At 71.3% G+C, this 56231-nt stretch carries 48 protein-coding genes, 1 tRNA gene and 1 pseudogene (1 of these 50 running past the window's edge); 28 read left to right on the forward strand and 22 right to left on the reverse strand.

The features are described 5' to 3' along the window. Window positions 1–161 precede the first annotated feature (161 nt). The 4 genes from NFR93_RS15590 to NFR93_RS15605 all read right to left on the reverse strand — a co-directional run bounded on the left by NFR93_RS15590 (window position 162) and on the right by NFR93_RS15605 (window position 3542). Window positions 162–617 (reverse strand): SRPBCC family protein, encoded by a 456-nt coding sequence (locus tag NFR93_RS15590; RefSeq protein WP_251455407.1) that lies wholly within the window; start codon window positions 615–617, stop codon window positions 162–164. Window positions 618–761: 144 nt separating this feature from the next. After that, window positions 762–1391 carry a DnaJ family domain-containing protein gene (locus tag NFR93_RS15595; protein WP_251455409.1) on the reverse strand — a complete coding sequence of 210 codons (630 nt, stop codon included), beginning with the start codon at window positions 1389–1391 and terminating at the stop codon, window positions 762–764. 10 nt (window positions 1392–1401) lie between these two features. Further along, window positions 1402–2247 carry an NAD-dependent epimerase/dehydratase family protein gene (locus NFR93_RS15600; protein ID WP_251455411.1) on the reverse strand — a complete coding sequence of 282 codons (846 nt, stop codon included), beginning with the start codon at window positions 2245–2247 and terminating at the stop codon, window positions 1402–1404. A gap of 74 nt (window positions 2248–2321) precedes the next feature. After that, window positions 2322–3542 (reverse strand): MFS transporter, encoded by a 1221-nt coding sequence (locus NFR93_RS15605; RefSeq protein ID WP_251455413.1) that lies wholly within the window; start codon window positions 3540–3542, stop codon window positions 2322–2324. Between the two features lie 162 nt (window positions 3543–3704). Between NFR93_RS15605 and NFR93_RS15610 the strand changes: the two genes are divergently transcribed. The 5 genes from NFR93_RS15610 (at window position 3705) to NFR93_RS15630 (ending at window position 9636) form a co-directional block, all read left to right on the forward strand. After that, window positions 3705–4712, forward strand: a complete 1008-nt coding sequence (locus tag NFR93_RS15610; RefSeq protein WP_251455414.1) for a LacI family DNA-binding transcriptional regulator — start codon at window positions 3705–3707, stop codon at window positions 4710–4712. Between the two features lie 110 nt (window positions 4713–4822). After that, complete coding sequence (locus tag NFR93_RS15615; protein WP_251455415.1) at window positions 4823–5548, forward strand: L-ribulose-5-phosphate 4-epimerase; 726 nt, start codon at window positions 4823–4825, stop codon at window positions 5546–5548. After that, window positions 5545–7131 carry a xylulokinase gene (locus tag NFR93_RS15620; protein ID WP_251455416.1) on the forward strand — a complete coding sequence of 529 codons (1587 nt, stop codon included), beginning with the start codon at window positions 5545–5547 and terminating at the stop codon, window positions 7129–7131. Before NFR93_RS15615 ends, NFR93_RS15620 begins: the two co-directional genes overlap by 4 nt. 49 nt (window positions 7132–7180) lie before the next feature. Then, the gene (gene araA, locus NFR93_RS15625) at window positions 7181–8692 is read left to right on the forward strand and encodes an L-arabinose isomerase (RefSeq protein ID WP_251455417.1); all 1512 of its coding nucleotides are present in this window, start codon (window positions 7181–7183) and stop codon (window positions 8690–8692) included. A 2-nt stretch (window positions 8693–8694) separates the two neighbouring features. Then, complete coding sequence (locus tag NFR93_RS15630) at window positions 8695–9636, forward strand: aldose 1-epimerase family protein (protein WP_251455418.1); 942 nt, start codon at window positions 8695–8697, stop codon at window positions 9634–9636. Window positions 9637–9688: 52 nt separating this feature from the next. On the opposite strand, the gene NFR93_RS15635 is transcribed toward NFR93_RS15630, so the two are convergent. From NFR93_RS15635 to NFR93_RS15645, 3 genes are all read right to left on the reverse strand, one after another. Further along, the gene (locus tag NFR93_RS15635) at window positions 9689–10273 is read right to left on the reverse strand and encodes a hypothetical protein (RefSeq protein ID WP_251455419.1); all 585 of its coding nucleotides are present in this window, start codon (window positions 10271–10273) and stop codon (window positions 9689–9691) included. A gap of 11 nt (window positions 10274–10284) precedes the next feature. Next, on the reverse strand, window positions 10285–10698 hold the full coding sequence (locus NFR93_RS15640) for a DUF4383 domain-containing protein (protein WP_251455420.1): 414 nt from the start codon (window positions 10696–10698) through the stop codon (window positions 10285–10287). Between the two features lie 175 nt (window positions 10699–10873). Further along, window positions 10874–11089, reverse strand: coding sequence for a hypothetical protein (locus tag NFR93_RS15645; RefSeq protein ID WP_251455422.1), 216 nt, complete (start codon window positions 11087–11089; stop codon window positions 10874–10876). A gap of 197 nt (window positions 11090–11286) precedes the next feature. Between NFR93_RS15645 and NFR93_RS15650 the strand changes: the two genes are divergently transcribed. Together NFR93_RS15650 and NFR93_RS15655 are read left to right on the forward strand one after the other, a co-directional pair. After that, entirely contained in the window at window positions 11287–11931 is a 645-nt protein-coding gene (locus tag NFR93_RS15650; protein WP_251455425.1) for an asparagine synthase, read from the forward strand. Window positions 11932–12019: 88 nt separating this feature from the next. Then, window positions 12020–12092 (forward strand) — tRNA-Arg (locus tag NFR93_RS15655). An 83-nt stretch (window positions 12093–12175) separates the two neighbouring features. On the opposite strand, the gene NFR93_RS15660 is transcribed toward NFR93_RS15655, so the two are convergent. Beyond that, window positions 12176–14080 carry an alpha-amylase family protein gene (locus tag NFR93_RS15660; protein WP_251455427.1) on the reverse strand — a complete coding sequence of 635 codons (1905 nt, stop codon included), beginning with the start codon at window positions 14078–14080 and terminating at the stop codon, window positions 12176–12178. 160 nt (window positions 14081–14240) lie between these two features. Between NFR93_RS15660 and NFR93_RS15665 the strand changes: the two genes are divergently transcribed. Next, window positions 14241–16130 carry an L-serine ammonia-lyase, iron-sulfur-dependent, subunit alpha gene (locus NFR93_RS15665; protein WP_251455428.1) on the forward strand — a complete coding sequence of 630 codons (1890 nt, stop codon included), beginning with the start codon at window positions 14241–14243 and terminating at the stop codon, window positions 16128–16130. Window positions 16131–16392: 262 nt separating this feature from the next. Here the strand turns inward: NFR93_RS15665 and NFR93_RS15670 are convergent, their stop codons facing one another. Beyond that, window positions 16393–17433: a putative endonuclease domain-containing protein gene (locus tag NFR93_RS15670; protein ID WP_251455430.1), complete on the reverse strand. Its 1041-nt coding sequence runs from the start codon at window positions 17431–17433 to the stop codon at window positions 16393–16395. Window positions 17434–18142: 709 nt separating this feature from the next. On the opposite strand from NFR93_RS15670, the gene NFR93_RS15675 reads away from it, so the two are divergent. Further along, window positions 18143–18601 carry an Hsp20/alpha crystallin family protein gene (locus tag NFR93_RS15675; RefSeq protein ID WP_251455432.1) on the forward strand — a complete coding sequence of 153 codons (459 nt, stop codon included), beginning with the start codon at window positions 18143–18145 and terminating at the stop codon, window positions 18599–18601. Window positions 18602–18788: 187 nt separating this feature from the next. On the opposite strand, the gene NFR93_RS15680 is transcribed toward NFR93_RS15675, so the two are convergent. Next, complete coding sequence (locus tag NFR93_RS15680; RefSeq protein ID WP_251455434.1) at window positions 18789–19229, reverse strand: MarR family winged helix-turn-helix transcriptional regulator; 441 nt, start codon at window positions 19227–19229, stop codon at window positions 18789–18791. Window positions 19230–19270: 41 nt separating this feature from the next. On the opposite strand from NFR93_RS15680, the gene NFR93_RS15685 reads away from it, so the two are divergent. From NFR93_RS15685 to NFR93_RS15720, 8 genes are all read left to right on the forward strand, one after another. Continuing rightward, window positions 19271–21103 carry a DUF2207 domain-containing protein gene (locus NFR93_RS15685; protein WP_251455436.1) on the forward strand — a complete coding sequence of 611 codons (1833 nt, stop codon included), beginning with the start codon at window positions 19271–19273 and terminating at the stop codon, window positions 21101–21103. A gap of 109 nt (window positions 21104–21212) precedes the next feature. Continuing rightward, complete coding sequence (locus tag NFR93_RS15690; protein WP_251455437.1) at window positions 21213–23471, forward strand: hypothetical protein; 2259 nt, start codon at window positions 21213–21215, stop codon at window positions 23469–23471. Then, complete coding sequence (locus NFR93_RS15695) at window positions 23468–24193, forward strand: hypothetical protein (RefSeq protein ID WP_251455438.1); 726 nt, start codon at window positions 23468–23470, stop codon at window positions 24191–24193. Before NFR93_RS15690 ends, NFR93_RS15695 begins: the two co-directional genes overlap by 4 nt. Before the next feature lie 134 nt (window positions 24194–24327). After that, window positions 24328–25410 carry an ATP-binding protein gene (locus NFR93_RS15700; protein WP_251455439.1) on the forward strand — a complete coding sequence of 361 codons (1083 nt, stop codon included), beginning with the start codon at window positions 24328–24330 and terminating at the stop codon, window positions 25408–25410. A gap of 309 nt (window positions 25411–25719) precedes the next feature. Then, window positions 25720–27438 carry a long-chain-fatty-acid--CoA ligase gene (locus tag NFR93_RS15705; protein ID WP_251455440.1) on the forward strand — a complete coding sequence of 573 codons (1719 nt, stop codon included), beginning with the start codon at window positions 25720–25722 and terminating at the stop codon, window positions 27436–27438. Between the two features lie 123 nt (window positions 27439–27561). Then, window positions 27562–28266 carry a DUF899 domain-containing protein gene (locus tag NFR93_RS15710; protein WP_251455441.1) on the forward strand — a complete coding sequence of 235 codons (705 nt, stop codon included), beginning with the start codon at window positions 27562–27564 and terminating at the stop codon, window positions 28264–28266. 4 nt (window positions 28267–28270) lie between these two features. After that, entirely contained in the window at window positions 28271–28819 is a 549-nt protein-coding gene (locus NFR93_RS15715) for a dihydrofolate reductase family protein (protein WP_251455442.1), read from the forward strand. Between the two features lie 57 nt (window positions 28820–28876). Next, window positions 28877–29686, forward strand: coding sequence for a Cof-type HAD-IIB family hydrolase (locus tag NFR93_RS15720; protein ID WP_251455443.1), 810 nt, complete (start codon window positions 28877–28879; stop codon window positions 29684–29686). 25 nt (window positions 29687–29711) lie between these two features. Here the strand turns inward: NFR93_RS15720 and NFR93_RS15725 are convergent, their stop codons facing one another. From NFR93_RS15725 to NFR93_RS15735, 3 genes are read right to left on the reverse strand one after another with little or no spacing between them, the layout of a single operon-like run. Beyond that, the gene (locus tag NFR93_RS15725; RefSeq protein ID WP_251455444.1) at window positions 29712–31832 is read right to left on the reverse strand and encodes a heavy metal translocating P-type ATPase; all 2121 of its coding nucleotides are present in this window, start codon (window positions 31830–31832) and stop codon (window positions 29712–29714) included. A 44-nt stretch (window positions 31833–31876) separates the two neighbouring features. Further along, the gene (locus NFR93_RS15730) at window positions 31877–33583 is read right to left on the reverse strand and encodes an amidase (RefSeq protein ID WP_251455446.1); all 1707 of its coding nucleotides are present in this window, start codon (window positions 33581–33583) and stop codon (window positions 31877–31879) included. After that, entirely contained in the window at window positions 33580–34713 is a 1134-nt protein-coding gene (locus NFR93_RS15735) for an agmatine deiminase family protein (RefSeq protein ID WP_251455448.1), read from the reverse strand. Before NFR93_RS15735 ends, NFR93_RS15730 begins: the two co-directional genes overlap by 4 nt. A 159-nt stretch (window positions 34714–34872) precedes the next feature. Here NFR93_RS15735 and NFR93_RS15740 point away from each other — a divergent pair, with 159 nt between their 5' ends. Both NFR93_RS15740 and NFR93_RS15745 read left to right on the forward strand, forming a co-directional pair. Next, window positions 34873–35034 carry a hypothetical protein gene (locus tag NFR93_RS15740; RefSeq protein ID WP_251455450.1) on the forward strand — a complete coding sequence of 54 codons (162 nt, stop codon included), beginning with the start codon at window positions 34873–34875 and terminating at the stop codon, window positions 35032–35034. A 58-nt stretch (window positions 35035–35092) separates the two neighbouring features. Continuing rightward, on the forward strand, window positions 35093–35923 hold the full coding sequence (locus NFR93_RS15745; RefSeq protein WP_251455452.1) for an aldo/keto reductase: 831 nt from the start codon (window positions 35093–35095) through the stop codon (window positions 35921–35923). 42 nt (window positions 35924–35965) lie between these two features. On the opposite strand, the gene NFR93_RS15750 is transcribed toward NFR93_RS15745, so the two are convergent. Next, window positions 35966–36745, reverse strand: a complete 780-nt coding sequence (locus tag NFR93_RS15750) for a siderophore-interacting protein (RefSeq protein WP_251455454.1) — start codon at window positions 36743–36745, stop codon at window positions 35966–35968. Next, window positions 36745–36969, reverse strand: coding sequence for a hypothetical protein (locus NFR93_RS15755; protein ID WP_251455455.1), 225 nt, complete (start codon window positions 36967–36969; stop codon window positions 36745–36747). The genes NFR93_RS15750 and NFR93_RS15755 overlap by 1 nt, the downstream gene beginning before the upstream one ends. A 71-nt stretch (window positions 36970–37040) precedes the next feature. On the opposite strand from NFR93_RS15755, the gene NFR93_RS15760 reads away from it, so the two are divergent. Beyond that, window positions 37041–37958 carry an aldo/keto reductase gene (locus tag NFR93_RS15760; RefSeq protein ID WP_251455457.1) on the forward strand — a complete coding sequence of 306 codons (918 nt, stop codon included), beginning with the start codon at window positions 37041–37043 and terminating at the stop codon, window positions 37956–37958. 44 nt (window positions 37959–38002) lie between these two features. On the opposite strand, the gene NFR93_RS15765 is transcribed toward NFR93_RS15760, so the two are convergent. Then, entirely contained in the window at window positions 38003–38956 is a 954-nt protein-coding gene (locus NFR93_RS15765) for a DNA-3-methyladenine glycosylase family protein (RefSeq protein ID WP_251455494.1), read from the reverse strand. A 101-nt stretch (window positions 38957–39057) separates the two neighbouring features. After that, window positions 39058–39826, reverse strand: a pseudogene (locus tag NFR93_RS15770) (winged helix-turn-helix domain-containing protein). A gap of 587 nt (window positions 39827–40413) precedes the next feature. Here NFR93_RS15770 and NFR93_RS15775 point away from each other — a divergent pair. Next, window positions 40414–41256, forward strand: a complete 843-nt coding sequence (locus tag NFR93_RS15775) for a GDSL-type esterase/lipase family protein (RefSeq protein ID WP_251455458.1) — start codon at window positions 40414–40416, stop codon at window positions 41254–41256. A gap of 48 nt (window positions 41257–41304) precedes the next feature. Here NFR93_RS15775 and NFR93_RS15780 read toward each other — a convergent pair whose 3' ends face one another. The 4 genes from NFR93_RS15780 to NFR93_RS15795 all read right to left on the reverse strand — a co-directional run bounded on the left by NFR93_RS15780 (window position 41305) and on the right by NFR93_RS15795 (window position 46525). Further along, entirely contained in the window at window positions 41305–43323 is a 2019-nt protein-coding gene (locus NFR93_RS15780; protein ID WP_251455459.1) for a beta-galactosidase, read from the reverse strand. A 4-nt stretch (window positions 43324–43327) separates the two neighbouring features. Beyond that, complete coding sequence (locus NFR93_RS15785) at window positions 43328–44227, reverse strand: carbohydrate ABC transporter permease (RefSeq protein ID WP_251455460.1); 900 nt, start codon at window positions 44225–44227, stop codon at window positions 43328–43330. After that, a complete protein-coding gene (locus tag NFR93_RS15790; protein WP_251455461.1) occupies window positions 44227–45162 on the reverse strand; it encodes a carbohydrate ABC transporter permease in 936 nt (311 codons plus the stop codon). The genes NFR93_RS15785 and NFR93_RS15790 overlap by 1 nt, the downstream gene beginning before the upstream one ends. A gap of 76 nt (window positions 45163–45238) precedes the next feature. Continuing rightward, window positions 45239–46525: an ABC transporter substrate-binding protein gene (locus NFR93_RS15795; RefSeq protein ID WP_251455462.1), complete on the reverse strand. Its 1287-nt coding sequence runs from the start codon at window positions 46523–46525 to the stop codon at window positions 45239–45241. Window positions 46526–46748: 223 nt separating this feature from the next. Between NFR93_RS15795 and NFR93_RS15800 the strand changes: the two genes are divergently transcribed. The 5 genes from NFR93_RS15800 (at window position 46749) to NFR93_RS15820 (ending at window position 51179) form a co-directional block, all read left to right on the forward strand. Beyond that, window positions 46749–47771, forward strand: a complete 1023-nt coding sequence (locus tag NFR93_RS15800; RefSeq protein WP_251455463.1) for a LacI family DNA-binding transcriptional regulator — start codon at window positions 46749–46751, stop codon at window positions 47769–47771. A gap of 31 nt (window positions 47772–47802) precedes the next feature. Further along, window positions 47803–50037, forward strand: a complete 2235-nt coding sequence (yicI, locus tag NFR93_RS15805; RefSeq protein ID WP_251455464.1) for an alpha-xylosidase — start codon at window positions 47803–47805, stop codon at window positions 50035–50037. Window positions 50038–50100: 63 nt separating this feature from the next. Then, window positions 50101–50394, forward strand: coding sequence for a GNAT family N-acetyltransferase (locus tag NFR93_RS15810; protein ID WP_251455466.1), 294 nt, complete (start codon window positions 50101–50103; stop codon window positions 50392–50394). 84 nt (window positions 50395–50478) lie between these two features. After that, window positions 50479–50700 (forward strand): hypothetical protein, encoded by a 222-nt coding sequence (locus NFR93_RS15815; RefSeq protein ID WP_251455468.1) that lies wholly within the window; start codon window positions 50479–50481, stop codon window positions 50698–50700. Beyond that, the gene (locus tag NFR93_RS15820) at window positions 50697–51179 is read left to right on the forward strand and encodes a hypothetical protein (RefSeq protein WP_251455470.1); all 483 of its coding nucleotides are present in this window, start codon (window positions 50697–50699) and stop codon (window positions 51177–51179) included. Before NFR93_RS15815 ends, NFR93_RS15820 begins: the two co-directional genes overlap by 4 nt. Window positions 51180–51261: 82 nt before the next feature. Here NFR93_RS15820 and NFR93_RS15825 read toward each other — a convergent pair whose 3' ends face one another. Beyond that, complete coding sequence (locus NFR93_RS15825; protein ID WP_251455472.1) at window positions 51262–52035, reverse strand: alpha/beta fold hydrolase; 774 nt, start codon at window positions 52033–52035, stop codon at window positions 51262–51264. 72 nt (window positions 52036–52107) lie between these two features. Between NFR93_RS15825 and NFR93_RS15830 the strand changes: the two genes are divergently transcribed. Then, complete coding sequence (locus tag NFR93_RS15830; protein WP_251455474.1) at window positions 52108–53262, forward strand: exonuclease SbcCD subunit D; 1155 nt, start codon at window positions 52108–52110, stop codon at window positions 53260–53262. Further along, a protein-coding gene (locus tag NFR93_RS15835; RefSeq protein ID WP_251455476.1) for an AAA family ATPase crosses the window boundary here: on the forward strand, window positions 53259–56231 show its 5' portion. The gene runs 75 nt beyond the window's last position; only the first 2973 of its 3048 coding nucleotides appear in the window; it begins with the start codon at window positions 53259–53261; its stop codon lies beyond the right edge, outside the window. Before NFR93_RS15830 ends, NFR93_RS15835 begins: the two co-directional genes overlap by 4 nt.

Raw genomic sequence — 56231 nt, forward strand, 5'->3', positions numbered from 1 at the left:
GCGACGACGCCCTGCTCGAAGGGGTGCGGCGCCTGCAGGAGCTCTTCTCCTGACAGACGCCGCTCGTCCGGCGGACCGGGCTGCCACGTGCGGCCCGGTCGTGCGGATCAGTCGGTGCGGGGCGGCGCTTGGGGGTGCGACCGCCTCGCATCGGGGGTACGTCAGCGGGGTACGTCTCCGCGCCACGCGCCGGACTCGCCGCCGCGCGATTCGATGTACTCCTTGAAGTTCTTCAGGTCCTTCTTCACCGCGTGCGATCCGGCACCGACGAGAGCGCCGACCTTCTCGACCAGGCCCTCGGGCTCCCAGTCCAGCTGGACGGTGACGCGCGACGACGTGTCGCTCAGCTTGTGGAACGTGACCACGCCGGCGTGCTGCGTCTCGCCGCCCGTGCTCTTCCAGGCCACGCGCTCGTCGGGGTGCTGCTCGGTGATCTCGGCGTCGAACTCGCGGTCCGCACCGCCCACGTTGACCTTCCAGTGCGTGTGGGTGTCGTCCAGCTGCGTGATCGACTCGACCTCGTCGAGGAAGTGCGGGAAGCTCTCGAACTGGGTCCACTGGTTGTAGGCGACGGTGACGGGAACGTCGACGTCGATGCTCTCGGTGATCGAGGTCATATCGGTCCTTCCGTTGGGCCGGGATGTATCGCCCGGCGATCGGTGGGTGCTGACGACGCTAGATCAGGACATCGCTTCAGGCGCGGGGTTGATCGGGTGACGCCGCGGTGGTACAAGTGCGCGGCGACCCCGCGCGGCGGTGCATCAGCGGCGCCTCCACCACCGTCGACGCGGCTCGTCATGCGCCGCTGCCGAGGCGGCGGACCGGGCGCGTGCCGCCCGGCGCTCCGCCCATCCCTGCACCTCGGCCTCGACGTCGCGCAGCGGTGTGACCACCGGCGGACCGCCGAGCAGCTGCATCCGGGCGAGCTTCACACGGCGGTTGAAGTCGTCCACCGCCTCGCGCACGTCGTCCTCGCCCGGAAGCTCGTCGAGGCGGGCGTCCAGCTCGGCATCCTCGACCCGCAGCGTCAGGGCGGGAGGCCCCAGCCCGGTGAGCTTCTCGCTCTCGATCTTGCGTCGGATCCACCAGTCCGGGTCGTGTCCCCGGCCGAGGCCCGGGATCGGCTTGCCCGCGCCCGGCAGATCATCGAAGTCGCCGCGGCGGATCGCCTGCTGGATGACCGTCTCGACGTAGGCCGCACGCTCAGCCGAGGTCGGACGGCGAGCGGGATCGTCCGAGGCGTCGGACGCGGGTCCACCGCGAGATGCGGCATCCGCTCGCGTCTCGGCCGTCTCGGCCGGCTCGGCGGGACCCTCCCCGGCCGCGCCCTCCTCCTCCGCAAGGCGCTCCATGCGGTATCTCGCGGCGGACAGGCGCGGGTCCTCGGTCATGCGGGGCGGATCACTCCACGTGGTCTCGCCAGCTGTGGCGGGGGTCGAAGCCGAGCACGCGACGCGCCTTGTCGATGCCGAGCAGCGTCTCGTGCTCGCCGACCTCGCGGGTCACGGGGGTGTCGGGGAACACCTCGGCGATGAGCTCGGCGTTCGGTCGCGACATGACGGTGTCGGCGGCGGCGATGATGTACGGCTCGAACCCGATGGGGGCGACCTCGAGGGCCCGCTCGATCGCCTGGGCGCCGTCGCGGGCGTCGATGTAGCCCCACAGGTTCCACTTGCGGGCGCGCGCGTCGGCGTCGTACGACGGGAACGCCGCGTAGTCCTCGGGGTTCATGACGTTCGAGAAGCGCAGGCCCGTGATCGACAGGTCGGGGTGCCAGCGCACCAGTTCGCGGGCGAGCTGCTCTTCGAGCGTCTTCACGATCGAGTACACCGATTCGGGGCGCGCGGCGTACTCCTCGTCGACGGGGATGTAGGGCGGGGGGACGTCGAAGGGCAACCCCAGCACCGTCTCGCTGGAGGCGTACACGATACGGCGGATGCCGAGCCGGACCGCCGCCCAGAAGACGTTGAAGGTCGCGGCCATGTTGTTGTGGAAGGTCGCCACGTCGGTGCGGAGGCCGGACGCGGGGATCGCGGCCAGATGGACGACCGCGTCGAACCCGGCGGCGCGGTCCACGCCTGCCAGGGCGTCGGCGACCTGTCCGTAGTCCGTCAGGTCGATCTGCACGAAGCCGGGCTCGCGCGGCCCGACGACGTCGAAGGCCACGACGTCGTGGCCGTGGTCGCGGAGCTCGCGAAGCACCACGGTGCCGAGCTTTCCGGTGGAACCGGTGAGGGCGATACGCATGGATCTACCCTGCCACGGGGTGGCCCCGCGTGGGCGGCGGATCCAGCCCGGTGTGGGCGGGCGGGGAGGGCTCCTCAGCCGCGACGGGAGACCACGGCGTGCGCGACGGCCGCGCCGAGGACGACGGATGCGGCCACCATGGGCGCGAACATCGCCACGGTCGTGCCGGCCTCCTCGGCCACGAGACCCACGAGAGCGGATGCCGCGGACTGACCCACCACGACGCCCGAGCCGAGCATCGTCATGACGGTCGACGAGCGGCCGACCGGGCTCGCCTCGGCGGCCAGGCTGTACTGCGTCACCAGGGTCGGGCCGATGCCCATCCCGACGATGAGCAGGCACGCCGCCATACCGGCCACGTCCTGGGCGAGCGGAACTGCGGCTGCTCCCGCGACCAGGACGCCGCCGAAGACCAGCCAGCGCGCCGTCAGCGAGAACCGGGCGGGGAACGCGGCGACGCTCAGGGCGAGGGCCGCCGACCCGATGCCCATGGCGCCGTACACGAGACCCGCCTGCTCGGGCACCCCGCGATCTGCCATGAAGGCGGTCAGCGAGGTCAGCATGGCGCCGAAGAAGAGCCCCATGCCCAGGGCTCCGACGACCGGGATGAGCACCCGCGCGCGCAGAAGCTCGATTGCCGGCGCCTGCTCGATCGTCTCGCCGTCACCCGCCTCGACGCGCGCGGTGGGATGCAGGGCGAACGCGGTGACGAACACCAGTGCGAGCACCGCCGCGCCGATCACCGGCGCGACCGGCCCCTGGGTGGTGGCGAGCAGTCCCACCACGACGGGCCCGAACACGAAGACGACCTCGTCGGCGGCGGACTCGTAGGCCATCGTGCCGTTGAGCACGCGGCTGCGACGCTCGCCGCGGAACGAGCGCCCGATGATGCCGACCAGGCGGCTGCGGGAGAGGGGAGCCACCTGCGGCATCGTCGCGCCGATGCCGAACGCGATGGCCAGGATGACGGCATCCCTCGTCGGGGCGAAGGCCAGCCACGCGATCGCGATCAGCAGCAGGCTGTTCGACACGCCCGCCCACAGCAGCACGCGACGCTGCCCGTACCGGTCGGCCAGCGCGCCGAGTGCCGGGCCGAACAGCGCCGTGCCGAGGCCCGTCATCGCCGACGTGAGTCCGCCGAGGGCGAGCGATCCGCGCGCCGAGACCACGAGGGTGAGGATGCCGACGACCATCATGGCGAACGGCAGCCGCGCCATCAGAGCCACGGGGAAGTAGGCCGGTCCGGCCTCGCGGAGAAGACTCGGACGGGACGTGGTGGTGAGAGCGGTGTGCATCGATTCCTCTATGCGTCGGCCGCACGCTGCGGCGCGTGTGCCGCCTTCTTCCGCCGAGCGGACGAGGTAGATGCACTTTCTGTTCAGGTCAGCGGCCCATTCTAGCCACCGGCGGCTGGCCGGCGCCTGGGTATCGCGTCCACCGCCGATACTGTGGGGCCCATGAGCGGGGGTGAACGTATGACAGCGGATGCCGGGGCGCGCCGATTCGGGGTGCGCGACGTCGCACGCCTGGCCGGTGTGTCGACTCAGACCGTCTCGCGCGTCATCAACGACCACCCGCACATCCGCCCCGAGACGCGCCAGCGCGTCGTCGAGGCGATGGCGGAGCTCGACTACCGCGTGAACAACGCCGCCCGCGCGCTCGGAACCCGCACCACGCGCACCCTGGGCGTCATCGCCTCGGACGCCACCCTCTACGGGCCGGCGGTCGGCATCGCGGCCCTCGAGACCGCCGCGCAGGAGGCCGGACGCTGGATCGCCACGGCGTACGCGGATGCGGCCGACGCGGCATCCGTCATCGGCGCCGCGCGCCGCCTGCTGGCCCAGGGGGTCGACGGCCTCGTGGTCCTGGCGCCGCACGTGCGCACCTTCGAGGCGCTCGCCGCCTCGAAGCCGGGCGTGCGCCTCGTCGCCCTGCACGCCGATGACGCGGCCTCGGCGCAGCGGGACGGAGCTGCGCTGGCCGTGCACCATCTCGTGGAGCTCGGCCACCGACGGATCGCGCGCATCGCGGGGCCGGCCGACTGGCGCGAAGCTGCGGAGCGCGACGCGGGGGTGCGAGATGCCCTCGACGCGGCGGCTCTCTCGGCCGAGCTTCGGTGGGAGGGCGACTGGAGCGCGGCATCCGCGGCCGCCCTCGCGCCCGCCGTCGCGCAGACGCTGGCCGGGGGCGTGACCGCGGTCGTCGTCGCGAACGACCAGATGGCGCTCGGACTGATCTCGGGTCTGCGGGCGCTCGGAGTGGACGTTCCCGGACAGGTGAGTGTGACGGGGTTCGACGACAACCCGGACGCGGCGTTCTACCGGCCGGCCCTCACAACGGTCCGGCTCGATCTGGTGGGGGAGGCCCGGCGCGCGGTCAGCGCCGTGCTGGGTCAGACGCCGCCGCCGTCGTCGGCGCCGCCGGAGCTGGTGGTACGCGCCTCGACGGCGCCGCCGCGCGGCTGACGTCGACGACCGGCGCTCGCTGCTCGTGCTCGGCGGACGGGCTCGTCAAACGGCTCTGTTACCGGTAACATCGGGGCGAGCATCACACACACGACCCGACGGAGGACCGCGTGACGACTTTCAGCCCCGACATCGAGGCGGCGATCGCCGACACGCGCGCCGACGTCGCCCGTCTGCACGGCGAGCTCGTCCGCTACGGCCTGGTGGTGTGGACCGGCGGCAACGTCTCGGGGCGCGTGCCGGGCGCCGACCTGTTCGTCATCAAGCCGTCCGGGGTGTCGTACGACGACCTCGCGCCGGACAACATGATCCTGTGCGACCTCGAGGGCGCCGTCATTCCGGGCACCGCGGGCAGCGACCGCAGCCCGTCCAGCGACACGGCGGCCCACGCGTACGTCTACCGCAACATGCCCGACGTCGGCGGGGTCGTCCACACCCACTCCACCTACGCCGTCGCATGGGCCGCTCGCGGCGAAGAGATCCCGTGCGTGATCACGGGCATGGCCGACGAGTTCGGCGGGCCCATCCCCATCGGCCCGTTCGCGATCATCGGCGACGACTCGATCGGCCGCGGCATCGTCGAGACCCTGCGCGGCCACCGTTCGCGAGCCGTGCTGATGCAGAACCACGGCCCCTTCACCATCGGCGTCAACGCGAAGGATGCCGTCAAGGCCGCCGTCATGTGCGAGGACGCCGCCCGCACCGTGCACCTCGCCCGCGAGGCCGGCCCGCTCATCCCGATCCCCCAGGACCGCATCGACGCGCTGTACAACCGCTATCAGAACGTCTACGGCCAGGCCGGGGATGAGCGCCGCGACGGCGAGGAATCCCGGTGAGCGCCGACGCCATCCGCGACGGGCGCACGGCGCTCGGCATCGAGTTCGGCTCGACGCGCATCAAGGCGTGCCTCGTGGACGCCGACGACCCGGCGACGGTGCTCGCCGTCGGCGGCCACGCGTGGGAGAACAGCTTCGCGGACCGCACGTGGACGTACCCGCTCGACGAGGTGTGGACCGGACTGCAGTCCGCGTTCGCCGCTCTCGTCGCGGACGCCGAGGCCCGGTACGGCGCGCGTCCGGACACGTTCGGCGCGATCGGGGTGTCGGCCATGATGCACGGCTACCTCGCCTTCGACGAGGACGACCGGCTGCTCGTGCCGTTCCGCACGTGGCGCAACACCACGACCGGCCGCGCCTCCGCCGCCCTCACCGAGGCATTCGGCGTCAACATCCCGCTGCGGTGGTCTATCGCGCACCTGCACCAGGCGATCCTCGATGAGGAGCCGCACGTACCCGAGGTGCGCTCCCTCACGACGCTCGCCGGCTACGTCCACGCGGCGTTGACGGGTCGCAAGGTGCTGGGCGTCGGCGACGCGTCGGGGATGTTCCCGATCGACTCATCGACCGGCGACTACGACGCCGATCTCGTCGACCGCTATCACGCGCTGGTGGCCGACCGGGTGCCGGCGCTGGATCTGCGGATGCTGCTGCCGGAGGTCCTCGCCGCCGGTGAGCCCGCGGGCGAGTTGACCGTTTCGGGTGCCGCGCTGCTCGACCCCACCGGGGCGCTGCGTCCCGGCATCCCGTTCTGCCCGCCGGAGGGGGACGCGGGGACCGGCATGGTGGCCACCGCCGCGGTCGCGCCCCGGACGGGCAACGTCAGCGCGGGCACGAGCATCTTCGCGATGGTGGTGCTGGAGCGGCCGCTGTCGCGGGTGCACCACGAACTCGACCTCGTCACCACTCCCGCCGGTGACCCGGTGGCGATGGTGCACTGCAACAACGGCGCCAGCGAACTGGCCGCGTGGGCCGGCATGTTCGGCCGGTTCGCCCAGGCCTCGGGCACCCCGGTCGACGACGACGCCGTCTTCGAGGTCCTCTTCCGAGAGGCGCTCGACGGTGACGCCGATGCCGGCGGTCTGCTCGCGTACAACCATCTCGCCGGCGAGCCGATCGCGGGGCTCGCGGAGGGACGCCCCCTCTTCGTCCGCACGCCCGACAGCCGGTTCACCCTGGCGAACGCGATGCGCGCTCAGCTGTACGGGGTGTTCGGCACACTCGCGCTGGGGATGCGCGTGCTCGACGACGAGGGCGTGGCGCTGGACCGCATGTTCGCCCACGGGGGGATGTTCCGCACCGCCGGGGTCGCCCAGCGCTTCCTGGCAGGCGCGCTCGATGCGCCCGTCGCCGTCGGCGAGACGGCATCCGAGGGGGGAGCGTGGGGAATCGCGGTGCTCGCCGCCTTCCTCTCCCGCGCAGACGACACCGACCTGTCGGCCTACCTGGATGATCATGTCTTCGCCGGCGCCCGGATCGATGTTGTCGACCCCGACCCGGCCGACGTCGCCGGATTCGCCGACTACCTCGACCGCTACCGCGCGGGCCTGGTCGTCGAGGCCGCCGCCGTCGCCGCGCTCTGACCCGCCCATCGCGCTTCTTTCGACCGACCCCGAAACCGAGGAATCCGACATGACCCGCACGCCCCTGAACACTTCTCTCGACGAGTACGAGGTCTGGTTCGTCACCGGCAGCCAGAACCTGTACGGCGAGGAGACGCTCCGCCAGGTGGCCGAGCAGTCGGGCGCGGTGGCCGAGGGGCTGTCGGGGCTTCCGGTGCGGGTGGTCTGGAAGCCCGTGCTGAAGGACTCCGACAGCATCCGCCGCCTGGCCCTCGAGGTCAACGCGCGCGACGACGTCATCGGGGTGATCGCGTGGATGCACACGTTCAGTCCGGCGAAGATGTGGATCTCAGGGCTGGACGCGCTCCGCAAGCCGCTGCTGCATCTGCACACGCAGGCAAACGTCGAACTGCCGTGGGCCGAGATCGACTTCGACTTCATGAACCTGAACCAGGCCGCCCACGGCGACCGCGAGTTCGGTTACATCCAGACCCGGCTCGGGGTGGCGCGCAAGACGGTGGTCGGTCACGTGTCGAACCCGGCCGTGCGCGATCAGGTGGAGCAGTGGCAGCGCGCGGCGGCGGGGTGGGCGGCAGCCCGCACGCTCAAGCTGGCGCGGTTCGGCGACAACATGCGATACGTCGCGGTGACCGAAGGTGACAAGACCGAAGCCGAGCTGCGGTTCGGCGTGCAGGTGAACACGTGGGGTGTGAACGAGCTCGTCGAGGCGGTGGATGCCGCCACCGACGCCGACGTGGACGCGCTGGTGCAGGTGTACCTGGACTCGTACGACGTCGCGGCGGAGCTGCGTCCGGGTGGGGAGCGCCACCAGTCGCTGCGCGACGGCGCGGCGATCGAAGTGGGCCTGCGGTCGTTCCTCGAAGAGGGCGGCTTCGGCGCGTTCACCACGAGCTTCGAAGACCTCGGCGGGCTGAGGCAGCTGCCGGGTCTGGCGGTGCAGCGGCTCATGGCCGAGGGTTACGGGTTCGGCGCCGAGGGCGACTGGAAGACGGCGATCCTCGTGCGGGTGGCCAACGTGATGGGCGCGGGCCTTCCGGGCGGCGCGAGCCTGATGGAGGACTACACCTACGACCTGGTACCCGGGAACGAGCGCATCCTCGGAGCCCACATGCTCGAGGTGTCGCCGTCGCTGACCACCGCGAAGCCGCGTCTGGAGGTCCACGCGCTCGGCATCGGCGGCAAGGACGACCCCGTGCGACTGGTGTTCACCGCCGACCCGGGGCCGGCGGTCGTAGTCGCGATGAGCGACATGCGCGATCGGTTCCGGCTCGTGGCGAACGTCGTCGAGAACGTCGACGCACCGGATCTGCCGAAGCTGCCCGTGGGCCGGGCGGTGTGGAAGCCGGCTCCGGACTTCGCCACCAGCGCCGCGTGCTGGCTCGCAGCCGGCGCCGCACACCATACTGTGATGACGACCGCCGTCGGCATCGAGGTGTTCCGCGACTTCGCGGACATCGCCGGAACCGAACTCGTCGTCATCGACGAAGACACCACCGTTCGCGACTTCCAGCGCGAACTGAGGTGGAACCAGGCGTACTACCGACTCGCACAGGGGATCTGATCATGGCCCGCACTCCGATCTCCGGCACGCAGCACTGCCTGCGCGCCGGCGACTACGAAGCCGTCATCGCCAGCGTCGGGGCGACGCTGCGCACACTCACCTACGGTGGGCGCGATCTCGTCGTTCCGTTCGAGGCCGACGAGGTGCGCCCGGCGCACCGCGGTGTCACGCTCGCTCCCTGGCCGAACCGCGTGGTCGACGGTCGCTACTCGTTCGGGGGAGCGCAGCGCCAGCTCGCGCTCAGCGAGCCCGCACGTGGCCACGCCCTGCACGGCCTGGCCGTGTGGCTGGACTACGACGCCGTGGACAAAGGACCCGACCACGTCACCCTCGAGGCCACGATCCCCGCGCAGACGGCGTACCCGTGGCGCATCGTCGTGCGGACCACGTTCTCGCTCGGCCCCGACGGCCTCACGCAGACCGTCACCGCCACCAACGACAGCGACTCGCCTGCGCCGTGGGGCACCGGCCCGCACCCGTACCTCGTGGCGGGAGATGGCCGTGTGGATGGATGGACGCTCGAGCTCCCGGCATCCGAGGTCCTCGCCGTCACGGACGATCGCCTGATCCCGACGGGCCTGCGGCCGGTCGACGCCGACGATGCGGAGCGGTTCGACTTCCGGGCACCGCGCACGATCGGCTCGGCGGAGATCGACCACGCGTATACCGGCCTGGCGCGGGATGCTGCGGGCGAGGCCGTGGTGCGTGTGACGGATGCCTCGGGCACCGGTGTCGCCATGTCGTGGGGCGCGGCGTGCCCCTGGGTGCAGGTCCACACCGCCGACAAGCCCGACCCGGCTGTGAGCCGACTGGGTTTGGCCGTCGAGCCGATGACGTGCGCGCCGGATGCGTTCAACGCCGACGCATACGACTACGACGCCGGTCTCATCGTCATCGAGCCGGGCGCCTCCGCCGACGCGTCATGGCGGATCACCGCGATCTGACCCAGCGCCGCTGAGCGCGACAGCTCACCGCGGCGGGGCTCACCGCGACGGCTCAGTGGTGGCCGGGGTCGACCAGCACGGCGTGATCGCTGTGGTCGGGCGCCATCAGACCCGCCTCCGTGGCCCCCAGCGCGGGCGTCACGATGCCGGCGACGACGAAGGCCGCCACCAGCAGCACCGACACGCGCGGCGTGGTCGGCTCGGCGGCATCCGATCCGGCATGGGTACGCATCGTGCGACCGCAGGCGGCGGCGACGGCGAGCAGAAGAACGGATGCCGCGGCCACGGCGATCACGCTGACGCGGCCGGGATCCACCAAGAGCGCTGTCGCCGACGCGGCGATGCCGACGACGGTTCCGACGACACCCGCCCGCGGGACGACGACGCGTCCGCGGGCGAGTGTCGCCGCTCCCCACCCGAGCGCCGCGGCACCGAGTGCGACCAGCAGGACGCCGATCCCCCGAACGGCGAGTCCTCCCTCAGAACCGGTCACAGCTCCCGCGCCGAGCGCGATCTCGAGCAGACCCGCACCCCACGCGGCGACCGCGGACCAGGCCGGGGTCGCCGCGTGGGTGGTGGAGGAGCGGCCGGCAGGCTCCCTCAGCGTCCCGGCCGATCCCTCACGTGCGGTGGTCATGGCAGCAGACCTCAGACGGTCCGTGCGTTGTTGCGGACGTTGCGCTCGGCACCGAGTCCGACGCCCAGCAGCACGATGGCGCTCGCCAGGTGCAGGAAGTGGTCGAACGTGTTCAGCGCGAGGATGTTCAGCGCGGTGCCGACGAGGAAGAACCCGACGATGCCGAGCAGCAGGTAGACCGCGCCGACGGCGGTGTTGACCGACTTGGCCGCGGGGACGCTCTTGAGCCCGGCGATGAGCAGCGCGGCGCCGATCAGCAGGTGGGCGATGTTGTGGAGCGGGTTGACCTCGAAGATGCCGAGGAGCAGGCCGCCGTCGGTGGCGATGAAGCCCACACCGCTGGTGACGGTGAAGCCGAGCAGGCCGACGAGCAGGTAGACGGCGCCGAAGATGGTGGCGACGAGGCGATTCGGTGACGAGCCCATGGGGATCCTCCTGGTGGTTGTGGCGGCCGGTGCCGCGTCTATCGATGTGTTCGTACTGCTGTGCGTATCGGTTTGGTCGTGCTCGGCATCCGCACCTGCCGTGACCTGGGTGTGACAGAGGGCCCCCGAGTACTCTCCGAGGCCCTCCGTTATGCGCCGCGTCCGCGGCGGGTCTTCAGTCGCGCAAGTCCTCGCGGAAGTCGTTGCGCCGGTGCACCGAGTCGCGCTCGGCTTCGGCGCGCTTGACGTCTGCCTCGGCCTTCTTCACCTCGGCCTCGGCCTGGACCTCGTCGCTCTTGTCGCTCATGCGGTCGGTTGCGTCGTCCCACGTGTCCTTGATCTTCTCGCCGACGGCCTCGGCCGTCTTCTTCGCGTCGTCCAGGAATCCCATGGTCTTCTTCCTTCCGCGCTCCCGTCGCTCTGGTGGCGACGTCGTGCCTTGACGCTACGGCCCGGCGAGCTGGGCGAAGAGGGCTTGCGCGCGAATCGGCCGGGCTGGTATGCGCCGCGCCCGGTCGGCTCGCGAGTCGGTGGGCGGGCGTCGGAAGCCGGGGCACCCGGTAGCCTCTTTCCAGGAGGTGGAGGCGGATGGGCAAGACCGCGGATGCCATCGCCGAGGGCGTCTCGATCGCATCGGCCGCGGCACGGCTGGCGGTTCGCAACCGCATCCTCGTCGAGACCATCGCCCGCGACGCGCACTTCGACGCCGAAGCGTTCGCGACGCTCGCCCGCGAGATCCTCATCGCGCTGGCCGACGAGCAGGCCGCGGCGGCGGATCTCGCGCGCCGCCAGCGCAAGAAGGCGTGGGGGAAGTTCAGCGACCCCGACGGCACGCACGATTATCGCGACCGCGACATGCGCAACCTCCGGAAGCGCCATCGGCTCTACCGCGGCGTGGCCAAAGAACTGCGGCGGCGGGCCGACGACCCCGAGGCGATCCGGCAGCTGATCGAGTCCTCGCGCGAGTCCGCATGGGGTGATGTCGAGGCCAACCTGCAGAGGCGACTGTCGGTCGAGGGGATGCGTCCCGACCTCGACCCGGACTACGACCGCATGCGCGCGGCGCGCATGCAATCGCTGCGCCTGGTCGATCTTCCCCGCCTCGCCGCGCACCGGCGCGGCGCGCGCTCGGGAGCCGACGGAGAGCCTCGCGCCGGAGCAGAGGAGATCGCCCTCGACCCCTCGCCCGCGCCGCGCGCGGGGGGCATCGACCTCACCGAGCTGGACGCCTGAGAGGGCACGCCCGGGATTCGGGCCCGATTCGCGCGGATGCCGGACGTCGGCTATTCTGGACGCTGGTGTGCGCGAGAGCGAACACCGCGCGCCTCTAGCTCAATGGATAGAGCATCTGACTACGGATCAGAAGGTTGGGGGTTCGAGTCCCTCGAGGCGCACACTGTGTTGAGACAGTGAAGAACGGCCCGCTTCGGCGGGCCGTTCTGCTGTTCGGCGGCGTGTCGCGCTGCCGCTGCCGGTCTCACCAGAGCGGGTCGACGCGCAGCCAGGTGAACCGGTGAGCGCCGAGGAAGACGCCGTCGTCGAGGTCCACCGCGGCCCCGCTGAGGATGTCGACCGCGTGACGCTCGAATCCCGAGAGCGTCAGCGGGTCGATGAACACCGGGTCGTCTCCGACGTTGGCGAGCACGAGAACGCGCTCCTCCCACGGCTCGGCGCCCGGACGCTGATAACCCAGGACCCCCGGGTGAGGGCAGTGGAAGGGGATGAGCGCATTGCCGCCGAATTCCGGGGTCGCCTTCCGTGCGGCGATGAGCTTCGTCAGCCGCGCGTAGAGGCGTCCGGCCGGTGTCGACGGATCGTTGCGCTGCGCGTACAGCCCATCGGGTCGATGAGGCCGATGGACCCAGCGGCTGTCACCCGCCTCGGACTGGTTCTGGCGGTAGGTGTAGTCGTTGAGCTGACCGACCTCGTCGCCGAGGTAGAGCAGCGGCATCCCGCCCGTCGACATCGCGATGGCGTGGGCGAGGACGACTCGATCCTCGCCCCCGGCGTCGCCGGATTCGATCCCGGCGAGCGACGCGGTGGTGCCGGTGACGCGGGCGTCGCCGGTCTTCGGGTTCTCCTGGAAGGGCACGCCGCGCGCGAACGAGCCGGCGGCGCCCTTGACGAAGAAGTCGTTCAGGAAGCGGCGGTGCGCGAAGCCGTCGACACCGTGCTGGGCGGCATCCTCATCGGCGAACGTCCACCCGATGTCGTCGTGGCTGCGCACGTAGTTGACCCACGAGGTGCCGTCGGGCAGCGCGTGGCGGGTGTCGAGAGCCTGCTGCAGCAGCGTCGCGTCACGGGTGGCGAGGGCCTCCCACGTGAGCGCCATCTGCAGCGGGTTGTACGACAGCTGGCACTCCTCGGGAGAGATGTACTGGATCACCTCGTCGGGGTGGACGATCGCCTCGGACTTGAACAGCAGCGACGGCGCGGCCATGCGAAGGACCGCGTTGAACGCCTGCAGCAGCAGATGCGCCTCGGGGAGCGACTCGCACGTGGTGCCCAGGCGCTTCCAGATGAACGCCACGGCGTCCATGCGCAGCACCTCGACGCCCTGGTTCGCCAGGAAGAGCATCTCGCCCGCCATGCCCCGGAACACCGCGGGATTGGCATAGTTCAGGTCCCATTGGAAGTGATAGAACGTCGACCAGATCCAGCGGCCGTCCGGCAGCTGGATGAACGAGCCGGCGTGGTCGTCGGGGAAGATCTCGCGCGTGGTCTGCTCGTACGCGTCGGGCATCTCACGGTCGGGGAAGATGAGGTAGAAGTCCTCGTAGCCGGGCTCGCCCGCCACCGCCTTGCGTGCCCACTCGTGCTCGTCGCTGGTGTGGTTGAAGATGAAGTCGACCACGAGTGAGATGCCCGCCAGCCGCAGGTCGGCGGCGAGTGCGGCGAGGTCGGCCATCGTGCCCAGTCGCTCGTCGACCTTGCGGTAGCTCGAGACCGCGTAGCCGCCGTCGTTGTTGCCCTCGGGGCTGTCGAACAGCGGCATGAGGTGCAGGTAGGTGAGGCCGAGCTCCTGGAAGTAGGGGATCTGCTCCCGCACCCCCTGCAGGGTGCCGGCGTAGCGGTCGACGTAGCAGACGCCGCCCAGCATCCGCTCGGACAGGAACCACCTCGGGTCCTCGTCCCGCAGGCGGTCGCGTGCGCGCAGCTCAAGCGACCGGGCGCGCCAGGACGCCGCCGCCTCGGCGATCACCGCGGCCAGCTGCTCGGCGGCGTCGGGACGGTCGCCGTAGAGCCTGCCGAACAGTGCATGAAGGCGGGGGAAGTGCTTCTCGACGCGGCGAGCGAACTCCTCGTCGACCCCGTGTTCGGTCTCGATCCGGTTCAGGATGCGCGCGGCTTCGGCCGCGGCATCCGTGTCGAGCCTCGTCATCGATCGCCTCCGATTGCGATGCTAGCGCGGTGGTCGCACGCGCGGGCGGGCGCGTCCGCACTCCCGCAGTGTGAGGGTGGAGGCGGCGTGGGATGCGGCATCCTGCCCTCGCTTGGACGTGATGGCTGTGCAGATTGACGCGGGGGCGTAGCCTGGAGCGGTGAGCGCATACGTTTCGGCGTTCGAGCTGTTCTCCATCGGAGTAGGACCCTCGAGCTCCCACACCGTCGGCCCGATGCGGGCGGCACGGGACTTCGCCGTGCGCCTGCGCGAAGGCGGTCTGCTGTCCCGCGTGGCGCGGGTGGAGTGCACGCTGTTCGGTTCGCTCGGTGCGACCGGTCTCGGCCACGGCACCCCCGATGCCGTCGTGGCGGGTCTGCAAGGGCTCGAGCCCGAGACCGTGGACCCCGCCGCGGTGCGCGCGGCGTGGAGCGACTGGCCCGCGGGGGCCGACCTGATGCTCGCGGGGGAGCAGGCCGTGCCGTTCGCGAAGGACGACATCGCCTTCGCGCCGCGTACCCGGCTGCCTGGGCACCCGAATGCCCTGACCCTGATCGCCCGCGATGCGGACGGCGTCGTGGTCGCGGAAGAGACCTACTACTCGGTGGGCGGCGGGTTCATCCGGCGCGACGGCGCGGCGGCGCAGGTAGCCTCGCATCGCTTCCCGCTGACGTTCGCCTCGGCCGAGGAGCTCCTCGCCGAGTGCGACGAGCGCGGCATCACCTTCGCGGAGGCTGCGCGGCTCAACGAGGAGGCGCTGCGGACCGAGGCCGAGGTCGCCTCGGGGCTCGACGCGATCTGGGACGCCATGGCCGCGTGCGTGAACGCGGGGCTTCGCACCGGCGGCGAGCTGCCCGGGATGCTGCGGGTGAAGCGCCGGGCGTCGGCGATACGCGAGCAGCTCGAAGCCGCCGAGGCGTCGGGGCACCGCGAGCTTCCCGGCGAGTGGCTCGGCGCGTTCGCCCTCGCGGTCAATGAGGAGAACGCCGCCGGTGGACGGGTCGTCACCGCCCCCACCAACGGCGCCGCGGGGATCGTGCCGGCCGTGGCGATGTACTGGTGGCGCTTCCTGGCCGACTCCGGCCTGGGCGCCGGCAACGCCGTCACCCCCTACGGCGAGCTCGTCGGCAGTGCGCTGCTCGGCTTCGGCGGCGCGGGTCGGTCGCCCGGCGGGCCGGCGGGCGGGCCGGGAGGCGCGCCCGGGTCGCTGGGTGAGCCTGGTCCTGCGCCCGGGTCGTTGGGTGAGCCGGGTTCTGCGCCCGGGTCGCTGGGCGAGCCCGGTTCTGCGCCCGGGTCGTTGGGCGAGCCCGGTTCTGCGCCCGGGTCGCTGGGCGAGCCCGGTTCTGCGCCCGGGTCGCTGGGCGAGCCCGGTTCTGCGCCCGGGTCGCTGGGGGAGCCTGGTTCTTCCCCCCGGTCGCTGAGCGAGCGCGGTTCTGCACCCGGGTCGTTGGGCGAGCGCGGTTCTTCCCCCCGGTCGCTGAGCGAGCGCGGTTCTTCCCCCCGGTCGTTGGGCGAGCGCGGTTCTTCCCCCCCGTCGCTGAGCGAGCCCGGAGGGCGAGACGAAGCGCCCGAGTCGATCTCCGACGAAGCGGTCGCCGAGGCGAACCGCCGTCGCGGCATCCGTCGTTTTCTGCTCACCGCGACCGCGCTGGGTTCGCTGTTCAAAGCGAATGCGTCGATCTCGGGAGCCGAGGGCGGCTGCCAGGCCGAGGTCGGATCCGCGTGCGCGATGGCCGCGGGCGGGCTGACGGCGGTGATGGGCGGGACCAACCGGCAGATCGAGAACGCCGCCGAGATCGCGATGGAGCACCACCTGGGCCTGACGTGCGATCCCGTGGGCGGGCTCGTGCAGATCCCGTGCATCGAGCGCAACGCGATCGCCGCCTCGACCGCCGTCACCGCGGCCCGGCTGGCTCTGCGCGGCGACGGCTCGCACTACGTCTCGCTCGACGCCGTGGTCGAGACGATGCGCCAGACCGGGATCGACATGTCGACCAAGTACAAGGAGACCAGCGAGGGCGGCCTCGCGGTGAACGTCATCGAGTGCTGACGTCGCGGCCTGGGTTGCGGTGGGGCGGGGGACGAGTGCTGACCGCGCGGCATGGCTTGCGGGGTGGTCGCGTCGGGGGTCGGCGCGATCGACGTGACGCTATCTGCGGCCATCGCCCGCGATCATCGCCGATTGCGCCAGGTCCCCGCGGCGTCGCTCGCTGAGCTTGGCGACATGTGCGATTCCGCGCGCGTGATGCAGCATGCGGCGCCCATCGACCGGCGCGGCATCGACCGGCGCGGACTGGCGTCTGCGAGGCATCTCACCCGCGCCATCCTGTCCGGCGGAGGCCGTCGCGGATGAGGCCGACTGCCGTGCCGGCATCCGGATAGAGATCTCGCGCCGCGAGGCGCAGCACCGTCCAGCCCAACTCCGCGTACGTCCGGTGCTTCTCGATGTCGCGATGCCACTGTGCCCGGTCGATCCGATGGTGGCCTCCCTCGTACTCCACCAGCAATCGCCACTGTTCGAAGGCGAGTTCCGTGACGCCGACCAGCTCGCGAGTCGGAGCGCGCACCTCGAAGTCGAGCGTCGGGTCGGGAAGGCCGGCGCGCGCCACCGCCAACCGCAGGCGGGTCTCGGCACTGGACGCGCAGCCGACCCTGACGAGGGGCAGCGCCGTGATCAGAGGGTCGAGTCCCGATATCCGCGGCGCGCGCACGGCGGCGCGAAGATCATCGAGGCTTGCGAGCGACGACGCAGGGTCTCCCCGCCGCCCGTCGGACGTGCGCGGAACGTGGACGAGCGCATCGCCCGCCGCGATCAGGTCATCCATCGTGAGGATGCCGCCGAGCTGAGCCCACGTGGATGCCGGGCTGGAGACGACGAAGCCGTCGCGCTCGCGCCGCGGCGCGACGTCTTCGCGGCGCTGTCGCGCCGCCACCCCGGCGGTCCGTGGTGCGCGATGGGGTGGGGGAACGATGAGCTCGACCGGACGCGGCTCGTGCACGCGCTGGTCGGGGTTCCACCGGCCTCGCAGCGCGGATATCGGAAGGGGCAGACCCCAGATCGCGGCCGCGGTGACATTGGAGAACACGGCCGGCCCCGGCATGACCTTTGCGTAGGCGCGTGCTCGCAGGAGCAGGTCGAACCGACGAGTGTGCGCTTCGCGTGCGAGCGGAGACCGGTCGTCGTCAGGGTCGTCCGGCGTCTGGGCAGCCGAGCTCCGAACGCGCACGCCGGGGAAAGGCACGAGCAGATCGGGGCTGCGAAGTCGTGCCAGGGTCGCGCCTGCGGCGATAGCCTCGCCCACTGTGAAGACGTCGCCCAGGATGTCCGGCAGTGGGCTGGGGCGACGGGGCATGCGGTCCATCGTCCCCGGCGGGCGCGGGCGGGTCTCGCGAAACCGGCGCAGGGGGAGAAACCCGTTCGGAAGCGCCCCCGTGGAGAGCGCGGCGCACCCGTTCGGAAGCGCCCCTGTGGAGAGCGCGGCGGTGTGGCGGGCAAGGCGGTGGTGGCGGGGCGGCGGTGCGGCGGGGCGGTGGGGAGGGGCGGCGTGGTGGCATTGCAGGGGATTGGTCGCCATCTGCTGCTCGGTCCGTCCGTCGCCACATTCCCCGCCAACTCGGCCGACGAGCGTCGCCCCCATGTGGCGGAATGTGCGGTTTCCGTGCGCCGAGGGCGCAGACGCCGCCAAGTCGACGCCCCTGGGTGCGACGTGCGCACGCGCCCGCTCGCGCTGGCGCTGGGTGCGGCGTGCGCACGCGCCCCGCCCCTATGTGGCGACATGTGCGGTTAAGTGCGGCCGAAGGCGCAGACAGCGCCAGGTCGACGGCGCAGGGTGCGACGTGCGCACGCGCCCCGCCCGCATGTGGCGACATGCGCGGTTTCGGGCGGCCCAGAGCGCGGATAGCGCCAGGTCGACGGGACAAGGTGCGGCGTGCGCACGCGCCCCCGTTCGCCCTCGGCGAATCGGCCGAAGACCCTTAGCACTCCACCCCCGTGAGTGCTAACATTTTCACAGTTGAGTCGAGGTGACTCAACTTCGAGACCACCACACTGAAGGAGACGTCATGGCAACCTATGACCCGTTCCGCGACCTCGACCGCCTGGCTTCGAGCTTCTTCGACGTGCGCCGCGGCCCCCGCCGCATGCCGATGGACCTCTACCGGGACGGCGACCACTACGTCCTCACCGCCGACCTGCCGGGCATCGACCCGGGCTCGGTCGACATCGACGTCGACGGTCAGCTGCTGACCATCCGCGCCGAGCGCACCCTGCCCTCGGGCGAGGGAGTGAAGTGGATCACCCGCGAGCGCGAGGGGGCGAGCTTCCTGCGTCAGCTCAACCTCGGCCAGGGCATCGACACCGAGCGCATCTCAGCCCAGTACGCCAACGGCGTCCTGAGCGTCACCATCCCCGTGAGCGAGAAGGCCAAGCCGCGCAAGATCGCGGTCTCGACCGACGACAGCTCGCCGGTGCTGCAGGCGCACGAGTCGCACGCCGACGGCCCCCAGCCGGTCGAGCAGTAAGACCGACACCCGTCAGCGGATGCCGCGCCCCCACGCCGGGGCGCGGCATCCGTGCGTCTGTGGAACCCCGCACGCCGGGGCGCGGCATCCGTGCGTGTGTGAAACCTCGCACGCCGGGGCGCGGCATCCGTGCGTGTGTGAAACCCCGCAGCCCGGCCGCGCGGCAACCGTGCGTCCACGGCGGAGCTCAGCAGCCCGGCGCGCGGCGCCGCAGCTTGGCCGTCAGGTCGCGCAGCTGCTGCAGTTCGTCGTCGCTGAGGGTCGACATGCGCTCGGCGATCGAGCGTCCGTGCTGCGACGCGATCCGGCGGAAGGCCGTGGCACCGGCATCCGTGGCGCGCACGATCGAGCCGCGGCCGTCCTGCGGGTCCGGGCACTTCGACAGCAGTCCGCGCGCGACCATGCGGTCGACCAGGCGCGAGACGCTGGGCTGGCTGATCAGCATGTTGGCGGTGACGTCGCGCAGGCGGGCGGCCATGTCGTCGCCGCGGGTGACGGTCAGCAGCACGTCGTACTCCGCCTGCGACAGCACGGAGTCGTCGAAATCGCAGCTGATCTCGGCGAACACCTCGTACTGCGCGCGGAAGAGGCTCTCCCAGGCGTCCACGGCGAGGCGGCGGTCGGTCATACGCATAAGAGTAAGCCTCGGCGCACCCCTATGCTGTGGCCATGGGGGAGCGATTCTCGACGTCCCGACCCGCCCGCGCACGGGCGTCCGGCCAGCGGATGCCGCGCCCGGCGGCCCTCGTCGTCCTGATGGTCGCGGCGATCCTGACCCTCGTCGCGTTCGGGGCGCCGGCCCACGCGGACGTCGACGACTTCACGTTCGAGAGCATGAACGTCGAGTACACCCTCGGCCGCGATGACGACGGCACGAGCACGCTCACCGTCGTCGAGACGTTCGTGGCGGTCTTCCCCGACATCGATCAGAACCGGGGCATGCGCCGGAGCATCCCCGTCTCCTACCTCGGGGCGCCGCTGCACCCGGACCTCGTGTCGATCACCGACGGCGACGGCGAGCCGCGCCCCGCGGAGACCGACAGCGAGGACGGCTACTACTCGATGACCTCACGCGCCGACGACTTCGTGCGCGGCGCGCAGACGTACGTCTTCACCTACACGCTCCGCAACGTCACCCGCTTCTTCGCCGACACCGGCGTGGACGAGTTCTACTGGGATGTCAACGGCGACCAGTGGCGGCAGCCGTTCGGGCGCGTGACGGCCCGGCTCGTGGTGCCGGCCGATCTCGCGGCATCCCTCACCGGGGCTCAGGCCTGCTACGCCGGGTCCACCGGTTCGACCGACACCTGCGAGATCCAGGCGGATGCCGCACCCGACGGCGGGGTCGTCCTCACGGCCGGGGCGGCAGACCTGCAGCCGTTCGAGACCGTCACGATCGCCGTCGGCTTCGAGGAGGGCACGTTCACGCCGTTCGACTCGTCGTACTTCGCCTCGGTGTGGGGCTGGCTGCAGGCGGCGATGGCGGTGGTGCTCGCAGGGGTGGTCGGGGTGGCCCTCGCGGTGCGGCGGCGGTGGCTGCGCGACGCGCCGGGGCGCCCGACGATCATCGCGGAGTACACCCCGCCGCCGGGCATCGACGCGCTCGAGAGCGCCGTGCTGCTGGGCAAGACCACGAAGGCGATTCCGGCCGAGGTGCTCGAGCAGGCGGTGGTGGGCAGCATCCGGATCGTCGAGGGCGCACCCCGCTGGTTCGGAAGCGCGAAGCTCACCGCCGTGCTCGTCGACCCCTCCCGGGCCGACGGCGACGGGCGGATGCTGCTGAACGGACTGTTCCCCCTGGGCGTTCCGGGTGAGGAGTTCGAGTTCGGTCGCAGCGACACCCGGTTCTCGACCGCCGCGCAGAAGATCCTGAAGGCCGCAAACCGGCAGCTGAAGACCTCGGGCCTGCGCCGGGAGGTGCCCGCCGGGCCTCGGGTGTGGCCGATCCTCGCGGCCGTCGGCGCGGCGGCTCTGGTGACGGTGTTCGGCTTCGTCGCCATGGACCAGGGCGTGTCGGGTCCGGTGCCCTTCCTGCTGTTCATCGGCGCGGGTGTCGCGGTGTTCGTCGTCGCCACGATGCTGGCGCGCAAGCCGCTCACCGCCCGGGGCAGCGAGGTGCGCGACCACCTCGCAGGGCTCAAGGTCTTCATCGAATGGGCCGAGGCGGACCGCATCCGCATGCTGCAGTCCCCGACCGGAGCCGAACGCGTCACGGTGAACCCGGGGGACCCGCGCCAGATGCTGAAGCTGTACGAGACACTGCTGCCGTACGCCGTGGTGTTCGGACAGGAGCGCGAGTGGGCCACGCAGCTCGCGGTGCTGTACGGCGAGGGCAACTCTCCCGGCTGGTACTCCGGCACCCACGGGTTCAACGCCGCGGCGTTCTCGGCGGGCATCTCGAACCTCTCGGCGAGCACGTCGTCGAGCTCGTCCACATCGGGCGGCTCCAGCGGCGGCGGGTCCGCCGGGGGCGGCGGGGCGGCGGGCGGCGGCGGCGTCTGACCGCCGCACGGTGAGCGGTCGGGCGCTCGAGATCCGGCATCCGGTCGTGTATCTGTGATCGACCTTCGTGCTCCTCCCTATGGGGGAGTCCGACGAAGGGGAAATCACCATGGGTTGCAACCAGGACGCCGGCGACGCCGGCGACGTGCTCGAATTCGATCAGGACGGCGAAGTCCTCATCCCGTTCGAGCCTTATCGGCCGGGCCGGTTCACCTCGCTCACCCGGCCGTGCGCGCTGAGCGCGCTCGACGGGTCGTGGCTGATCGAGGTCGAGCGGCGCACGATCATCCAGCCGCTCGTGCGCGGGCCGATGCGCATCGAGGTCGGTGCATCGTCGCTGCGGGTCTCGGGCGACATCTACAGTCAGCGCATCTTCGGGCCGATCGAGCCCGAGCTCGTGCGGCCGCCGTTCGAGCCGTTCCCGCCCATCCCGCCGCTGCAGCCGCGCATTCCGGGCCTGGGCGACGAGGGCGAAGGCGCGGATGCCGCGGACGAGGCCGACGAGGACTTCGGCGTGCTGTTCCCGCTACCGCTGCCGTGGTACCCGAGCTTCCCGCAGGGCCAGTACTCCTGGTACTTCCGCTCCAACGGCGCGACGTACGCCGACGGGGTGCTGACGGTGCAGATCGTCCGGCACCTCTGGAACAGGTCCACGCAGGAGTTCACCACGACCGACACCGGCACGCTCACCCTGACGTGCCGACGCAGTCTCATCACCGCACGGCATGCGCCGCAGGTGATGACGGGGACGCTGCGCATCGGCGGCACCACCTCGCAGGTGAAGGCGACGAAGACCTCGTCGATGTACCGCGGGTGCCGCATCGAGGTCGATGCGATGGTCAACCGCAACTTCCCGGCATCCGCTGTCGCGGGCTCGGGGGCGACGGTGACGCTGCGGTCGGTCTACGCCACCGCGGGGTGGGACGTCTCGGTCGTGCAGGACCAGGTCAACGTCCCGAGCGACGCGTCGCTCACGAACGCCGAGCTGCAGACCCTCCTCTCCAGCCACCGGCAGGCGGTCAGCGGCGAGCAGTGGCGATTGTGGCTGCTGGTCGGGTCGGCGCAGGGCGGGCTGTTCGGGATCATGTTCGACGACGACACCGTCCCGCGCGAGGGTGCCGTGGGCTTCGCCGACGCGACGCTGGGCAACCAGACGTTCATCGAGGCGGGCGCGCGGAACCAGCCGCTGAACAACGTGCCGGCGGCGTTCCTGCGCACCCTCATCCACGAGGCCGGTCACGCGTTCAACCTCTTCCACCCGAAGCACGACGTGCATCTGCCGGGCATCGGAACCGAGATCATGAACCAGACCGGCGACGTCATGGGATTCGCCTCGTCGTCCAACACGTACCCCGGCAACGCGACCTTCGCGTTCTCGGAGCACGACCGGCTCTCGCTCATCCACTCGCCGGACCCGCAGGTGCGGCCGGGCTGGAAGAACTTCGGCTGGGGCCACGGCAGTCTGTCGTCGGGGCTCCCGACGCCCGTCGACGTCTCGGGATTCAGCGGCGACAGCCTCGACACCGGACTGCGGCTGCAGCTCGTTGTCGCCCCGCAGGCGTTCGTGGGGGAGTACGTCACGGCCGAGGTCATCGTCACCAACACCGGCGACGCACCACGGCAGGTCACGAGCCTGCTCACCCTCGCCGAGGGCGACCTGGTGTTCGAGCGCACGCGGCCGGACGGGTCGGTCGACCACGTGCTCGACATCGTCATCGGCTGCGGTCCTCGTCCGATGGTGACCTTGCAGCCCGGGGAGTCGGTGAGCAACCATGTGCAGGTGTTCTTCACGAACCAGGGTGTGACCTTCACCGAGCCGGGGCGGCACACCATCGCCGCGATCCTGGCCGCCGACGCGCTGACGACGCTGACATCGGACCCGGTGACGATCGATGTGCGCACGCCCGCGAGCGACACGGAGGTCGCCATCAGCGCCCAGACGCTCGACCACGGCGTCGGACGCGCCATGGCGCTCGGCGACTTCGGCGCCGACGTGCACGCCAGGGAGGTGCTCACCGCCCTCGCCGAGGAGCACGCCGACACCGACACCGGCGCAGCCGGCGCGCTCGTGATGGCCAATGCGCTGTCGCGGGAGTTCGCCGACATCGCCGGCGACTCGGTCCGCCCGGTGGCCGCGGACGAGGCGCAGCACTTCCTCGATCTCGCCCTGCAGGGCCGGTCGGCCAAGCGCGCCGCCGAGCTGGCGGTCACTGTCGCCAGCCCGACGGAGAAGGACGCGCCCGTGGTCGCCGACGTGGCCGAGCGCATCCGGAAGGACGCCAAGGGGGGAGCGCGATCGGCTTCCGGCCGGGCCGCCGCCGAGGCGGAGCGCATCGTGGCCGACTTCATCGAGCCGCAGGCGCGATGAGCGACGCGACACGAGGCCCCGTCGGGCAGCTGACGCTTCGGCTGACGCTGCCCGGCGGGGCCGCGCCCGCGCTCGGGTACTGCCTGATCGGCGTGATCGAGCTCGAGGCGGTCGACGGTCCCGCCGAGGCGAACGCCCGACTGAACCTCGTCGAAGGCGACCTGTGGATCGACGTCGAGGGCCCGGCCGGACGGGCGCGCATCGGGTGGCCCTGGCCGGTGGACTCCGGCGCCCGGCGAGTGACGCTCGCACCGGGCGAGCGCCTGGTCGCCGCCGTCCCGCTCTTCGCGACCGATACGAGTGCGCCGGCCCTGCCCGTACCCGGGCGCTACCGGCTGATCGCGCAGTACCACTCCGGTCCGTCGGGCGTGCTCACCGGCGCCCCCGTCGCCGTGACCTGCGCGCCGGGGGATGCTGCGGCCTCCCGTGCTCTGGGGCACCGTGACGTGCTGCAGAGCCTGCTGTCGGCCGGGACGCTGGGGGCGGCATCCGACGGTCTGGCCGTGCTGAGCCGCAGTGACGACGACGCGACCCGGGCGCTGGCGTTCCTCGCGCTCGGGCAGGCGGTCGAAACGTCCGAGGGTGCGGTGCGCGCGCTCGCCGCGGTGCTGCCGCCGCACGCTTCGCCGGACGACCCGCGGCGTGCGGCTGCGCTCGCCGCGGCGGACGATCCGCAGCTGCGCGCGATGCTCACGGGCGAGGTGATCGACGCCCGGGGCTGAGCGCCCTTCGTCTCGTCGCTGCGCTCCTCGCTCAGGGTCCGAGCCGGTGCGCGTGCGCGTTCCCGGCCGCTGAGCGAGCGCAGCGAGACGAAGCGCCCTCCCGCCGCGACACCCGCACCCCCTACGATGCAGGCATGGCAGAGTCCTTCGCGATCGGCGCCCTGGCCGACGGAGCAGGCGAGGCCCGCCTGCTGGCGCCCAAGTTCAACCGCCACACCTTCTGGTGCGGACAGAGCGGGTCGGGCAAGACCTACGCGCTCGGCGTCGTGCTCGAGCAGCTGCTGCTGCACACGCGACTGCCGATGGTGATCCTCGATCCCAACTCCGACTTCGTCCGCCTCGGGGAGACCCGACCCGGGGCTGCTGCGGAGGCCGCGACCGCGCTCGCGGCCCGCGACATCCGGGTGCGCCGCTCGGGCCCGGGCAGTGCGGAGCCGCTCAAAGCGCGCTTCGTCCGGATGCCGGTGCGATCACGCGCCGCGATCCTGCAGATGGACCCCGTGATCGACGCAGAGGAGTTCAACGCCCTGCTGCGCTTGGAGCCCCTCCTGCAGGCGGGACTGCGGGGGCACCTGGTGGATTGGTTGCGGGAGCAGCCGAACCCCGCCGCGATGCGGATGGCGCAACGATTGGAGAATCTCGGGGTCGCGGACTGGGACCTGTGGGCGTGGGGCGACCGGAGCATCACCGACGACATCGACGATCGGCCGGACGCCGTCGTCGCCGATCTCGGGGGGTTCGCCGAGCCCGGGGAATCGAGGGCGGCGGCCCTCGCCGTGCTCGACCACCTGTGGGAGCGGCGCGAGGAGCGGCTGGGCCGACTCATCGTCATCGACGAGGCGCACAATCTGTGCTCGCCCGACCCCCTCACCCCGGTGGACCGACTGCTCACCGAGCGCATCGTGCAGATCGCCGCCGAGGGGCGGAAGTACGGGCTGTGGCTGCTGCTGTCGACGCAGCGACCGTCGAAGGTGCACCCCAACGCGCTGTCGCAGTGCGACAATCTCGCCCTCATGAAGATGAGCTCGCGACGCGACCTCGCCGAGCTCGCGTCGGTCTTCGGCTACGCCCCCGACGCGCTCGTCGACCGATCACCGTCTTTCCGACAGGGGCAGGCGCTGTTCGCCGGGGGCTTCGTCGAGGCGGCCGAGATCGTCCAGATGGGTGAGCGGCTCACCCATGAGGGTGGCTCGGACGTGCGCGTGCCGCTTCGGTGACGACCGTCTGACCGTCTGACCGTCGGAGCGGACAGCGGACAGCGGACGGCGGACAGAGTAAGGGCCGGTCGGAGAGGCCTCCGGCCGGCCCTTTTCCCTTGCACCAAGAGTGTCCTGCAATCACATGTCGGTAGCTGCCACAGCAAAACAACTACCGCTCTAGAACTGTATAACGGCAAGGTAACGACGACAAGGGTTTGCCGTTATCTTTTTGTGATTCTTTTCCGGCCCATAGCCCGCACCCAGGTTTCCGCCACCCGACTCGGTCGGACGCCTACGCTGAACGAACCCGACGCGAAGGAGACGCGCATGACGAACGACCAGGCCGAGGAGGCCGCGCCGCTGCAGGGCAGGCCGTGGCTGAACGCGTACGCCGACGGCGTCCCGCCCGTCATCGAGCCGGTCACCGAGACGCTGGTCGACCTGTTGGCGGCGTCGGTGCAGCGGTACGGCGACCACGTGGCGTGCGAGTTCTTCGGCGCCGAGACCACCTACGCCGAGCTCGGCGAACAGGTCTCGCGTGCCGCGAACGCCCTTCGCCGTCTCGGGGTCGAAGCCGGCGACCGGGTCGCGCTGATTCTGCCGAACTGTCCCCAGCACGTCGTCGCGTTCTACGCGGCGCTGCGGCTCGGGGCGATCGTCGTCGAGCACAACCCGCTCTACACGGCGCGCGAGCTGCGCCACCAGTTCGAGGTCCACGAGGCGGTGGTCGCGATCGTGTGGGACAAGGTCGCCGACGTCGTCGCAGGCTTCCCGCGCGACGTCGCCCCCGCGGCGATCGTGTCGGTGAGCCTGCCCGACGCCCTGCCCTGGACCAAGCGCCTCGCGCTGCGGCTGCCGATCCCGGCGGCGCGGCGCTCCCGCGAGGCGATGACGGCCACGCCGTCGGCCCGCGGCCTGATCTCGTGGGCGCAGCTGGTGAAGGGCCGCAGGCTCCCGCGGAAGTGGCCCGCACCGGCGCTCGACGACATCGCGCTGCTGCAGCTGACGAGCGGAACCACGGGCACGCCCAAGGCCGCCGTCCTCTCGCACCGCAACCTGCGATCCAATGCCGCACAGGGGCGCGCGTGGGTGCCGGGCCTGCGCGAAGGCGACGAGGTCTTCTACGCGGTGCTGCCGATGTTCCACGCGTACGGACTGACGCTGTGCCTGACCTTCGCGGTTTCGATCGGGGCGCGGATCGTGCTGTTCCCCAAGTTCGACGTCGACATGGTCCTCACGGCCGCCCGCACCTCGCCACCCACGTTCCTGCCGGGCGTCCCGCCGATCTACGACGCTCTCGCCCGTGCCGCCACGACCCGCAAGGGAGTGGACCTCACCAGCATCCGCTTCGCCATCTCGGGGGCCATGAGCCTGCCCGTGGCCACCGTGGCCCGGTGGGAGGAGGTCACCGGCGGCTTGCTCGTCGAGGGGTACGGCATGACCGAGACCTCTCCGGTCGCCCTCGGCAACCCGATCGGTCCGTCGCGCCGTCCGGGCACCGTGGGTGTGCCATTCCCGAGCACCGAGATCCGCGTCGTCGACCCCGACGAGCCGACCCGCGATGTGCCGGTGGGCGAGCCCGGCGAGCTGCTCATCCGCGGACCGCAGGTCTTCCAGGGGTACTGGCACCGGCCGGACGAGACCGCTGCCGTCCTGCTCGCCGACGGGTGGCTGCGCACCGGCGACATCGTCACCGTGTCGGAGGACGGCTTCGTCACCGTCATCGACCGCGTGAAGGAGATCATCATCACGGGTGGTTTCAACGTGAGTCCGACCGAGGTCGAGCTGGTGCTGATGCAGCATCCGGACGTCGAGGCCGCCGCCGTGGTGGGCCTTCCCCGGTCATCCGGCGGCGAGGACGTCGTTGCGGCCGTCGTGATGCGTGAGGGTGCGCGCTTCGACGGCGGCGCCCTTCGCGAGTTCGCCCGTGCGCACGTCACCGCGTACAAGGTGCCCAAGCGCATCGTCGAGCTCGACGAGCTGCCCCGCTCGCAGATCGGCAAGGTGCTGCGCAAGACGGTGCGCGACCGCCTGCTCGAAGCCTGACCGCGCAGGACGGCACACCGAGGGGCATTGCCGGTGTCGGCGAGGGTGGGTACCGTTCCACACGGATGCCGCCTCTCACGCCGAGCGGTGCGGCCGACGCTCCGCGACGTCAGGAGGACGCCCGTGACTGCCGAGACCACTGCTCTGCCCCCGGTCGTGAGCGCGGATGAGTGGCGGCGCGAGCTGGACGCGCTGCGGGTTCGCGAAAAGGCCGCGACCCGCGAGCTCGACGCCATCGCCGCCCAGCGGCGTCGACTGCCGATGGTGGAGCTGCCGCCCTACCGCCTGACGGGTCCCGAGGGCGAGGTGTCGCTGGCCGATGTCTTCCAGGGCCGCTCGCAGCTGATCACGTATCACCACATGTGGAATCCGGGCGCCGAATGGCAGTGCCCCGGATGCACCGGATTCACGGCGCAGTTCACCCGCACCGAGTTCCTCGAGCCCTACGACGCGCGTTTCGTGATCGTGGCAAACGCGCCGCTCGACGAGGCGATGGCGTACCGCGAGAAGGTCGGCAATCGCATGGACTGGTATTCCGCGGCCGGGTCGACCTTCGGCCCCGACATGGATGCCGCCCCGGGCGAGGGATTCGCCGTCAACGTCTTCCTGCGAGACGGCGATCGGGTGTTCCGCACGTGGCACACCAGCGGCCGGGGCACCGAGCAGCTCACCCACACGTTCGCGCTCATCGACCTGCTGCCCTGGGGTCGGCAGGAGGCGTGGCAGGACTCGCCCGAGGGGTGGCCGCAGCAGCCCACGTATGAGCGGTGGACGTCGTCCGAAGACATCGCCGCAGCCTACGGGGCCGGCTCGGGTCATCGGGACTGAGGCCGTGGCGCGCATCGTCTGCGGCATGCTCGTCTCGCTCGACGGGTACGTCGCCGACCCCGACGGCGTGATCACCCTTCCCGTCCCCGGGCCCGAACTGCACCGCCACTTCAACGAGGTGCAGCGCCGCACCGCCATGAGCGTCTACGGGCGGCGCATGTGGAAGATGATGCGGTACTGGGGTGAGCCCGACCCCGACCGGGATGCCGTGGGCGAGGAGTTCGCGCAGCTGTGGGCGGCGACACCCAAGGCCGTCGTCTCGCGCACCCTGCGTGAGGTGCCCGACGGCGTGCGCCTGATCGCCGACGACGCGGTGGACACGGTGCGGGCGCTGAAGGCGGAGATCGAGGGGGAGATCGACGTCTCCGGGCCAGATCTTGCCGCATCCCTCGGCGAAGCCGGCCTGATCGACGAGTACCGTCTCTACACCCAGCCGGTCGTGCTCGGCGAGGGGGTCCCGTTCTTCGCCCGCGGCTGCCGCCCCTCGCTGCGGCTGCTCGGGGCCGAGCGGTTGCCCGAGGACGTGGTGCTCACCCGCTACGCTCCTGCGTGATACCGCGCGGGCGGGTGCGCACGCTGAGGTCCGTAGGCTGGACGGCGGAGGTCCCGCATGACATTTCCCGCCGCCGACCTGAGGCTCATCGCCGTCGACATGGACGGCACGCTCCTCGACGGTGACGGCAACGTGCCGGCCGCGCTGTGGCCGCTCCTCGACCGGCTCGCCGCGCGCGGCATCCGATTCGCCCCGGCCAGCGGGCGACAGCTCGCCACCCTCCAGCGCTCCTTCGCCGACCACCTCGACGACATGGTGTTCATCGCCGAGAACGGCGCACACGTGGTCAGCGGTGCCGACGAAGTCAGTTCGGACGCGCTCGAACCGCAGTTCGCGGCATCCGTCGTCGAACGCGTGCGCGCGCTCGCGGCAGGCGGATCGGACGTCGGCCTGGTGGTGTGCGGCAAGCGGTCGGCGTACATCGAGAGGGCGGATGCCGCATTCCGCGCCGAGGCCGACCGCTACTACGCCCGCCTCGACGTCGTCGAGGACCTGCTGGCCGTCGACGACCAGATCTTGAAGCTCGCCGTCTACGACTTCACCGATGCCGCCAGGGCCGCGCCCGCCCTGGAGGACCTGCGGGCCACCCACCAGGTGGTGGTGTCGGGGCATCACTGGATCGATGTGATGAACGCGGGTGTCAACAAGGGGGTGGCGCTCGAGCGGCTGCAGGCGGCCCTCGGCGTGACGCGGGCGCAGACTGCGGCGTTCGGCGACTATCTGAACGACCTCGAGCTGCTCGACGCCGCGGACCTGTCGTTCGCGATGGCGAACGCGCACCCCGACATCCTCGCGCGCGCCCGCCACCGCGCCCCCTCGAACCTGGAGTACGGCGTCATCACGACGATCGAGCGGCTTCTCGGCTAGCCCAGGACGCCCCGGCGTCTCGGGCTCAGCGGCCGATGACGGCCTCGGGCCTCAGATCGAGGCGGCGCAGCAGCTGAGCATTCAGCGCGACCACGATCGTCGACAGCGACATCAGCAGGGCGCCGATCGACATCGGCATCACGAAGCCGATCGGTGCAAGGATTCCGGCTGCCAGGGGCACGGAGATGAGGTTGTATCCGGCCGCCCACCACAGGTTCTGCAGCATCTTGCGGTACGACGCGTGCGACAGCTCGATCACCGACATCACCGCGCGCGGGTCCGAGCCGGCGAGGATCACGCCGGCCGAGCCGATCGCCACATCCGTGCCCGCGCCGATCGCGAGTCCCACATCCGCCTGCGCGAGTGCGGGGGCGTCGTTCACGCCGTCACCGACCATGGCGACCTTGCGCCCTTCCGACTGCAGCTGCGCGACATTGGCGGCCTTGTCCTCGGGGCGGACGCCCGCGAAGTAGCGGTCGATCCCGAGTTGCGCCGCGACCGAGGCGGCCACAGCGTCGGCGTCGCCCGTGATCATCACGACCTGCACGCCGCGTGCGTGAAGCGCGTCCACCGCCTGCCGCGACTCCGTGCGGATCTCGTCCGCCAGACGCAGGGCGCCGGCGACCTGTCCGTCGATGACCACGTGCAGGATGATCGCACCCTCGTCGCGCCACGTGCCCACGGCGGCGAGCTCGCTGCGGCTCTCGTCCTCGAGCATCGCGGGTCCGCCCACCCGGACGACGCGGCCGCCGACGACGGCGCGCACGCCGACGGCCGGCGACGACGAGAACTCGCTCGCGGGCGCCACGTCGACGCCGCGATCGCGGGCGGCGGCGACGATCGCGCGCGCCAGCGGGTGCTCCGAGTCCGCCTCGGCGGCCGCGGCGGCCGCGAGGACGTCGTCCTCGGTGAAGCCGTCCGCCGGCTCGATCGCGGTCACGGCGGGGGCGCCCTTGGTCAGCGTGCCGGTCTTGTCGAACAGCACGGTGTCGACGTGGCGCATGCTCTCGAGCGCGAGACGATCCTTCACGAGTACGCCCGCGCGAGCCGCGCGCTCGGTCGCGATCGACACCACCAGCGGGATCGCCAGACCCAGCGCGTGGGGGCAGGCGATGACCAGCACGGTGATGGTGCGCACCACCGCCTCATCCGGCATCCCGAGCGTCGTCCAGACGACGGCCGTCACGGCGGCGGCACCGAGGGCGAACCAGAACAGCCACGCCGCGGCTCTGTCGGCGAGGCGCTGCGCGCGTGACGACGACGCCTGCGCATCGCTGACCAGGCGACGGATGCCGGCCAGCGCCGTGTCATCGCCGATGGCGGTCACGCGCACCCGAAGTCCGGAATCCGTCGCGATCGTGCCGGCCACGACAGGGTCGCCCTCGCCGCGCCGGACGGGGCGGGACTCTCCGGTGATCATGGACTCGTCGACGCTCGCCGAGCCCTGGGTCACCTCGCCGTCCGCGGGCACCCGCCCGCCGGGGCGGACCACCACGAGATCGCCGACGACGAGCTCGGACGGTGCGACGGTGACCACCGTCTCGCCGTCGAGGCGCTCGGCCTCGTCGGGAAGGAGCGCCGCGAGGGAGTCGAGCGCCGAGGTGGTCTGCGCGAGCGAGCGCATCTCGAGCCAGTGGCCCAGCAGCATGATCACGATGAGGAGCGCGAGCTCCCACCAGAACTCGAGGGCGTGATCGAGGATGCCGAGACTGGCGCCCCACGAAGCGATGAACGCCACGGTGATGGCCAGACCGATCAGGAGCATCATCCCCGGTGCGCGAGCCTTCAGCTCGGCGACGGCGCCGGTGAGGAAGGGGCTGCCGCCCCACACGTACATGACCGTGCCGAGGAGGGGAGGGATCCACGCGGTCGGCGCGGGAAGGGTGTAGCCCAGCAGCATCCCGAACATGGGCGAGAACGCCACCACCGGCACCGCCAGGATGAGCATGATCCAGAACAGGCGCCGGAAGCGCGCGACATGGTCGCCGTGCCCGGCGTGGCCGCCGTGGCCGCCGTGGCCGCCGGGCTGCGCGTGCTCGGCGTGCTCGTCGTGCGAACTCTGCTCCGGGTGTTCGGGCGGGCCGTCCCCTGCGGCGTTCGGGTGACGTGCCGGCGCGGGGGTCCCGTGGTCGTGGTGACTGTCCATGATGTGCACCAACATACCCCTATGGGGTATCTATTCCCAGGGGGTCAAGCCAACTCGGGCGTCCGCGGTGGAGACGTGCGTCGCGGGCGCAGGGATTCGAAGCCCGTCGCCCAGCGCAGCAGGTCGCGATCGGAATACGCCGCGCCCGCGAACGTCAGCCCCACCGGCATGCCGATGTCGTCCATCGTGCCCATCGGCACCGTGACCGTCGGGATCCCCATGTGCCGGATCGCCAGGTTGCCGTTCGCAACCCAGACGCCGTTGCGCCATGCGAGGTCGGCCGACCGGGGATTCACATCGGCGTCGGCCGGGCCCACGTCGGCCATGGCGGGGAAGACGACGGCATCGAGGCCGAGCGCCAGCATCCACTCTTCGAGGTCGAGCCGCCTCGTGGCCTCGAGACCGCGCAGGCCCTCGGCGAGCTCGGGGATCTCGGCGAGCGAGCCGTACGGATGCTGCTGCACGTGCGCGGGGTACGCGGCGATGTCGTCGTCGAAGCCGGTGTAGCGGTCGGGCAGCGCCCCGGGTGGCGCCGGGAAGATCCGCTCGCCGTCCACCTGCTCGAGGCGGTTCAACGCGGGGTCGCCGTTGGCCCGCAGGAAGTCGTCCCATGCCCACGCGGACAGGTCCTCGATCTCGTACCGAAGGAACTCGGGGCGAACCAGCCCGCGCGTCGCGAGCGTCGGGGCTCCCGCGCGGTCGCCTTCGTAGTTGGACACCACGGGGAAGTCGACCTCGATCACCTCCGCGCCGGCCGCTTCGAGGTCGCGGCGCGCGGCCTCCCACAACGCCAGGACGGCGGGGCGGGGCACGATGCGCTCGCCCAGCGGACCCCCCATCCCGGTGCCGGTGCCCGCGTCGGGGTCGCCGCCGAGGAACATGCGGGGTACCCCGAATCTCCTTCCCGCCAGCGACGCGGATGCCGCGGCGCCGAGTTCGGCGTAGGCCGCCCCCCGCAGGGTGGACGCCGCCGGCAGCGGCAGCCACGGCTGTGCCCGCCAGAAGTCGCCGCGGGTCTCGGGGTCGTCCGCCACGAGCACGTCGAGGATCTCGAGCATGTCGGCCATCGTGCGGGTGTGGGGGACGACGACGTCCATGGTGGGCACGAGGGGCCAGTTGCCGCGGACCGAGATCACACCGCGCGAGGGCGTGTAGGCGCAGAGCGCGTTGCACGAGGCCGGGGCGCGCCCGCTCGACCACGTCTCTTCGCCGAGACCGAAGGCGGCGAACGATGCGGCTGTCGCGGTACCCGACCCGTTGGACGATCCCGAGGCGAAGGCGGACGTGAGGTAGTCGGCGTTGTACGGGCTCTCGGCGCGTCCGTAGAGTCCCCGCTGCATGCCGCCGTTGGCCATCGGCGGCATGTTGGTGAGTCCGAGCAGGATGCAGCCGGCCGCCCGCAGCCGCTCGATCGAGAACGCGTCACGCTGCGCGACCAGGTCGGCGAACGCGGGGGAGCCCGCCGCGACCGTGAGACCGCGGACCATGAAGCTGTCCTTGGCGGTGTACGGGATGCCGTCCAGGGGTCCGAGTGCGAGGCCGGCGGCCCGTCGCGCGTCCGAGGCCGCCGCCTCGGAACGGGCGTCGGGGTTGCGGACGACCACCGAGTTCAACGCGGTCGGGCTGCCCGGCTCGTCGTAGGCGGCCAGACGCGCGAGGTAGGAGTCGACCAGTTCGACCGCGGTGGTGCGGCCGCTCTCGAGCGCGGCGCGCAGGTCGGCGATGGACGCCTCGACGACGCGGATGGTCATCGCGCTTCGTCTCGCTGCGCTCGCTCAGCGACCGGGGGGATGCCGGCTTGCTCGGCGACCGGGGGGATGCCGGCTTGCTCGGCGACCGGGGGGATGCCGGCTCGCTCGGCGGAGGTGCGGGGCTGCTGCTGGGTGATGCAGTGGATGCCCCCGCCGCGCGCGAGGATCGGGCGGGCGTCGATCGTCACGACGTCCCGGCCGTACGCCTCGCGCAGGATGTCCGCCGCCCGTGCGTCCGCTGCGGGCTCGCCGTAGCCGCACGCGATGACCCCGCCGTTGACGACCACGTGGTTGACGTAGCTGTAGTCGACGAAGCCGTCCTCGTCGCGCAGCGTCTCGGGGGCGGGCAGTTCGATCACCTCGAGGCTGCGGCCCGCGGCATCCGTCGCCTCCTGCAGCACGGCCCGCAGTTCGCGAGAGACCGCGTAGTCGGGGTGGGCCGGGTCGTCCTGCCAGTGGAGGAGGACCGTGCCGGGCCGCGCGAACGTCGCGACCATGTCGACGTGGCCGCGCGTGCCCCAGCCGGAGTAGTCGCGCGTGAGGCCCCGCGGCAGCCAGATCGGGTGGGTGGCGCCGAGCGTGCGGGCCAGTTCCCCCTCGACGCGCTCCTTCGTCGCATACGGGTTGCGGCGCGGGTCGAGCTGGACGGTCTCGGTGACCAGCACGGTGCCTTCTCCGTCGACGTGGATGCCGCCGCCCTCGTTGACGAGCATCGACGGCAGGTGGACGGCGCCGGCCCGGGCGGCGACGAAGCGGGCGACACGGTCGTCGCGCTCCCACGTGGCCCAGGCATTGGCGCCCCACCCGTTGAAGATCCAGTCCACAGCCCCGAGCCGCCCCGACTCGTCCACGACGAAGGTCGGCCCGATGTCGCGCATCCAGAAGTCGTCGAGCGGCGCCTCGACGATCTCGACCTCGCCCGACAGCCGCCGCCGCGCGTCGCCGACGGCGGACGGGTCGACCACCATCGTGACCGGCTCGAACGACACGGCGGCGTTGGCCACGGCGGCCCACGTGTCGCGCGCCTCGTCGGCCGACGAGGCGTCGTCGCCGAGAGTGTTGCCGACCCGGGGGAAGGCCATCCACAGTCGCTCGTGCGGAGCCCACTCGGCCGGCATCGTCCAGGTCATCCTCGCTCCTTCGTCGGGTGTTCTCATCCTGTCCGATCCGCCTCGCTAACGAAACGGCGGCCTCGGCGCAACCCCCTACGAAACCGCTCGGGACCGGACGTAGCGTCTGAACACCGGCGAAAGGAGCGCACCATGTCCATGAATCCTCCCCTTCTCCCCGTGCCTGACGGCGAAGACGGCCGCGAACCCGAACGGGTCGGAGCCGACGACGTCGAGCGGCCGCTCGATCCCGACCTCGACGACGACCGTCTCGACAGCGCCGCCGCTGACGAGCAGGCGGCCGCCGAGGGCACGATGGACGGCGACGTCGAGAACGTCTGACAGGACCGAACGGGATGCCGCGGGGGGCGGCATCCCGTTCTTGCACGAGGATGGGCTCATGCTGAACATTCCCACGGTCACTCTGAACGACGGTGCCGCGTTCCCCGAAGTGGGACTCGGCACCTACAACCTGCGCGGCGAAGCCGGTGTGGAAGCGATGGTCGCGGCGGTGCAGTCCGGCTATCGCCTGCTCGACACGGCGGTCAACTACGAGAACGAGACGGAGGTCGGCGAGGCGATCCGTCGCAGCGGCGTCGACCGCGACGAACTGGTCATCACGTCGAAGATCCCCGGGCGCCAGCACGGACGCAAGGAGGCCGTGGACAGCATCCGCGGATCGCTGGATCGCATGCGGCTGGACCGCATCGATCTGCACCTCATCCATTGGCCCAACCCGAGCGTCGACCGCTACCTCGACACCTGGCGCGGAATGATCGACGCCCGCGAGGAGGGTCTGGTCCGCTCCATCGGGGTGTCGAACTTCACCGAGGCGATGCTCACCCGTCTGATCGACGAGACCGGCGTCACCCCTGCGGTCAATCAGATCGAGCTGCACCCGTACTACCCGCAGTCGGCGTTGCGCGCCTTCCACGCCGAGCACGGCATCCGCACCGAGAGCTGGAGCCCGCTCGCACGGCGCGAGCTCATGCTCGAGAAGCTCATCGCCGAGCTCGCCGTGGTCTACGCCGTCACCCCCACGCAGATCGTCGTCCGCTGGCACGTGCAGCTGGGCAGCACTCCCATCCCCAAGTCCGCCGACGCGGACCGACAGCGCGAGAACGCCGACGTGTTCGGCTTCACCCTCGCCGATGACCATGTCGAGGCGCTGTCGCGGCTCGAGCGCGGTCGGCTGTGGGACGGCGACCCCGATACCCACGAGGAGATGTGACCGGCCGCTGCGCCTACGCGATCATCGGGGCTCGGCCCCCGGTCAGTGCGGCGCGTGGTACTCCGTCTCACCGCGCTTCCAGTAGCCCTTCACGGTGACCCCGGCGGCGTCGAGGTTCCAGCGATCCAGGAGCAGCGCACGCCCCGGTCGCACGATCGCCTGCTCGGCGGCGATGAAGCCCAGCACGTCGCCCGCCGGGCGATCCGGTGTCCCGAGGGACTCGAGCCGCGCGGTCAGCGCCGACGCCGGCGCGCCCCCGCCGCGATGCACGTGCTCGACGGCCACTCCCGCCGGTGCGTCGATCGCCGGTTCATGGTCGGCGTCGGCGTCGGCGACTTCGATGACGATGCGCCCGACCGCTGCGTCGTCCATCGCGCGGACGTAGCGTCGTATCGCCGGCAGGGCGGTCTCATCCCCGGCGAGGAACCATGCGTCGGGGCGCCCCACCAGGACCTTCGACCCTCGGGGACCCCCGACTCCGGCGACGGACCCCAGCGGAGCCGTGGCCGCCCACGGGGCCGCGACGCCGTCGTCGCCGTGCACCGCGAACTCCAGCTCGAGCCAGTCGTCGCCCCACGCGAACGGCGTGTACTCGCGGTTCGGCGCGGCACGGAGCTCCTCCACCGACTCGGGGTCGCCGTCGGGGAAGAAGATGCGGATGTGGTCGTCATCTCCGAGCGAGGTGAAGCCGCGAAGCTCGTCTCCGCGCAGGCGGACGCGCACGTACGAGGGGGTCAGCCAGACGCGCTCGGCGAGCGCCGCTCTGCGGAACCGCATCTCGATGCCCTGACGTTCGAAGGTGAAGGCGGGTGAGGTCGTCATCAGAGCTGTGCGCCGTCGTCGTCGCGGTCGTAGATGCCGACGTTGCGTCCGCGGGACGATTCGTACGCGATGAGCCACCCGATCGAGATCGCCGCGGCCAGGATGATCCCGAGCCACACGTTCCCCCAGATCAGTCCGAACAGGATGCCCGCCGCGAACAGCAGCACGGTGCCGCCCGCCCATCCGGAGTGTCCTCGCGTCCAGCCCTTCGCTCTCTCACTCATGGCCCCACCCTACGGTTGCGCACCGTCGATAGGGTGGGTAAACGTCTTCCGGTCCTGCTCGAGAGGAAACCATGTCGATCGCCCTCAGCCCCCTCACCCTCGGCACATCCGGTCTGGGCCGCGGCACCGCGCCCGGGTCGCCCGAGGAGGCCGCCGCGGTCGCCACGGCTATCGCCCTCTTCGACAGCGGGCACGCCTTCCTCGACACGTCCAACAACTACGCCGGCGGACGCTCCGAAGCCGTGATCGGCCGGGCGATCGCCGAGCGCGGCGGAGATTCGGCGGACCGGGTCATCACGAAGGTCGACAGCGACGGCGAGACCGGAGCGTTCGACCGCGACCGCGTGCTGCGCTCGTACGAGGAGAGCCTGTCGCGCCTGGGCGTCGACCGGGTCGCACTCCTGCACCTGCATGACCCGTTCACGATCTCGTTCGACGAGGCGGCCGCTCCCGGCGGAGCGATCGAGGGGATGCGGGAGCTCAAGGAGTCCGGCGCCGTGGACGTGATCGGCGTGGCCGCCGGACCGGTGCCGCTCATGCAGCGCTACGTCGACACCGGAGTCTTCGACGCCGTGCTGTGCCACAACCGCCTCACCCTCGTCGACCGCTCGGCGCAGTCGCTCTTCGAGAGTGCCCGGGCGCGCGGCATGACCGTCTTCAACGCCGCTCCCTACGGCGCCGGCCTGCTGGCTTCCGGCCCGAAGCCCGGTGCCTCCTACGGCTATCGTCCGGCCAGCGCCGCGCTGCTCGAGTGGACTGCGGCAGCCGAGGCGCTGTGTCAGGAGCACGGCGTCTCGCTCGGCGACGCCGCGCTGCACTTCTCGCTGCGATCGCCGCTCGTGGATTCCACCGTGGTGGGCGTCTCGTCGGCCGGGCGGCTCGCCGAACTCGACCGGCGTGTCGCCGTTCAGGTGCCTGCGGAGCTGTGGGCTGCGATCGACGCGCTCGGACCGGCGCCGTCGACGATCGACGACAGCGAATACGTCTGAGAGCGGTGACCCGCCCCGCCACGCCGTCGCCGCGCGTCTGACCCTCACCTCGCGCGGTGGTCCTCCGGGTGGAGCCGGGGGCCCCGCCGCGGTTCGTGGACGCCGCTGGCCCCGATGAGTCGGATCACCCGCTGACGGTGGCCGGACCAGGGTGCGAGCAGTTCCAGCATCCCGTCGTCATCGGCGCGATGGCCCGTCAGCGCATGGCCGACCTCGTGCGCGACGTGGTAGTCCCCGACGCTGACGGCGTCGGGGTCGCCGAGGGCCTTGATGACGGTCTCGGCGACGGTCCACGGACCGACACCGCGCATGCTCAGCAGCACGCGGTCGCGCTGCTCGGCGTCCGTGGCGGTCTCGACGGCGCGCGCCACGGAATCGCCGCGACGGGCCGCCTCGACCACCGCGCGTGACTGCGGGGGCTCCAGACCGGCGCGGTGCCAGGCCCACGACGGCACCCGGCGCCACTCGTCGACCGAGGGCGGTGCGAACATGGGGCGCGGTGTCGGGCCCGGTGCGGGTTCGCCGTGCCACGTGACGATGCGACGCCATGCGCCGAAGGCCTGCACCCCGGTGACCTTCTGCTCGAAGATCGCCCCGGCGAGAGCATCGAACACCAGGTCGGTGCGGCTGAGCCGCAGCCCGGGATTGCGGTGGTGGGCGTCGGCGATGAGGGGGTGATGGGAGGGATCGAACCCGCTGGGGTCGTCACGGGCTCCGCACAGTGCGGGCAGCTGATCGAGCGCCCACTCCGCCCCTGGTCCCCACGCCGCGGCCCTGACGATGCCGGGGGCCGTCTCGCGAAGGGCGAGGGTGGCCACTCCCGCAGGGGTGCGGCTGGCCCGCCAGATGACGGCTCCGTCGACGGTGAGGGTGGGGTCGCCGGCGCCGCGGCGCTGGAAGAGCACCGTGCGCCTGAGGTCGAGCGGCAGGCGCGGACGGTACTCCGTCTCGAGCGGCCGCGCCTGTCCCGTCGCCTGGCCGACGCGCTCCGCGGGCATGCGCCGCGGACGTGCGGACGCGGTGCGCGGCGGAGTCATACGCACACCCTACGTCGCGCGTCCGACGCTCGGTGTCGCCGGTGCGTCCCGGGTGCTCGCGATCAGAAGCGGTCGGGCGAAGGGGTCCCGTGGCCGTAGCGGATGACGACGTCGGCGTGCCGATCGAAGCGGTAGCCCACCCCGCGAACGGTGCGCACGATGTCTTCGTAGCGGCCGAGCTTGGACCGCAGTCGTCGCACGTGCACGTCGATGGTGCGCTCGCCGGGCGTCTCGTCGTCGGTGGATCCCTGCCACAGCGACGACACCAGCTCGGTGCGCTCGATCGTGCGCCCCTCGCGCAGCACGAGGTACTGCAGCAGCTCGAACTCCTTGAAGGTCAGCGCCGCCGACTCGCTGTCGATGAGCACCCGCTTGCGCGAGATGTCGACGATGACGCCGCGCGCGGCGCGCTCCTCCTCGGACGGCTCGTCCTGCTTGCTGCGGGCGATGGCCGACGGCTCGTGCAGCGCCCGTCGCACGACGTCGACATCCCGTCCGCCCGCGCCCGCCGGGGCGAGTGCGACGGTGGCGTACGTCTCGGCCTCGGGGGCCAGTTCGGCGAGGGTGCGACGCAGGGCGTCGACCAGGACACCGAGCGAGACGCCTGCCGCGGCGGCCTTGGCCTCGTCGAGGCCCACGTACAGGGCGAAGCCGCGCGGCGCGGTCCCCGGGGGAAGGCTGTTGGCGGCCGGGGCCGGTGCCGGCTGGGCAGGGGCGGGCCGTTCGTGAGTCGCCGGGGCGGGCGCGGTCTCGGAGACGGCGCGGAGGGCGGAGCGGAGGGGTCACGGCGCGGAGGTGGGTGGGGCGCTCGAGCAGTGCGGTGTTCGACATGATGATGGTCCTTGGAGGAAGTGAACCCCGGCCACGCGTCGGGCCCGGAGCGGGTTCGAGAGGTGTTGCGGTCTGCCCCGGCGAGAGGGCGGGAGCGAAGCATCCGGTCGTGCGTGATCGACGCAGGACTCCGGCGCTTCGGGGGACTCGCTGTTCACGCGACGGGGCGGCATTCAGCCCGTGGGTGCAAGTCCGGCAGAGGTCACCGTGCTAGTGGCACATTCGACAACACAGAGCAACGCGGCCGGCCATCATCATGCCGGCAGTCCCGTTCGCCTCCCAGGCGGACAGAGAACGCGCGTTGTCAGTCATGACGCGATTATGACGGAGTGCGTCGCAATGCGTCAAATCGCTAGGATGCCGCTGCCCCCGGTCCGGGGAATGTTCCATTATGCTCAACGTCCCGCTCTGCGACCCCGTCTCACACCCCCTGCGCCGCAGTTCCAGCATCCTCACGTCTTGTGGCGGCGATGCGGAGGGTGTATTTTTCGCGCACCGGGGCACCCGACACCCGCCGCCACGCCGCCACTTCGCGACGTCGTCCTCTGCCGAGCCTCGCCTCACCACGCCGTGAATCGGAGGACGTCATGCATGCAGGGAAGAAGGTCGGCCGCGCGCTCGTCGCGCTGCTGGCAGGAGCCGCGCTGGCCGCGGGATCGATCGCCGGTGCAAGCGCGGCGGCTGCTGCCGCCGCCGGGAAAGGGCGGCGGCGGGGAGGGGGAGGCGGGGGAACGAGCCTCCCCAACAGCGTCGCAGCGCTCGGCGATTCGATCACGCAGGCCTCGATGACCTGTTTCACCCTGTACACGTGTCCGGTGAACAGCTGGTCGACGGGTTCGGATTCTCTCGTGCAGTCGCACGTCACGCGGCTCAAGGCGCTGGGTGCGAAGATCCGCTCCACCGGCAACTACGCCGTCCCCGGCGCCGAGTCGGCCGACCTGCCGGGCCAGGCGTCGCGCGCGGTGTCACAGGGCGCGAAGTACGTCACCGTGCTCATCGGCGCCAACGACGCCTGTGCCGACTCCGTCGGCTCGATGACGCCCGTGGCGTCGTTCCGATCGAGCATCGACAGTGCCCTGTCCGCGCTCGCGAGCAGCAAGGCCCAGCCGGTGGTCTTCGTCGCCAGCATCCCGAATCTGCAGCGTCTGTGGGACATCAACGTCGGCTATCCGTCGTCTCTCTCCTCCATCACCAGCCGGTGCCCCGCGCTCGCGCAGGATCAGGCGGCGGTCCAGGCGCAGGTCGATGCGTACAACGCCGAACTCGCCGCCGCGTGCTCCGCGACGGCACGGTGCATGTGGGACGGCGGCGCTGTCGCGAACACGGACTTCACCCGTGCCGACCTGGCCTCGGACTCTTTCCACCCCTCGCGGTCCGGCCAGGCCAAGCTCGCCTCGGTCACATGGGAGGCAGGGCCCTGGACGCCGTGATGACGGAGCGCAGGCGCGTCCCGAGACCCCGGCCGCGCCGTCGGGATCTCACGCCTCCAGAGCCCACCCCTGGCCGGCCTCGCGGATGACGGCGACGGCTCCCGCGTCGATCTCGATCCGATCCCGTTGCCCGCTGACCAGATCGACGCCGTCGCCCGCGATGCGCACGGCGGCCTCGGAGTGATTCAGGATGAAGAGGTAGTCCGCCTCGGCGCCGCGGCGACGGACCGCCTCGATGCCGGCATCCGCCGCACCCGCGAGGGTGGGCTCGATGCCGGCGTCGACCGCCGCCTCGGCGAGGAACGCGTCGAGCGAGTGCTGAGTCAGCTTGGTGGAGACGTAGGTCGCCGACCCCGAGCCGACCGATCGCCTCGTCACGGCGGGGCAGCCCCGGAGGGGACCGGACGCGTACTCGGCGACCACGGACGCCGTCTCGACACGGAGGAGCTCGGACCACACACCCGCCTGCGAGCCGTCGCTGAGTTCGATCGTCTCGCCGGGCGGAAGCGGGAACATCTGCTCGCCGCGGATCCCGAGGAGACCGCGCAGCATGCCGGGATACCCGCCGCCGACGACGCGCTGATCCATATCGGCGAGACCGGATGCGAAGGTGACGACGAGTCGGCCGCCTGACTCGGCGAAGTCCTCGAGCCAGCGCGCGGTGGTCGCTGTCATCGCGTAGAGCGCAGGGACGACGATGACCTTGTACCGATCGGCGGCACCGCCGGGACGGATGAAGTCGACCGGATAGCCGCTGCGCCAGAACGCCCGGTGGGTGGAGCGCACCTCGTCGGAGTACGACACCGCGTCGGAGGGGAGGTGCGGAGTCTCCAGCGACCACCAGCCCTCGGCATCCCAGACGATGGCGATCTCGGCGTCGCCGAGCACCCCGTCCGCCGGGGCGGTGGCGACCTCTGCGATGCGATCGAGGGTGTCGCCGAGGCGGACGATCCCGTCGAACGCGCGCGTGTCGGGACCGGCGTGCGGAACCATCGCGCCGTGCCAGAGCTCCGAGCCGGCCGCGGATGCACGCCACTGGAAGAAGAGTGCGCTCTGCGAGCCGCGCGCGATGTAGCCCAGCGAATTGCGGATCATGCGGTCCACGCCCTTGGTGACGACGTGATCGCCCGTGCGGATCCCGGTGGCGTTCTGCTCCATGAGCAGCCAGGGGCCGCCCGCCCACGACCGGGTCAGATCCGCTCCGTAGGCGACGTGCGCCTCGCCGTCGGCGCTCGTCGTGTCGAGGTAGTGATCGATCGAGACCACATCCTGCTCATCGCTCCAGGTCCACTGATCGAGGTGATTCCACGTGGGCAGCATGAAGTTGGTGGTGATGGGAGCACGGGACCCGGATGCCCGGACCTCGTCGCGCTGCTCGCGATACGCCTCGAGCATCTCGTCCGAGCAGAAACGCTTGAAGTCCACCACGTGGGCGGGGTTGTGCAGGTACTGCGTCTGGACCGGGGGAAGGATCTCATCCCACGCCCCGTAGCGCTGCGACCAGAAGGCCGTGTACCAGACGCGGTTGAGCTCGTCGACGGTGCCGTAGCGGCGCTCGAGCCAGCGGCGGAAGGCGCGAGCGGCGTGAGGGCCGTGGTCGATGGTGCCGTACTCGTTGTGGATGTGCCACCCGCGGAGCATGTCGTGGTGCCCGTAGCGGTCGGCGAGATACCGAGCAATCCGCCGGGCGGCGGCGCGGTACGCGGGGGCGCTCACGGCGTAGGTGTCGCGAGAGCCGTGGAGCACCCGCGTGCCGTCGGGACGGACGGGGAGGGCGTCGGGGTGCGCGACGGTGAACCAGGGTGGCGGCGACGCGGTCGGAGTGGCCAGGATGAATCCGATGCCGTCGGACGCCAGGCGGTCGATGACCTCGTCCAACCACGCCGGGTCGAATTCCCCCTCTCGGGGTTCGAGCATCGCCCACGAGAACACGCCGATCGTCGCGGTGTTGACCTTCGCGCGCTTCATGAGCTCGATGTCTTCTCGCCAGACCTCGCGCGGCCACTGCTCGGGGCTGTAGTCGCCGCCGAAGAGGAATCGCGCGGGGGAGTACGGTGCGGGGGTCATGGATTCATCCCTTCAGTCCGCCGCTCACGAGGTCGAGCCGCCAGTATCGCTGGAGGACGAGCATCATCACGATGAGCGGGATGATCGAGATCGCGGCGCCGATGATGGCGAGGCTGTAGAGCGACGGCGTGCCCGAGCCTTTCGAGAGCAGCGTGTAGAGGCCGACCGTCAACGGATACATCCGCTCTTCGGACAGCATGATGAACGGCAGCAGGAAGTTGTTCCAGATCCCGACGAACTGCAGCAGGAAGACCGTGACCATCCCGGGAACCATCATCGGCAGCACGATCGACGTGAAGATCCGGAACTCGCTCGCGCCGTCGATCCGTGCCGCCTCCAGGGTGTCGGAGGGGACGGCCGACGCGGCATAGACGCGCGCGAGGAAGATGCCGAACGGCGAGATCAGCACCGGCAGGAGGACGGACCAGTACGTTCCGGCCAGACCCATCTGCGACATCAGGAGGTACTGCGGGATGGCGAGGGTGATCCCGGGGAGCAGAACGCCGGCCAGGATCGCGTAGAACCAGATCTGCCGCCCGGGGAAGTCGTACTTGGCCAGGGCGAACCCCGCCATCGTCGAGATGAGGGTGGACAGGGCTGCTCCGACGCCGGCGTAGATGAAGCTGTTCCAAGCCCACAGCGGGAACTGGCCGCCGCCGTAGGCGAAGAGATCGGCCACGTTGTCCAGGAGGCCCGTCCCCGGAAGGAATGTGAAGGTGGTGAACAGCTCCGAGTTGGACTTCGTGGACGCCGTGACGACCCACAGGACCGGGACGAGGCAGTACACGGCGCCGAGGATCAGCACCGCGGAAGCCACGAGGGGGCGACGGGGGCGGCGTTCGGGCGCTGTGCTGGACTGCGGTCTCACGCGCGCGGTCGGACGCTCCGGCAGGACGGCGGTCATCATTCCCCTCCCAGGGCGCGCTTCTGCGTCGCCCGCAACAGCAGCACCGACACCACGAGCGTCCCGATCGCCAGGACCACCGATGACGCGGCCGCCAGCGACAGGTCGTCGCGCACGAAGGCGTCGCGGTAGATCTTCATCAGCGGTACCCAGGTCTGGGATATCTCGTTGGTCATGGGTCTCAGAGTGGTCGGCTCGCCGTAGACCTGGAGCGTCCCGATGAGGGCGAACAACCCGGTCAGCACGAGCGCAGGGGCGACGAGCGGGATCTTGATGCGCCACGCGATGCTCCACTCCCCGGCTCCGTCGATGCGTGCGGCCTCGTAGATCTCGCTGGGGATGCCGCGCAGGGAGGTGTAGATGATGATCATGTTGAATCCGACCGCGCCCCAGATCGCGATGTTGGCCACCGCGGGGAAGAGGGAGGTGCCCGTGAGCACGATGACATCCGGAAGCCCGAGCTGGTTGAGCACCCAGTTCAGCGGGCTCGTGGACGGCAGATACAGGAAGCCCCACAGAAGAGATGCGATGACGCCGGGAACGGCGTAGGGGATGAAGATCGCCGTGCGCGAGAACCTCGCCGCGCGGACGCCGGGCAGGTCGAGCAGCAGCGCGAAGAGCAGACCCAGCCCGAGCGTGACGGGGACGGCGATGGCGCCGTACACGGCCAGGCGTGCGAAGCCGGCGAGGAACTCGGCGTCGGTGAAGGTGCGGACGTAGTTCTCCAGCCCGACCCAGGTCTCCTCGCGGACGCCGAACGGCCCGGCACCGCTCACGCGGAGTCCGCGGAAGCTCAGGAAGATCGCGTAGCCGATCGGGATGGCGAGGAAGGCCACGAAGAGCACGCCGGCGGGAAGGAGGAACGCGTAGGGAGCGACCCAGGTGCGCCGGCGGCGGCGTTGCCGGATCGGCAGCTGAAGAGCGGCATCGGTCATGAGGGGGCTTCTTTCGGCGAGCGACCGCGGGTGTGAGGAGGACGTGGGTGCCGGGAGGCCCCGGCACCCACGCATGTCACCGTCGGGTGACGGTGAATCCCGAGGTTTCCATGTCGTCGAACACGACGTCCTCGGTGGCCGTCAGGGCGTCGCGAAGCGGCGTGCCCGCGGTGACCGCGGCGGACATGGCGTCCTGGAAGGCGCTCGATGCGACGTTGACGTTCGGTCCCCAGCTCAGGTCGGGGATGGTGTCGGCGGCGATCTCGGCGGCTACCGACCAGTAGTCGGTCTGCTGCGGCATGAGGGCGGGCGGGTCGCTTTCGAGCGTGAGCTCCTGGCCGAGCAGAGAGGCCGGATACTGCCCTTCCTGGATCTGGATGCGGGCGGCCTCCTCCGACGCGGCCAACCATGCCGCGAACTCGGCGGCAGCCTCGGGGTGCTGGCTGGAGGTGGTGACCACGACGGCCGATCCGCCCTGGAATGCCACGGCGGAGTCGCCCTCGTCCCACTGCGGGAGAGGTGCCATCGCCCACTGGCCGGCCATGTCCGCGGCGACGCCGTTGATCACGCCTGCCGCCCAGAGCCCGGCCGGCCACGACAGGATCTTGCCGTCGTTGAGCTGAGCGTTCCACTCCGGGGTGAGGAGCGGTTCGGCCCGCACGAGGTCCCGGTCGATGAGGTCCTGCCAGTAGTCGGCGACGGCGACGGATGCTTCATCGTCGAACCCGACGGTCCACTCCCCGTCCTCGACGGTCCACCATTCGGCGCCGGCCTGCTGGGCGAACGCCGCGAAGCCGCCGAACTCCGCCGGCGCGAAGGTCGTGATGTACGCGTCCGGGTCCGCCTCGCGGACCGCGGCGGCAGCCTCGGCGAACTCCGCCCACGTCGTGGGGACGTCGATCCCGAGTTCGTCGAACCGCGCCTGGTTGTACGTCAGAGCCTGCGGGCCGGCATCCTGCGGCACGCCGTAGCTCGCACCGTCGAACGTCGACTGGCTCCAGATTCCCGGTGCGAAGTCGGCTTCGATGTCGGCGACGTGCTCGCTGATGTCGGCGGCGACGCCGGCCACGATCATCGCGGGCAGCGTGTTGTATTCGACGAGCGCGACGTCGGGCGCGCTGTCCGCACGTGCTGCGGTGACGAGCTTGGCGGAGGAGTCCGACCCGCCGCCGGCGTCGGTGTGGTTGACCTGGATGTCGGGGTGCGTCCGGTTCCACTCGTCGACGAGCGGCTTCTGCGCCGTGCCCCAGGCCCAGTAGTCGAGCGTCACGGTCTCGCCTTCCGTGCCGCCTCCCCCCGTGGTCGTGGCTGCACAGCCGGTCACCGCCAGGGCGGCTGCTGCCGTCGCTGCGATCAGCGTCATCCTCTTCATTGCACATCTCCCTCGACATGTTGTCAGTGCGACCATCGTCAGCCACGGTATCGAAGCGTTTACGCGAAGCGCTTCGACATGCACAGTACGCGGGGTGCCGGGGGATGGCAACCCTCGCAATCCGACGCGAATCGCGATGGGTTGCCCAGACGGCGGTGGCCGCGTAGGTTCTAGTCGAAGCGCTTCGAGCGCGGTCACCGACAACGGAAGTTCCATGGCAAAGATCCACGAGGTCGCGAAGGCGGCCGGGGTATCCATCAGCACGGTCTCTTACGCCCTGAGCGGCAAGCGCCCCGTCGCTGCCGAGACGCGACGGCGCATCGAGGCGGCCGTGGCCGAGCTGGACTATCGGCCCAACGCCGGCGCACGGATGCTCGCGGGGAACCGGACGCACATCCTCGCCGTCACCGAGCCCCTTCGTGCCGACACGCATGCGCCCACCCACATGGCCTTCGTCCTCGCGACGGCGATCGCCGCTCGCCGCTCGGATTACGACGTCCTCCTCCTGACGGACGAGCAGGCGTCGGCGGGAATGCATCGGGTCGCCGCGAGCGGGCTCGTGGACGGGATCATCGTCCTCGACGTCGCGCCGACGGACGAGCGGGTGGCACTGTCACGCGAGATCCCGACGCCGACGGTCTTCGTCGGAGTTCCCCGCGATCACGAGGGCCTGCTGTGCGTCGACCTTGACTTCGAACGGGCGGCCGACATGGCGGTCGAGCAGCTGGTCGCGGCGGGTCACCGCCGGATCGGGCTGATCGGCCACGCACCCCCGGCCTACGAGCTGTCCAACTTCCCGCCGAGGGTGCGGGACGGATTCCTCGCCGCTGCCGAGGCACGCGGAGCCCGCGGCGAGTTCGCCATGCTCGCCGGCGAGGGGCGGTCGGACCTCCGCGCGCGCCGCGCCGCCTCCGGTCTCCTGGACTCCGGGGTCACCGCCCTCGTCCTTCACTGCAACGACGAGGCGCACAACGGCGTCCTCGAAGAGATCGCCGCCAGGGGCATGGACATCCCGGGCGATGTCTCGGTCATCTCCGTGGGCTCCAGCTTCGACACCGGCGGTTTCGCCACCGCTCTCAGTTCCGTCCCGCTGGTGCCGCAGGAGTCGTGCGACATCGCCGTCGAACTGGCTCTGCAGCGCATCGACGGCGACGATCCCGCACCCGGCGTGCGGCTGATCGATCCGCATTTCATCGACCGCGGATCCGTCGCGCCGCCGCGGTCGGTCTCCGAATGACTTTCCGCGCACGATCTGGAGCAGGCACACGATGAAGTTCACCGACGGGTTCTGGCAGCTGCGACCCGGCGTCACCGCCCTCTACGCCCAAGAGGCGTACGACATCCAAGAGACGGATGCCGCGCCCGACGGCCGGGGAATCACCATCACCGCTCCCACGAAGGTCATCGCCGGTCGGGGCGACACGCTCAATCGCGCGGTGCTGACGACGACCGTGTCCTCCCCGGCCGAGGGCGTCGTCCGCGTGCGCATCGTCCACCACGAGGGCCGGGCGTGGCACGGCGGGTTCTCCATCGCCGGCGACGAGCAGCCGCAGGTCGCGGCATCCGTCACCGAGGCCGGTGCCACCGTCTCCGCCGGCGCGCTCACCGCGCGCGTGGCAGCCGGAGCACCATGGGACCTCTCGTTCGACGTCGACGGCCGGCGGGTCACCGGCAGCGGCGCGAAGTCGCAGGGATACATCCAGGTCGACCCCGACGCTCAGGTCGACCCGGGGATCGTCGGCAACGCCCGCGGCGGGACCACGCGCGCGCTCGCTCCGGCGTACGTCCACGAACAGCTCGAGCTCGGGGTGGGGGAGCGGATCTACGGCCTCGGCGAGCGCTTCGGCCCGCTCGTGAAGAACGGCCAGATGGTCGACATCTGGAACGCCGACGGCGGGACCTCCAGCGAGCAGGCATACAAGAACGTCCCGTTCTACCTCTCCAGCGAGGGCTACGGCGTCCTCGTCAACGACCCGGGCCACGTCTCGTTCGAGGTCGGCTCCGAGGCGGTCGAGCGCGTGCAGTTCTCGGTCCCCGGCGAGGCGCTCGAGTACTTCGTCATCGCCGGCCCCAGCCCGAAGGACGTCCTGCGGCGCTATACCGCGCTCACCGGTCGGCCACCGGTCGTGCCGGCGTGGTCGTACGGGCTGTGGCTGTCGACATCGTTCACCACCGACTACGACGAGGGCACGGTTACGTCGTTCCTCAACGAGATGTCGCGGCGCGAGCTGCCCGTGTCGGTGTTCCACTTCGACTGCTTCTGGATGCGCGAGTTCAACTGGTGCGACTTCGAGTGGGACGCGCGGGTCTTCCCCGATCCCGACGGTATGCTCGCGCGCCTGCACGACAAGGACCTGAGGGTGAGCGTCTGGCTCAACCCCTACATCGGCCAGCGCTCGAAGCTCTTCGCCGAGGCCGCCGAGCGGGGCTATCTCGTGCGCCGGGCCGACGGCTCGGTGTGGCAGTGGGACCTGTGGCAGGCGGGTATGGGGCTCGTCGACTTCACCAACCCCGACGCGACCGAGTGGTACCAGTCGAAGCTGCGTGCGCTCGTCGATCAGGGCGTGGACTGCTTCAAGACGGACTTCGGCGAGCGCATCCCCACCGACGTGGTGTGGGCGGACGGATCCGACCCGCAGCGCATGCACAACCTCTACACGCACCTGTACAACCAGGCGGTGTACGACGTGCTCGTGGACGCGCGCGGCGCCGGCGATGCGGTGCTGTTCGCGCGGTCGGCCACCGCCGGCGGACAGACCATGCCGGTGCACTGGGGAGGCGACTCGACATCGACGTTCACGTCCATGGCCGAGACCCTCCGCGGCGGGCTCTCGCTCGCCCTGAGCGGCTTCGCGTACTGGAGTCATGACATCGGCGGCTTCGAGGGCACGCCGGATGCCGGGGTCTTCAAGCGCTGGACCGCGTTCGGTCTGCTGGGGAGCCACTCGCGGTTCCACGGCTCGCAGTCCTATCGGGTGCCGTGGCAGTTCGACGACGAGGCGGTGGACGTCACACGCCGGTTCACCCGGCTCAAGATGCGGCTGATGCCGTATCTGTTCGGGCTCGGCGTCGAGGCCGCGCAGACGGGGCTGCCCGTGATGCGCGCCATGCAGCTGGAGTTCCCCGACGACCCGGCGGTGGCCTACCTCGACCGGCAGTACATGCTCGGACCGGATCTTCTGGTCGCCCCCGTGTTCTCCGCGAGCGGCGACGTGGAGTTCTACCTGCCGGCCGGCACCTGGACGAGCCTGCTGACCGGGGAGCAGGTCGCCGGCGGCGGCTGGCGACGCGAGAGGCACGGCTTCGACAGCCTGCCGCTGTACGTCCGCCCCGGTGCCGTGCTGCCGTGGGGAGCGCGCGAGGACCGGCCGGATTACGACTATCTCGATGGGCTGGCCCTGCGGGTGTTCGGCGGGGGATCGGGGGAGGCGGCCGTGCGGGTGACCACGCCGGACGGCCGCTCGGAGACCTTCACGGTCGACCGCGCAGACGTGACCGGCTGAGCCGCCGAGTCTCGCGGGGGAGAGCGCGAGCCGCACCCCCGCGGACGGAGTTACCCTGTCGGGATGAACGACCTGACCTTCACTCACGAGCCGGATGCCTCGCGGTACACGCTGCTGCGCGGTGACGACCTGGTCAGCGTGCTGGACTACCGCGACGACGGACGCACGGTGGCGATGACCCGCGCCTACACGATCCCCTCGTTCCGCGGCCACGGCTACGCCGCCGAGCTCGTCGACCGCGCCGTCACGGAGCTCGAGCGCGCGGGCGACCGCGCCGTCATCCCCGTCTGCTGGTACGTCGCGGACTGGTTCGCCGACCACCCCGACCGGCGCGGAGTGCTTGCGCGCAGCGCGTGAACCTCGCCCTGCCCGCTCTTGTCAAGACCCTCTTGTCGTCCGCGTTCAGGGGCGAAGGTGGAGGCTGGACGAGAGGAGCCCAGCATGGAGCGAGAACTCCCCGAAGGTGTGATCAACGTGGCGCCGCCCGGCGGTTTCGACCCGGTCGGCGACGGCGAGACGGCGGAGCGGAACGACGCCGCGACCGGCTCGGAGCAGCTGGCGGCAGAGCACTCGCCGCCCGATGACCCGGCCGCCGGCGAGGCGGTGCGGCAGGGCGCCGACCCCGATCTCTCGACCGACGACGAGGAAGGCGACCGATCATGAGCGGTACGACCGAGAACGAGTTCGAGAATCCCGGTGGGAACTACCCCGACAGCGGGAAGGAGACTGCTCAGCGCGACGACGACGCGCGCCGCGACGAGGAGCCCGCCACCCCCGCGGCGCCCGAGCCCACGCACGAGGCGGTCGGGATCGGCGTCGTGCCGAGCCCGGACCACCACGGGCAGGACGGCGGTCGCGACACCCTGACGGTGAGCGAGGCGCAGCGTACCGAGGGCGGTCTGGGCACCGAGCAGGAGCAGAGGCTCCCCGCCATGTCGCAGAACGACGCCTCCGACGTGGACAAGGTGGCGGGGATCGTCGCCCAGACCCGTTCGGATGTCGGGGACCAGTCGCTCGACCGCATCGCCGACGTGCTGCGTCAGAGGCTCGTGCAGGCCGGCGTCGAGCTGCCCGACGATGAGGTGCGGGAACTGGCCCGCCAGGTCTCGACGGGCGACGACGGAGACGAATCCGCGCGCTGACCCTCGACGCGACATCGGAAGCGCCGTCCGCCCTCCCGGGGCGGGCGGCGCTCTGCAGAAATCGACCGCACGTGGCAGTCGATCAGGTGCGGTCGAGGAAGCCCAGGATCCGGTGGGCGGCGGGGCCGGCATCCTTGATCATCGTCTCGTGCCGATGCCCCGGGATCTCGGTCAGTTCGGCGCTCGGGATCATGCGCGCGACGTCCACGCACCACTCGCGCGGGGCCACCGGGTCCTTCTGGCCGCGCATCACCAGCGCGGGCACCGTCACGCGTGGATACGTGTCCTCGGGCCGATGGGCCAGGACCGCCTTCAGCTCGCGCCGGAAGTTCGGCCACGACCGCAGGTACTCCCGGGCGCCGATGAACAGCACGCGGGGGTTCTCCCGGATCAGATCGCGCCCCAGACGGAGCGCCTGCTGGCGCCACGTCCGCGCCCGGGCATCGACCGTCGGGGCGATGAGGACGATGCTGCGCACGAGCTCGGGATGCCGCACGGCGACCTCCGCCGCGATCTGACTTCCCATGGAGTGGCCGACGATCACCGCAGGCGACGTGCCCCGTGCCCGCAGGAGCGCCGCGATGTGGTCGGCCGCGCGCTCCATCGACAGCGTCTTGGGCGGTTCGGGCGCCTCGCCGTATCCGGGCAGGTCGACGGCGAGCACGTGGCCCGCCGATGCCAGCCGCGCGGTAAGCCTGATGAACACAGAGCGTCCCATTCCCAGACCGTGCAGGAGGACGAACGTGTGCGGTCCCGAGGATCGCTCCTCTTCGACGATCATGGTCGCGCCGGCGTGGGTGAACTCGTAGGGCGCGGTCGCGCCCGGTCCGTCGGCGCCGAGTTCGTCGTCGGGCATGCCCTCCAGGTTATCCGGCGAACCGCGACCGGCCTCACCGGCGATGTCGGACGGTCGGCTTACCGTGTGAGCATGCGCATCCTGCACACCTCGGACTGGCACATCGGGCGGTCGTTCCACGGCCATTCCACGCTCGATGCGCTCGCCGGTGTGCTTCGTGCTCTCGTCGCGCAGGTGCGCGAGCACGACGTCGATCTCGTCATCGTCGCCGGCGACGTCTTCGACTCCGCCGCCCCCTCCGCTGCCTGCTATCCGCTGCTCACCTCGACCCTGCGCGACCTCGCCGACACGGGTGCGCGCGTCATCGTGACAAGCGGCAACCACGACTCGGCCGCCCGCCTGGGCTTCCAGTCCGGACTGCTGCGTGACGGCATCCATGTGGTGACCGACCCGGCATCCGTCGGCACTCCGGTCACGATCGAGGACTCACACGGCCCGGTCCACGTCTACGCGCTGCCGTTCCTCGAGCCCGCGCTCGTGCGGCACCTGTGGGACGACGTCGAGCTTCGCACGCAGCAGCAGACGATGGCGCACGCCATGGGGCTGGTGCGTGCGGACCTGGCCGGCCGCGGCGGTCGATCCGTGGTCGTGTCGCACTGCTTCGCGGCGGGCGTCGAGGCCACGCCGGGAGTGGAGCGAGAGATCCGCCAGGGCACGCTCGACGTCGTGCCGCTGTCGGTCTTCGACGGCCCCGACTACGTCGCGCTCGGCCACATCCACGGGCGGCAGCGGCTGTCCGACCGCGTGCGGTACGCCGGAGCGCCCCTGCACTACAGCTTCGGCGAGGCCGACAAGCCGCGCGGATCGTGGCTGGTCGACCTCGACGAGGCCGGCCTGGCGACGGTCGTGTGGCTCGACCTGCCGGTTCCGCGCCGCCTGCGGACCCTTCGGGGGACGCTCGAGGAGCTCCTCACCCACGACCGGTACGCGGACGCCGCCGAAGACTGGGTGTGCGTGCAGTACACCGACCCCACGCCGCAGAGCGACCCGATGCGGCGTCTGCTGGCGCGCTTCCCCCACTGCGCGACGGTGATGCACCTTCCCGGCTCCGCCCGAGCGGATGACGGCCTCAGCTACTCCCATCGGGTGCGTGCGGCGCGTTCGGACGCCGAACTCATCGACGCCTTCCTGACACATGTGCGCGAGGGCGAGGGCGCCGGCGCACGCGAGGCCGAGATCATCCGGGACGTCATCGGCGAGCGGATCGTCGCCGAGGCGCGGACGTGAAACTCCACCGGCTTCGCCTGGAGGGGTTCGGGCCCTTCCGCGATCGGCAGGAGGTCGACTTCGACGCGTTCGCCGACGACGGCATCTTCCTGATCGCCGGGCGCACCGGTGCGGGCAAGTCCAGCGTGCTCGACGGCGTGTGCTTCGGCCTCTACGGCGGCGTACCGCGGTACGACGGCAGCGAGAAGCGCATCCGCAGCGACCACTGCGCGCCCGATGACCCGACGTCCGTCTCGATCGAGTTCACGACGGGAGGCCGGCGGTGGCGGGTGACGAGGTCGCCCGAGTACGAGCGGGCCAAGAAGCGGGGGAGCGGCACCACCACGGTGGCGGCCGAGGCCCAGCTCGACGAGTACGTCGGAGGAGCCTGGATCGGCCGGGCGTCGGGCGCACGCTCGGTGGCACTCGAGCTCGACGACGTGCTCGGGCTCAGCCAGCAGCAGTTCCTGCAGGTCATCCTGCTGGCGCAGAACCGTTTCGCGCAGTTCCTGCTGGCCAAGAACGACGAGCGGCAGAAGCTGCTGCGCCGGCTCTTCGGCACCCGGACCTACGAGGATTACCAGGTCGCCCTCGAGGACCGGCGTCGGGAGTCGGAGCGCGCGCTGGCCACCGCGGGCGACGGGGTCGCGCTTCTGCTCGCCGAGGCGGATCGCGTCCTCGCCGCCGCGGGATTGGCGGCCGACGCCGGGAAGGACAGCGAGGAAGCCGGCGGTGACGGCAGCCCGGTGGCCTCACCGGGCTCGCGCCTCGAGGCGGCGGAGCGCGGCGTGCAGCGCGCGCGGTATCGCGCCGAGAGCCTGGGGCACGAGAGGGACGCCGCTGACGATGCGCACCGCCGCGCCGAGGCCGAGCACGCGCGCGCGACGACGCTTCACGAGCGGCAGCAGCAGCGCCTGAACTCGCGCGCGGCCCTCGCCGCGTTGGAGGCCCGCGACGAGCAGATCGCCCGTGACCGGCAGACGCTCGCGCACGCTCAGGTCGCCGAGGTGCTGCGCGCACCCATCGAGACAGCCGAGCGGGCCGAGGCGGCGACCCTCGCCGCTGCGCGGACCGCCGACGATGCGCAGCGTCGGCTGGCGGCCGCGGTCGACGGCTTCGACGAGCTGGACCTCTCCGTCTCGGACGACGACCGCGCTCTGCAGGATGTCGTGTCGGACCTGACCGGACGTATCGCGGTGTGGACGGCGGCGCTCGAGAGCGAGCGGATGCTCGAGGCGACGCTTCGTGCCATCGCTGAGCGCACGAGCACGCTCGCCGAGCTCGACGCGAGCGTGGCCGAGATCGCGGGTGCCGTCGCCGACGTGCCCGCGCGTCTCGAGGCCTTGGACGCTGAACTGGCGCGGGCGCAGGGTCCGGCGGACGCCGTCGACGAGCGGCGGGAGCGGCTGTCCGAGCTGGAGTCGATGCTGGCCGCAGCTCGGCAGGCGGTCGTGCACGCCGACGCCGCCCGCACGGCGGACGAGGCCTACCTCACCGCGAGCGCGACCCACGACGCCGCCCGTGCGGCGGTGACCGGGCTGCTGCAGCGCCGTCTCGCGGGCTTCGCCGGAGAGCTCGCGCACCGGCTGCAACCGGGTGAGCCGTGCGCGGTCTGCGGATCGGTCGAGCACCCCGCGCCCGCCGACCCGGCGGACGATCCCGTCACCGATGAGCAGATCGCCGCCGCCGAGGCCGCACGCGATGCCGCGGCCGAAGCCGAGACGGATGCCGCCGCCGCCGCGCGCGATGCCCGACAGGCGCTCGCCGATGCCCGAGCCCGTGCCGGTGGCGAAGACGTCGCCCGCCTCGTCGAGCGGCGCGATGCCGCCGCGGCGGACGCGGAGCGCGCCCTGCGCGCGGCCGAGACGGTGACGCGGCTGACGGGGGAGCGCGCCGAACTGCTCGCCCTCGATGAGGCCGCCCGGGCCGAACGCGACCGCCTGGTCGACGAGCAGGCGCAGGTCCGCGAACAGCTGGCCGGCGCCCGTGCCCGGGCCGATCAGGATCGCCGCATCGTGGACGAGGCGCGCGGCGCTCACGCCAGCGTCGCCGACCGGATCGCCGCGGCCACGCGCGTGCGCGATGCCGCCCGCACGGCAGCCGAGTCGCTGGCGGCACAGCGGACGACCGTGGCCGCCGCGATCCGCGCCCGTGAAGAGCGTGACGAACTGGTCGACGCGAGCGACTTCGACGACGTCGCCGCAGCGACGGCGGCGCTGCGCGACGCCGACGCGCGCGCGGCGCTGGACGCCGGCATCCGGGATCACGACGCATCGCTGCGCGCGGAGCGCGACCGCCTGCGCGATCTCGAACTCGCCCTCGCCGGCGAGCCGGACGAGCCGATCGACCTCGCGGTGCCGCGCGCTGCTCTCGCAGCGGCGCGGGACGAGTGGAGCCGCGCTGTCGACGCGGCCGCCGAGGCGGCGCAGGCGGCGCGCACGGTGAGCGACCTCGTGGACCGCGCCCGCCGCGAACAGGAGGAGCTCGCCGGGCTCGCCGAGGATCACGAGATCATCGCCCGCCTGGCCAACACGGTGGCCGGACGCGCGCCCAACACGCATCGGATGACGCTCGAGTCGTTCGTCCTCGCAGCTGAGCTGGAGGAGATCGTCGAGGCCGCGAACGTGCGCCTGGCGGACATGTCGGCGGGTCGATACCGCATCCAGCACACCGACGCGCTCGCCGCTCGCGGTGCCGCGTCGGGGCTCGGACTCGAGATCATGGACGCCCACACCGGAGCGGCACGCCCCGCGCAGTCGCTCTCGGGCGGCGAGACGTTCCTGGCCTCGCTCTCGCTGGCACTGGGACTCGCCGAGGTGGTCACCGCTCGCGCGGGCGGTGTGCGACTGGACACGCTGTTCATCGACGAGGGGTTCGGCTCGCTCGACGACGACACGCTCGACCTCGCCATGCGCACCCTCGACGAGCTGCGTTCGGGTGGGCGCACCGTCGGGCTCATCAGCCACGTCGCCGCCATGAAGGAGCAGATT

The sequence above is a fragment of the Microbacterium sp. Marseille-Q6648 genome, assembly GCF_943181415.1.
GTDB lineage: Bacteria > Actinomycetota > Actinomycetes > Actinomycetales > Microbacteriaceae > Microbacterium.

Bases quoted from the DNA above. Each gene is read 5' to 3' on its own strand.
- NFR93_RS15590 (WP_251455407.1), bottom strand. From the start codon at position 617: ATGACCTCGATCACCGAGAGCATCGACGTCGACGTTCCCGTCACCGTC.
- NFR93_RS15595 (WP_251455409.1), bottom strand. From the start codon at position 1,391: ATGACCGAGGACCCGCGCCTGTCCGCCGCGAGATACCGCATGGAGCGC.
- NFR93_RS15600 (WP_251455411.1), bottom strand. From the start codon at position 2,247: ATGCGTATCGCCCTCACCGGTTCCACCGGAAAGCTCGGCACCGTGGTG.
- NFR93_RS15605 (WP_251455413.1), bottom strand. From the start codon at position 3,542: ATGCACACCGCTCTCACCACCACGTCCCGTCCGAGTCTTCTCCGCGAG.
- NFR93_RS15610 (WP_251455414.1), top strand. From the start codon at position 3,705: ATGAGCGGGGGTGAACGTATGACAGCGGATGCCGGGGCGCGCCGATTC.
- araA (WP_251455417.1), top strand. From the start codon at position 7,181: ATGACCCGCACGCCCCTGAACACTTCTCTCGACGAGTACGAGGTCTGG.
- NFR93_RS15630 (WP_251455418.1), top strand. From the start codon at position 8,695: ATGGCCCGCACTCCGATCTCCGGCACGCAGCACTGCCTGCGCGCCGGC.
- NFR93_RS15635 (WP_251455419.1), bottom strand. From the start codon at position 10,273: ATGACCACCGCACGTGAGGGATCGGCCGGGACGCTGAGGGAGCCTGCC.
- NFR93_RS15640 (WP_251455420.1), bottom strand. From the start codon at position 10,698: ATGGGCTCGTCACCGAATCGCCTCGTCGCCACCATCTTCGGCGCCGTC.
- NFR93_RS15645 (WP_251455422.1), bottom strand. From the start codon at position 11,089: ATGGGATTCCTGGACGACGCGAAGAAGACGGCCGAGGCCGTCGGCGAG.
- NFR93_RS15650 (WP_251455425.1), top strand. From the start codon at position 11,287: ATGGGCAAGACCGCGGATGCCATCGCCGAGGGCGTCTCGATCGCATCG.
- NFR93_RS15660 (WP_251455427.1), bottom strand. From the start codon at position 14,080: ATGACGAGGCTCGACACGGATGCCGCGGCCGAAGCCGCGCGCATCCTG.
- NFR93_RS15670 (WP_251455430.1), bottom strand. From the start codon at position 17,433: ATGCCCCGTCGCCCCAGCCCACTGCCGGACATCCTGGGCGACGTCTTC.
- NFR93_RS15675 (WP_251455432.1), top strand. From the start codon at position 18,143: ATGGCAACCTATGACCCGTTCCGCGACCTCGACCGCCTGGCTTCGAGC.
- NFR93_RS15680 (WP_251455434.1), bottom strand. From the start codon at position 19,229: ATGACCGACCGCCGCCTCGCCGTGGACGCCTGGGAGAGCCTCTTCCGC.
- NFR93_RS15685 (WP_251455436.1), top strand. From the start codon at position 19,271: ATGGGGGAGCGATTCTCGACGTCCCGACCCGCCCGCGCACGGGCGTCC.
- NFR93_RS15690 (WP_251455437.1), top strand. From the start codon at position 21,213: ATGGGTTGCAACCAGGACGCCGGCGACGCCGGCGACGTGCTCGAATTC.
- NFR93_RS15695 (WP_251455438.1), top strand. From the start codon at position 23,468: ATGAGCGACGCGACACGAGGCCCCGTCGGGCAGCTGACGCTTCGGCTG.
- NFR93_RS15700 (WP_251455439.1), top strand. From the start codon at position 24,328: ATGGCAGAGTCCTTCGCGATCGGCGCCCTGGCCGACGGAGCAGGCGAG.
- NFR93_RS15705 (WP_251455440.1), top strand. From the start codon at position 25,720: ATGACGAACGACCAGGCCGAGGAGGCCGCGCCGCTGCAGGGCAGGCCG.
- NFR93_RS15720 (WP_251455443.1), top strand. From the start codon at position 28,877: ATGACATTTCCCGCCGCCGACCTGAGGCTCATCGCCGTCGACATGGAC.
- NFR93_RS15725 (WP_251455444.1), bottom strand. From the start codon at position 31,832: ATGGACAGTCACCACGACCACGGGACCCCCGCGCCGGCACGTCACCCG.
- NFR93_RS15730 (WP_251455446.1), bottom strand. From the start codon at position 33,583: ATGACCATCCGCGTCGTCGAGGCGTCCATCGCCGACCTGCGCGCCGCG.
- NFR93_RS15735 (WP_251455448.1), bottom strand. From the start codon at position 34,713: ATGACCTGGACGATGCCGGCCGAGTGGGCTCCGCACGAGCGACTGTGG.
- NFR93_RS15745 (WP_251455452.1), top strand. From the start codon at position 35,093: ATGCTGAACATTCCCACGGTCACTCTGAACGACGGTGCCGCGTTCCCC.
- NFR93_RS15750 (WP_251455454.1), bottom strand. From the start codon at position 36,745: ATGACGACCTCACCCGCCTTCACCTTCGAACGTCAGGGCATCGAGATG.
- NFR93_RS15755 (WP_251455455.1), bottom strand. From the start codon at position 36,969: ATGAGTGAGAGAGCGAAGGGCTGGACGCGAGGACACTCCGGATGGGCG.
- NFR93_RS15760 (WP_251455457.1), top strand. From the start codon at position 37,041: ATGTCGATCGCCCTCAGCCCCCTCACCCTCGGCACATCCGGTCTGGGC.
- NFR93_RS15765 (WP_251455494.1), bottom strand. From the start codon at position 38,956: ATGCCCGCGGAGCGCGTCGGCCAGGCGACGGGACAGGCGCGGCCGCTC.
- NFR93_RS15775 (WP_251455458.1), top strand. From the start codon at position 40,414: ATGCATGCAGGGAAGAAGGTCGGCCGCGCGCTCGTCGCGCTGCTGGCA.
- NFR93_RS15780 (WP_251455459.1), bottom strand. From the start codon at position 43,323: ATGACCCCCGCACCGTACTCCCCCGCGCGATTCCTCTTCGGCGGCGAC.
- NFR93_RS15785 (WP_251455460.1), bottom strand. From the start codon at position 44,227: ATGACCGCCGTCCTGCCGGAGCGTCCGACCGCGCGCGTGAGACCGCAG.
- NFR93_RS15790 (WP_251455461.1), bottom strand. From the start codon at position 45,162: ATGACCGATGCCGCTCTTCAGCTGCCGATCCGGCAACGCCGCCGCCGG.
- NFR93_RS15795 (WP_251455462.1), bottom strand. From the start codon at position 46,525: ATGACGCTGATCGCAGCGACGGCAGCAGCCGCCCTGGCGGTGACCGGC.
- NFR93_RS15800 (WP_251455463.1), top strand. From the start codon at position 46,749: ATGGCAAAGATCCACGAGGTCGCGAAGGCGGCCGGGGTATCCATCAGC.
- yicI (WP_251455464.1), top strand. From the start codon at position 47,803: ATGAAGTTCACCGACGGGTTCTGGCAGCTGCGACCCGGCGTCACCGCC.
- NFR93_RS15810 (WP_251455466.1), top strand. From the start codon at position 50,101: ATGAACGACCTGACCTTCACTCACGAGCCGGATGCCTCGCGGTACACG.
- NFR93_RS15815 (WP_251455468.1), top strand. From the start codon at position 50,479: ATGGAGCGAGAACTCCCCGAAGGTGTGATCAACGTGGCGCCGCCCGGC.
- NFR93_RS15820 (WP_251455470.1), top strand. From the start codon at position 50,697: ATGAGCGGTACGACCGAGAACGAGTTCGAGAATCCCGGTGGGAACTAC.
- NFR93_RS15825 (WP_251455472.1), bottom strand. From the start codon at position 52,035: ATGCCCGACGACGAACTCGGCGCCGACGGACCGGGCGCGACCGCGCCC.
- NFR93_RS15830 (WP_251455474.1), top strand. From the start codon at position 52,108: ATGCGCATCCTGCACACCTCGGACTGGCACATCGGGCGGTCGTTCCAC.